The 52,703-nt window shown below is 71.2% G+C and carries 34 protein-coding genes (1 of these 34 only partly in view); 18 read left to right on the top strand and 16 right to left on the bottom strand.

Translation table 11 applies throughout. From position 1 onward, the window contains the following. Positions 1–294: 294 nt before the first annotated feature. Genes ACFYQ5_RS23525 through ACFYQ5_RS23505 form a run of 5 tightly spaced genes read right to left on the bottom strand, consistent with a single transcriptional unit; the run spans position 295 to position 5,766 of the window. Complete coding sequence (locus tag ACFYQ5_RS23525; protein ID WP_389200078.1) at positions 295–1,608, bottom strand: DUF58 domain-containing protein; 1,314 nt, start codon at positions 1,606–1,608, stop codon at positions 295–297. A gap of 10 nt (positions 1,609–1,618) precedes the next feature. Next, a complete protein-coding gene (locus ACFYQ5_RS23520; RefSeq protein WP_389200076.1) occupies positions 1,619–2,638 on the bottom strand; it encodes an AAA family ATPase in 1,020 nt (339 codons plus the stop codon). Beyond that, on the bottom strand, positions 2,635–3,864 hold the full coding sequence (locus tag ACFYQ5_RS23515; RefSeq protein ID WP_389200075.1) for a DUF4350 domain-containing protein: 1,230 nt from the start codon (positions 3,862–3,864) through the stop codon (positions 2,635–2,637). Before ACFYQ5_RS23515 ends, ACFYQ5_RS23520 begins: the two co-directional genes overlap by 4 nt. After that, on the bottom strand, positions 3,861–4,553 hold the full coding sequence (locus tag ACFYQ5_RS23510) for a DUF4129 domain-containing protein (protein WP_389200074.1): 693 nt from the start codon (positions 4,551–4,553) through the stop codon (positions 3,861–3,863). Before ACFYQ5_RS23510 ends, ACFYQ5_RS23515 begins: the two co-directional genes overlap by 4 nt. A 4-nt stretch (positions 4,554–4,557) precedes the next feature. Then, entirely contained in the window at positions 4,558–5,766 is a 1,209-nt protein-coding gene (locus ACFYQ5_RS23505) for a glycerophosphoryl diester phosphodiesterase membrane domain-containing protein (RefSeq protein ID WP_389200072.1), read from the bottom strand. A 140-nt stretch (positions 5,767–5,906) separates the two neighbouring features. On the opposite strand from ACFYQ5_RS23505, the gene mtnA reads away from it, so the two are divergent. The 7 genes from mtnA (at position 5,907) to ACFYQ5_RS23470 (ending at position 14,445) form a co-directional block, all read left to right on the top strand. Beyond that, positions 5,907–7,055, top strand: a complete 1,149-nt coding sequence (mtnA, locus tag ACFYQ5_RS23500) for an S-methyl-5-thioribose-1-phosphate isomerase (RefSeq protein ID WP_389200071.1) — start codon at positions 5,907–5,909, stop codon at positions 7,053–7,055. A 4-nt stretch (positions 7,056–7,059) separates the two neighbouring features. Further along, complete coding sequence (mtrA, locus tag ACFYQ5_RS23495) at positions 7,060–7,749, top strand: two-component system response regulator MtrA (RefSeq protein WP_187281934.1); 690 nt, start codon at positions 7,060–7,062, stop codon at positions 7,747–7,749. Between the two features lies 1 nt (position 7,750). Next, entirely contained in the window at positions 7,751–9,784 is a 2,034-nt protein-coding gene (gene mtrB, locus ACFYQ5_RS23490) for an MtrAB system histidine kinase MtrB (RefSeq protein WP_389200069.1), read from the top strand. Next, complete coding sequence (locus ACFYQ5_RS23485) at positions 9,774–11,639, top strand: LpqB family beta-propeller domain-containing protein (RefSeq protein WP_389200068.1); 1,866 nt, start codon at positions 9,774–9,776, stop codon at positions 11,637–11,639. Before mtrB ends, ACFYQ5_RS23485 begins: the two co-directional genes overlap by 11 nt. Positions 11,640–11,750: 111 nt before the next feature. After that, positions 11,751–12,470: a ComF family protein gene (locus ACFYQ5_RS23480; RefSeq protein WP_389200066.1), complete on the top strand. Its 720-nt coding sequence runs from the start codon at positions 11,751–11,753 to the stop codon at positions 12,468–12,470. A gap of 338 nt (positions 12,471–12,808) precedes the next feature. Then, positions 12,809–13,498 carry a ribosome hibernation-promoting factor, HPF/YfiA family gene (gene hpf / locus ACFYQ5_RS23475; RefSeq protein WP_389200064.1) on the top strand — a complete coding sequence of 230 codons (690 nt, stop codon included), beginning with the start codon at positions 12,809–12,811 and terminating at the stop codon, positions 13,496–13,498. Between the two features lie 194 nt (positions 13,499–13,692). Continuing rightward, positions 13,693–14,445: a response regulator gene (locus ACFYQ5_RS23470; RefSeq protein ID WP_389200063.1), complete on the top strand. Its 753-nt coding sequence runs from the start codon at positions 13,693–13,695 to the stop codon at positions 14,443–14,445. On the opposite strand, the gene ACFYQ5_RS23465 is transcribed toward ACFYQ5_RS23470, so the two are convergent. Together ACFYQ5_RS23465 and ACFYQ5_RS23460 are read right to left on the bottom strand one after the other, a co-directional pair. Continuing rightward, positions 14,438–15,649, bottom strand: a complete 1,212-nt coding sequence (locus tag ACFYQ5_RS23465; RefSeq protein ID WP_389200061.1) for a winged helix-turn-helix domain-containing protein — start codon at positions 15,647–15,649, stop codon at positions 14,438–14,440. The genes ACFYQ5_RS23470 and ACFYQ5_RS23465 overlap by 8 nt on opposite strands. Before the next feature lie 10 nt (positions 15,650–15,659). Then, entirely contained in the window at positions 15,660–16,250 is a 591-nt protein-coding gene (locus ACFYQ5_RS23460; RefSeq protein ID WP_389200059.1) for a GNAT family N-acetyltransferase, read from the bottom strand. 241 nt (positions 16,251–16,491) lie between these two features. Between ACFYQ5_RS23460 and secA the strand changes: the two genes are divergently transcribed. Continuing rightward, entirely contained in the window at positions 16,492–19,317 is a 2,826-nt protein-coding gene (gene secA / locus ACFYQ5_RS23455) for a preprotein translocase subunit SecA (RefSeq protein ID WP_389200058.1), read from the top strand. 229 nt (positions 19,318–19,546) lie between these two features. On the opposite strand, the gene ACFYQ5_RS23450 is transcribed toward secA, so the two are convergent. Next, positions 19,547–19,963 carry an Rv3235 family protein gene (locus tag ACFYQ5_RS23450; RefSeq protein ID WP_389200056.1) on the bottom strand — a complete coding sequence of 139 codons (417 nt, stop codon included), beginning with the start codon at positions 19,961–19,963 and terminating at the stop codon, positions 19,547–19,549. 279 nt (positions 19,964–20,242) lie between these two features. On the opposite strand from ACFYQ5_RS23450, the gene ACFYQ5_RS23445 reads away from it, so the two are divergent. From ACFYQ5_RS23445 to ACFYQ5_RS23435, 3 genes are all read left to right on the top strand, one after another. After that, entirely contained in the window at positions 20,243–20,749 is a 507-nt protein-coding gene (locus tag ACFYQ5_RS23445) for a DUF6912 family protein (protein ID WP_389200054.1), read from the top strand. A 90-nt stretch (positions 20,750–20,839) separates the two neighbouring features. Further along, positions 20,840–21,511 carry an HAD family hydrolase gene (locus ACFYQ5_RS23440; protein ID WP_389200052.1) on the top strand — a complete coding sequence of 224 codons (672 nt, stop codon included), beginning with the start codon at positions 20,840–20,842 and terminating at the stop codon, positions 21,509–21,511. Positions 21,512–21,907: 396 nt separating this feature from the next. Next, positions 21,908–26,944: an NAD-glutamate dehydrogenase gene (locus ACFYQ5_RS23435; RefSeq protein ID WP_389200050.1), complete on the top strand. Its 5,037-nt coding sequence runs from the start codon at positions 21,908–21,910 to the stop codon at positions 26,942–26,944. 99 nt (positions 26,945–27,043) lie between these two features. Here ACFYQ5_RS23435 and ACFYQ5_RS23430 read toward each other — a convergent pair whose 3' ends face one another. Both ACFYQ5_RS23430 and ACFYQ5_RS23425 read right to left on the bottom strand, forming a co-directional pair. Beyond that, the gene (locus ACFYQ5_RS23430; RefSeq protein WP_389200093.1) at positions 27,044–27,817 is read right to left on the bottom strand and encodes an ABC transporter ATP-binding protein; all 774 of its coding nucleotides are present in this window, start codon (positions 27,815–27,817) and stop codon (positions 27,044–27,046) included. A 10-nt stretch (positions 27,818–27,827) separates the two neighbouring features. Beyond that, entirely contained in the window at positions 27,828–28,769 is a 942-nt protein-coding gene (locus ACFYQ5_RS23425) for an ABC transporter permease (RefSeq protein WP_389200048.1), read from the bottom strand. Between the two features lie 141 nt (positions 28,770–28,910). Between ACFYQ5_RS23425 and ACFYQ5_RS23420 the strand changes: the two genes are divergently transcribed. Beyond that, on the top strand, positions 28,911–29,516 hold the full coding sequence (locus tag ACFYQ5_RS23420; RefSeq protein ID WP_389200047.1) for a TetR/AcrR family transcriptional regulator: 606 nt from the start codon (positions 28,911–28,913) through the stop codon (positions 29,514–29,516). Here ACFYQ5_RS23420 and ACFYQ5_RS23415 read toward each other — a convergent pair. After that, positions 29,506–32,895: a CDP-glycerol glycerophosphotransferase family protein gene (locus tag ACFYQ5_RS23415; RefSeq protein WP_389200045.1), complete on the bottom strand. Its 3,390-nt coding sequence runs from the start codon at positions 32,893–32,895 to the stop codon at positions 29,506–29,508. The two genes, ACFYQ5_RS23420 and ACFYQ5_RS23415, sit on opposite strands and share 11 nt — an antisense overlap. Before the next feature lie 100 nt (positions 32,896–32,995). Between ACFYQ5_RS23415 and ACFYQ5_RS23410 the strand changes: the two genes are divergently transcribed. The 6 genes from ACFYQ5_RS23410 (at position 32,996) to ACFYQ5_RS23385 (ending at position 44,256) form a co-directional block, all read left to right on the top strand. Then, on the top strand, positions 32,996–35,008 hold the full coding sequence (locus ACFYQ5_RS23410; protein WP_389200043.1) for a CDP-glycerol glycerophosphotransferase family protein: 2,013 nt from the start codon (positions 32,996–32,998) through the stop codon (positions 35,006–35,008). Between the two features lie 93 nt (positions 35,009–35,101). Next, a complete protein-coding gene (locus ACFYQ5_RS23405) occupies positions 35,102–35,836 on the top strand; it encodes a methyltransferase domain-containing protein (RefSeq protein ID WP_389200042.1) in 735 nt (244 codons plus the stop codon). Between the two features lie 11 nt (positions 35,837–35,847). Further along, complete coding sequence (locus ACFYQ5_RS23400; protein ID WP_389200041.1) at positions 35,848–36,696, top strand: TylF/MycF/NovP-related O-methyltransferase; 849 nt, start codon at positions 35,848–35,850, stop codon at positions 36,694–36,696. Between the two features lie 116 nt (positions 36,697–36,812). Next, positions 36,813–40,259 carry a CDP-glycerol glycerophosphotransferase family protein gene (locus tag ACFYQ5_RS23395; RefSeq protein ID WP_389200040.1) on the top strand — a complete coding sequence of 1,149 codons (3,447 nt, stop codon included), beginning with the start codon at positions 36,813–36,815 and terminating at the stop codon, positions 40,257–40,259. Then, a complete protein-coding gene (locus ACFYQ5_RS23390) occupies positions 40,256–43,111 on the top strand; it encodes a CDP-glycerol glycerophosphotransferase family protein (protein WP_389200038.1) in 2,856 nt (951 codons plus the stop codon). Before ACFYQ5_RS23395 ends, ACFYQ5_RS23390 begins: the two co-directional genes overlap by 4 nt. Beyond that, positions 43,108–44,256 carry a glycosyltransferase gene (locus ACFYQ5_RS23385; RefSeq protein ID WP_389200036.1) on the top strand — a complete coding sequence of 383 codons (1,149 nt, stop codon included), beginning with the start codon at positions 43,108–43,110 and terminating at the stop codon, positions 44,254–44,256. The genes ACFYQ5_RS23390 and ACFYQ5_RS23385 overlap by 4 nt, the downstream gene beginning before the upstream one ends. Before the next feature lie 35 nt (positions 44,257–44,291). Here the strand turns inward: ACFYQ5_RS23385 and ACFYQ5_RS23380 are convergent, their stop codons facing one another. From ACFYQ5_RS23380 to ACFYQ5_RS23360, 5 genes are all read right to left on the bottom strand, one after another. Further along, the gene (locus tag ACFYQ5_RS23380; RefSeq protein ID WP_389200033.1) at positions 44,292–46,526 is read right to left on the bottom strand and encodes a CDP-glycerol glycerophosphotransferase family protein; all 2,235 of its coding nucleotides are present in this window, start codon (positions 46,524–46,526) and stop codon (positions 44,292–44,294) included. Positions 46,527–46,707: 181 nt separating this feature from the next. Beyond that, positions 46,708–47,622: a carbohydrate ABC transporter permease gene (locus ACFYQ5_RS23375; protein ID WP_389200032.1), complete on the bottom strand. Its 915-nt coding sequence runs from the start codon at positions 47,620–47,622 to the stop codon at positions 46,708–46,710. Positions 47,623–47,826: 204 nt separating this feature from the next. Beyond that, the gene (locus tag ACFYQ5_RS23370) at positions 47,827–49,200 is read right to left on the bottom strand and encodes a carbohydrate ABC transporter permease (protein WP_389200031.1); all 1,374 of its coding nucleotides are present in this window, start codon (positions 49,198–49,200) and stop codon (positions 47,827–47,829) included. 4 nt (positions 49,201–49,204) lie between these two features. Continuing rightward, on the bottom strand, positions 49,205–50,566 hold the full coding sequence (locus ACFYQ5_RS23365) for an ABC transporter substrate-binding protein (RefSeq protein ID WP_389200029.1): 1,362 nt from the start codon (positions 50,564–50,566) through the stop codon (positions 49,205–49,207). 251 nt (positions 50,567–50,817) lie between these two features. Beyond that, positions 50,818–52,703, bottom strand: the 3' portion of a protein-coding gene (locus tag ACFYQ5_RS23360; RefSeq protein WP_389200027.1) for an FHA domain-containing protein. The gene runs 1,477 nt beyond the window's last position; the window shows 1,886 of its 3,363 coding nt (coding positions 1,478–3,363); its start codon lies off the right edge, out of view — the gene reads right to left on this strand; its stop codon occupies positions 50,818–50,820.

Below are 52,703 nucleotides of genomic sequence, written 5' to 3'. Positions count from 1 at the left end.
TGCAGGGGGGACCCTGTGGGAGAGTAGGACGCCGCCGAACAATTATTCCGGGAAAGCCCCGTGCCCTTGTGGCACGGGGCTTTTCTGCGTTCACAGCTCTTCTTCAACAGCTGTTCGGTTCTCCGCCGTCCTTCGTCGCCAGTGACACGGAGGCCGTATGGGAGCTGGCGGCACATCGGTCAGTGGCCATCGAGAGTGTGCGCGCTGGAGCACCGCCGAACCCATCCGGTTCCGGGGCGTGAGTGTTGCTCCTCAGCCTCTCTGCCCGGGCGCAAGCCTCTCTGCTCGGGCGCGCTACAGACGGCCGGCCGCTTTCAGCGTGAGGTAGGTATCGGCGAGTGCGGGTGCGATTTCGTCGGGTGTGGCATCGACGACTGTGACGCCATGACGCCGGAGCTGGTCCGCGGTGCGGCGGCGTTGGGCCTGTGCCTGAGTGCCGGCTGCTGCCTCGTAGCTCGCATCCACTGTGCCCCGCGCACGAACCATCGTCTCGACATGAGGGTCCGCGACAGCCGCGACCACCACCGTGTGGCGCTGGGTGAGCTGAGGGAGGACCGGGAGGAGGCCCTCTTCGACAGGCGCGGCGTCCAGGCTCGTGAGCAGGACGATCAGGGAGCGGCGCGGAGCGTTTGCCAGTGCTGCCGTGCTGAGACCGCGGGCGTCGGTCTCCACGAGTTCGGGCTCCAGGGTGGCCAGCGTGCTGACAAGCGTCGACAGGACGTCTCCTCCCGCTGTTCCGCCCTGCACCTGAGCCCGGACACGTCGGTCGTAGGCGATCAGGTTCACGCGGTCGCCCGCGCGGGTGGCAAGGGCGGTGAGGAGCAGAGTCGCGTCCATGGCGGCGTCGAGACGCGGCACATCGCCGACCCGGCCCGCGGACGTGCGACCGGTATCGAGGACGACGAGGATGTGGCGGTCGCGCTCGGGGCGCCAGGTACGGACAGCGACGGCGGACTGGCGCGCGGTGGCCCGCCAGTCGATGGAACGGGTGTCGTCGCCAGGAACGTAGGCGCGCAGGCTGTCGAACTCGGTGCCCTCCCCTCGAGTCAGCACGCTGGTCCGGCCGTCGAGTTCACGCAGTCTGGCGAGTCGGGAGGGCAGGTGTTTCCGGCTCGTGAAGGGAGGCAGCACTCGAACTGCCCAGGGCACGCGGTGATGTCCCTGGCGGGCCGCGAGACCGAGGGGGCCGAAGGACCGGACAGTGACGCGGTCTGCCTCGCGATCCCCACGCCGCGACGGGCGTAGGAGTGTGGTGAGGCGGCGGCGTTCCTGCGCGGGCACGGCGAACTGGTGGCGGGACGACCCCTGTTCGGTCTCAGAGGTCCAGCTGCTGGGGGGCCAGCCGTCGCGGAGGTGCGCGCGGAGCGGACGCCGGGACGGATTGGTCACTGTGAGTTGCACCGCCGCAGTGTCACCGAGTCGAACGGATGTATCACCGGATCGGGTGAACTGCAGCGTACGCACTGGCGCAGCCAGGGCATAGTCGCACAGAATTGCCAGTGAGAGCGGGACATTGACCGAGAGTATGCCTGTCCAGCTCGGGGCCAGGATGCCTACGGGGAGTGATCCCAAAGCCGCCACCAAGGCGGCCCGTCCGGTGAGGGCCATGGTCACCGCCTCACCGAGGGACGGGGACGTGGGCGAGGACGGCGGTGATGACGGAGTCCGCTGTGACTCCCTCCATCTCCGCTTCCGGCCGCAGCTGTATGCGGTGACGGAGCGTGGGCAGAGCAAGAGCCTTCACGTCGTCCGGGATGACATAGTCCCGGCCCGTGAGCCAGGCCCATGCCCGTGCGGTGGAAAGCAGAGCGGTGGCTCCTCGAGGGGAGGCGCCGAGGCTGAGTGAGGGGGATTCACGCGTGGCACGGCAGATATCGACGACATAGGCGGCGATCTCTGGGGAGACAGAGGTCTTGGCGACGGCGGCACGTGCTGCTTCGAGGTCGGCCGGACCGGCCACGGGCCGTATGCCTGCTGCCTTCAGGTCACGAGGGTTGAACCCGTCCGCGTGACGGGTGAGCACGTCGATCTCGTCCTCGCGCGAGGGAAGGGGGACCGTCAGTTTGAGGAGGAAGCGGTCCAGTTGGGCCTCGGGCAGTGGGTAGGTGCCTTCGTATTCGACAGGGTTCTGGGTGGCCGCGACCAGGAAGGGGTCGGGGAGCGGCCGGGGAGATCCGTCGATGGTGACCTGACGTTCTTCCATGGCCTCCAGCAGGGAGGACTGCGTCTTGGGAGGGGTGCGGTTGATCTCGTCGGCGAGCAGAAGATTGGTGAACACCGGTCCGGGCTGGAAGGAGAACTCGGAGGTCCTGGCGTCGTAGACCAGCGAGCCCGTGACATCGCTCGGCATCAGGTCGGGGGTGAACTGGACGCGCTTGGTGTCCAGTTCGAGGGAGGCGGCAAGTGCGCGGACCAGGAGGGTCTTCGCGACTCCGGGTACGCCTTCCAGCAGGACATGTCCCCGGCAGAGGAGAGCGACGACCAGCCCGGTGACGGCCGGGTCCTGGCCGACCACGGCCTTGGCGATCTCGGAACGCAGAGTTTCCAGGGATGCGCGGGCGCTGTCGGAGTTCACGGGGGCCTCAGGGGTCCCTGTGGGCGCCGCGAGTTCAGCGGTCTCCGGGGTCGGGGCGCTCATGAAGTGCGTACCTCTCTTTCGAGGGCGTCGAGTTGATCGGTCAGAAGGACAAGCGCGGCGTCATCGGCCGGAGCCGGGCCGAAGAGGAGTGTGCCGAGGTCGCTGCCCGGGGTGCTGAGGCGCGCGGCGACGGCGGGCAGGAGTACGGCGGAGGAGTCGGCGTCACGGGGCGGCACCCCGAGGAGGGGAGAGATGCGGGCCCGTGCGGCAGAGCGCAGCGCGTCGGCCGCGCGGGCGCGAGCGTCGGCCTTGCGGTAGAGGCGGGCGCGTCCTTCGGTCGATTCGGAGGCCCGGATGGCCACCGGTAGCCGCTCGGTGATCAGCGGGCCGAAGCGGCGGCCACGCCAGATGGCGGCGAGGGCGGCGGCGAGGGCCAGTTGGAGGGTGCCCCAGAGCCAGCCCGAGGGGATGAGCCCGATGAAGCCGCTCTCTCCTTCGGCTCCGTCGTCACCGCTGTTGCCCCGGTCGGCTGCGGTGCCTGCGGCTGCGGAGGGATCGTCGAGTGAGGGGAGGTACCAGACGAGATGTGGGCGGGAGCCGAGGAGTTGCAGGCTCAGCGAGGCGTTGCCCTGCTGGTCGAGACGGTCGTTGTAGAGGATGTCGGGGGAGCCGAGCAGCACGGTGTCGCCAGCTTCTTGTCCTGGCAGGACAAGAAGGGAGGCGGAGCCATCGTCCGGGTAGCAGGCGGTCGCCCCGTGCAGGTCCGTCGCGTAGTGGATGCCGCCCAGGTCGGCGGTTCCTGCCGCGCGGGCTGCGGGGAGGTCGCAGAGTGGGGGGCGTGCGGTGACAGGTCCGTGCGAGTCAGGGCGGATGTCGGGGGCGAGGCGGGCTACGGAGGGGCCGCCGGGAGCGATGAGGACGGTACGGCCCGCGGAGCCGGCCGTCGCCGTGCGGAGGCGCCGCTGCTGGTGAGCGGTGAGCATGTTGGGGCCGGTGACGAGCAGGGTGGCGTCGGGTCCTGCCGCACCGGCAGCTTCGTCGAGGGTGGTCACGACGTCGATGGATACGCCGCGCTCCTTGAGGATTTCGGCGACCGCACGGCTGCCGTAGGGGTCTGCGGAGCGCGGATCGAGCCGGCCGTGCTGGCCTCCGGAGCGGGCGGCGGCAAGGGCGACCCCGGCGATGACAAGGATGAGGACGGCGAGCAGCAGTCCCCGGACACGCTGCCAGATCTGGAGGGGGGTGCGGGATTCCGAGGTGGTGGGAACGGCTGCGGTGACGGTCATCCGGCGGTCCCATGGATGGTGCCGGTGGTCAGCGAGGGCTTGGCGGCCTCGAGATCCAGGTCGAGTGTGCACAGCGTCAGGTACGCGGCCTCGTCGGCGGTGCGGCCGCCGTATGTGACGTCGTCGAAGACTCGGGCGGCGGCACGTAGCCGGGCGGAGTGCGCGGGCATCAGCCGGCCTGCCTCGGCGGCCGCCTCGTCCGCCGTGCGGCCGGGGCGTGGGTCGAGCACGGTCCTGTCCTCCAAGGAGCGGACGAGGGCACGCATCCGTTCCTGGACGGCTTCGGTCCAGCGTCGGGCTTCGGCATGTGCGGCGGCGGCGGCGCGGTGGTCGGCCGTGCTGCGGGTGGTGCCGCCGAGGAGTGTCTGCGGAGCGCGGAGGGTGCGCCGTGGTGTGCCGAGCCTCCACCACAGGGCGGCGCCCAAGCCGGCGACGGCCAGGACGAGTACGACGAGACCGAGCGGGCCGCCGGGGGCTGCGCCGGCGGCGCCGGCGAAGAGGTCGCCGACCCAGTCCCAGAAGCGGTCGAGGCCGCGTTCGAGAAGGTTCGGGTCGTGCTCGTGGTACCTCGGGTCGGACAGTTCGTCCTGCGCCGCTTCCCGGGCGGGGACGCGTGGGGTGTCCACGGGGATGTCCTCGCCTGCCCGGATGAGCCGTACTGCTGCGGTGGTGCCCCCCGGCCCCGTCACCGCATCAGCTCCTGGGGGTGTCGTAGCCGGGAACGCCCGCGGCCCGGGCGAGATCGAGGTCGAGCGCCTCGCGGCGGATGCGCTGGTCGACGTAGAGCAGAGCCATCACTCCCGCGGTGAAGGGGTAGGCGAGCGTCGAGATGATCACGTCGCCGATGCCCGTGACGATGAGGAACGGCCAGCCGAAGTCCGTCGAGTTGCTGTTCAGGAACTCGCTCAGACCATCGCTGTCCACGCTTATGGCGATGATGCCGAACGGGATCGCGATGATCAAGGTCAGCACGATGACCAGCAGGTAGGTGAGCGCCAGGATGCCGAACGTCCGCCACCAGTTGCCCCTGACCAGCTTGGCGGACCGGCGCAGCGAGGTGAGTACGGACTGTCGTTCGAGCATCAGTGCCGGAGCCGCGAGCATGAAGCGGATCATCAGCCAGAGAACGACACCGCAGGAGGCGACGAAGCCGAGGAAGGTCAGTGCGATCCCATCCGCGCCGCCGCCCAGGGCCAGGCCCGGAAGCAGGCCCACTGCCATGATCGCGGCGCTCATCAGGCTCAGCAGAAGAGTCAGACCGAGCAGCGGAAGGAGCCGGGGGCGGGCCTCGGACCACGCTTCGGAGAGTGTCACGCCTCGGCCCAGCACGGAGCGGCTGACCACCACGGTGAGGACCGAGGTGGTGACGAGCGTGGCGATCATCGCGATGAGCGTGCTCGGGGCGGTGTTGATCAGCTGCGACTGTGCCGAGTCGGTGGCCTGGCGGAGCGCCTCCGCGCCGGTGGCGTTCGGGTCGATCGACTCCTGCTGGGGCAGGAGATAGCGCTGCACGAGGATGATCACGATCTCGGCGATCACGGAGACGGTGAGGCTGATGCCGAGCACCGTGCGCCAGTGGGTGCGCATGGTGGAGACCGCGCCGTCGAGGATTTCGCCGACGCCCAGGGGGCGGAGCGGGATGACGCCGGGCTTCGCAGCCATGGGCGGGCGGCCCCATCCGGGCCCCTGTGGCATGCCGCCCCAGCCCGGAGCGGGAGGGGGTGCGCCTGGGCCGCTGCCGGAGGCACTCGGCGGGGACCACTGCCCTGGAGGCGGCTGTGCGGGAGACCACTGTCCGGCGGGTCCGCTTCCGTCAACGGGCGAGGAGGGTTTGGGGATTCCCGTCTCCTGGCCGTCGGAGGGGGCGGATCCGGGCGAAGCCCAGCCCGGAGAGTCGTTCATCGTCGCTCCTTCACAGTCCTGCCCGCTCATCGGGGCGGCAGGTTGCCAGCCATCGTGCCACGCGTTGGTCCGGGGCGGACCCGGCGCTGTATCTCCTCCTTGTCTTCGTGCGCGGGCGGTTCAGCGGGCAGACTGGGCAGATGGCTGATCAGGACGCACAGACGACGGCGGGTATCGAGCCTCCGCCCCTCTCCGTACTCCGCTGGGACGAACCACCGGAGGGTCCTGCGGTGGTTCTTCTCGACCAGACGCGGCTGCCCGCCGAGGAGGTCGAGCTGGTGTGCGCCGATGTACCCGAGCTGGTGCGGGCGATTCGGATGCTGGCGGTGCGGGGGGCGCCGCTGCTGGGCATCGCCGGGGGGTACGGGGTGGCGCTGGCCGCTGCCCGGGGTGAGGACGTGGCAAAGGCCGCGGAGCTGCTGGAACAGGCGCGGCCCACCGCGGTGAACCTCGGGTACGGGGCGCGGCGGGTGGCCAGGGCGTACCAGGTGGCTGTCGAGATCGGGGCGGGCCAGGAGGGGGCTGCCACGGCGGCCCTGTCCGAGGCCCGGGCTCTGCACGAGGAGGACGCGGCCGCCAGCGGGCGGATGGCGCAGTACGGTCTGGAGCTGCTGGAGGAGCTCCTGCCGGGACGGGGTGGGCACCGGCTGCTGACCCACTGCAACACCGGGGCGCTCGTGTCCGGCGGTGCGGGGACGGCCTTCGCCGTGGCTCTGAGGGCGCACCGGGAGGGCAGCCTGCGGCAGCTGTGGGTGGACGAGACCCGGCCACTGCTCCAGGGTGCCCGGCTGACGGCGTACGAGGCGGGGCGGAACGGGATGCCGTACAGCTTGCTCACGGACAGCGCGGCGGGTTCGCTGTTTGCGGCGGGGGAGGTGGATGCCGTAATCATCGGGGCGGACCGGATTGCCGCGGACGGCTCCGTGGCCAACAAGGTGGGGAGCTATCCGTTGGCGGTGCTCGCGAAGTACCACCATGTGCCGTTCCTCGTCGTGGCGCCGACGACCACGGTCGATCTGGAGACGGTGGACGGTACATCGATCGTCGTGGAGCAGCGTTCCGCGGCGGAAGTGACGGAGCTCACATCGAGGCCGGGTGCTCCTTCGGGAGGTGACGGGGGAGGGACGGCCGTCGCGCCCCCGGGAACCCAGGCGTACAACCCCGCATTCGACATCACGCCGCCCGAACTGGTCACGGCGATCGTCACGGAGGAGGGCGTCATTTCCCCGGTCACGGGGGTCGGACTGGCAGAGCTGTGTGCCAGGTCATCGCAGGTAACGATTAGCTAATGGGATGATGTCGTTTATGAAGGGACGCGTCCTTGTCGTCGACGACGACACCGCACTGGCCGAGATGCTCGGCATTGTGCTGCGGGGAGAAGGTTTCGAACCGTCGTTCGTAGCGGACGGCGACAAGGCACTGGCCGCATTTCGTGAGGCCAAGCCGGACCTGGTGCTGCTGGATCTCATGCTGCCCGGACGGGACGGCATCGAGGTCTGCCGGCTGATCAGGGCCGAGTCCGGTGTGCCGATCGTCATGCTCACTGCCAAGAGCGACACGGTGGATGTGGTCGTGGGCCTGGAGTCCGGGGCCGACGACTACATCGTCAAGCCGTTCAAACCGAAGGAGTTGGTTGCCCGGATCAGGGCACGTTTGCGGAGGTCCGAAGAGCCCGCGCCGGAGCAGCTGGCGATCGGGGATCTGGTCATCGACGTGGCCGGTCACTCGGTGAAGCGGGAGGGGCAGTCCATCGCCCTCACCCCGCTGGAGTTCGACCTGCTGGTCGCCCTCGCCCGGAAGCCGTGGCAGGTCTTCACCCGTGAGGTGCTGCTCGAGCAGGTGTGGGGCTATCGCCACGCCGCCGACACCCGTCTGGTGAACGTGCACGTCCAGCGGCTTCGCTCGAAGGTGGAGAAGGACCCGGAGCGGCCGGAGATCGTCGTGACCGTCCGTGGTGTCGGTTACAAGGCCGGACCGAGCTGACATGACCCTGGGCAGCGCTGCTCCGCCACCCGGGGTGCCCGGGGCCCGTACGGAGCGGGCTGCCGGTCCGGCCCGGAGCACTTCTCGTTTCGGCCGGGCCTCGTTGGGCGGCCGGGTGTTCCGCGACCGCACGCCCGGCGGCGGCCCCGTGCCGCGGCTGTTGATGCGGTGGATCCGTGGGCCGCTGCTGCCGGCTGTCCGGCTGTGGCGGCGCAATCTGCAGCTGCGCGTCGTGGCGGGCACGCTGCTGATGTCGATTGCCGTGGTGCTGCTGCTCGGCTTCGTCGTGATCGGGCAGGTCCGCAACGGCCTGCTCGAGGCGAAGGGCAAGGCCGCGCAGACGCAGGCGGCAGGCGGCTTCGCGGCCGCCCAGGCGAACGCGAACGCGCCTCTCGTCCCGGGGGACCAGAGCGTGGAGGGCGCCGACGGCATGACGGCCAGCACCTCCTGGCGCACCGAGCTCGTCGACCAGCTCGCCAGTGGTGGCACGAACGCCTTCAACGTGGTGGCACTCAGCGCGGACTCCGTGGGGCAGGGCACCAGCCGTGCCCCACGTGGCTCGGGCAGCGTGGAGGCGTCCAGCATCCCGCAGCGGCTGCGGGACGACGTGGGCGAGGGGGCGGGTGCCTTCCAGACGTACTCGCTGATCCGGTACTCGTACGGGAAGGATCCGCAGCCCGGGCTCGTCGTGGGCAAGCGGCTCTACGACGTCGACCACAATCCGTACGAGCTGTACTACCTCTTCCCGCTCACGCAGGAGGAGAAGTCGCTGACCCTTGTCACGACGACGTTGGCCACGGCCGGCTTGTTCGTGGTCGTGCTGCTCGGTGCCATCGCGTGGTTCGTGGTGCGCCAGGTCGTCACGCCCGTGCGGATGGCGGCAGGGATCGCCGAGCGGCTTTCCGCGGGCCGGCTCCAGGAGCGGATGAAGGTCACCGGTGAGGATGACATCGCACGCCTCGGTGAGGCCTTCAACAAGATGGCGCAGAACCTCCAGCTGAAGATCCAGCAGTTGGAGGAGCTCTCCCGCATGCAGCGGCGTTTCGTCTCGGACGTCAGTCATGAGCTGCGCACCCCGCTGACGACCGTGCGGATGGCCGCCGATGTCATCCATGAGGCGCGCGTCGACTTCGACCCGGTCACGGCCCGGTCCGCGGAACTGCTGGGGGACCAGCTCGACCGCTTCGAGTCGCTCCTGTCCGATCTGCTGGAGATCAGCAGGTTCGACGCGGGGGCGGCGGCGCTGGAGGCCGAACCGATAGACCTGCGCACGGTCGTCCGGCGGGTGATCGGCGGTGCCGAGCCGCTGGCGGAGCGCAAGGGCAGCCGGGTCCGCGTGGTGGGCGACGAACAGCCCGTGGTCGCGGAAGCCGACGCGCGCCGTGTCGAGCGGGTCCTGCGCAATCTCGTCGTCAACGCGGTCGAGCACGGCGAGGGCCGGGACGTCATCGTGCGGATGGGTGTCGCTCAAGGCGCCGTGGCCGTGGCGGTCAGGGACTACGGCGTGGGGCTCAAGCCGGGCGAGGCGACCCGGGTCTTCAACCGCTTCTGGCGGGCGGACCCGGCACGGGCCCGCACCACCGGTGGGACCGGCCTGGGGCTCTCGATCGCCGTCGAGGACGCCCGGCTGCACGGAGGCTGGCTGCAGGCCTGGGGCGAGCCCGGTGGCGGCTCGCAGTTCCGGCTGACTCTGCCGCGTACGGCGGACGAGCCGCTGCGCGGATCACCGATACCGCTGGAGCCGGAGGACTCGCGGCGTAATCGGGAGGACCGTGAGCGGGCGGAGGCCGCGCCGGCGGCCGGCGACCAGCGGCTGATGTCCGTACCGAACCAGACAGGTTCCACGGCGCGTTCACACCTGGGCGGGCCGCCGCACGGGCCGACGGCGCGGCGTACGCCGGCGTCGGTGCACCCGGCGGCTCTGCCGGGCAACGGAGCGCGTGTGGTGTCGCGTCCGGCCGAGGACCGGCCGGACGGGGGCGCCGCCCCAGAGACGCAGGATCCGGAGCAGGAGGACACGATCCGTGGACACTGACCGCCGTCGGGGCGGCCGCAGCCGGGCGGTGCGGTTGTCCGCGCTGGTCGGCTGTGGCGTCGTGGTGCTCGCCGGGTGCGGAGCGATGCCGGTCACCGGCGACGTGAAGGCGGTCGACGCCTCGCAGCCGGGCGATTCCCAGGTGCAGGTGTACGCCGTGCCGCCGAGGGAGGGTGCCGCTCCCATCGAGGTGGTCGACGGCTTCCTGGAGTCGATGACCAGCGACGACCCCGACTTCCGGACGACCCGCAAGTACCTGACCGCGGGAGCCGCCCGCAGCTGGCAGCCGGGCGAGGGCACCACGGTGCTGGCGCAGGCGCCCAACCGCAACGGGCCCACGATGTACGACAAGCAGCGCAGGACCTCCGAGACGACCTACACGCTGACCGGCGAGCAGGTCGCGGCGGTCGACGCGCAGAGTTCCTACCGGCCGCTGGCCCCGTCGGAGTACTCCCAGATGCTTCATCTGGTCCGGGAGAAGGGGGCGGACGGCAAGCAGGAGTGGCGCATCGACATCGTTCCGGACGGGCTGGTGCTCGGGCAGTCCGACTTCAAGCGCCTCTACCGGTCCGTGAACAAGTACTACTTCGCCGCCGGGCTGGCGGACGACGAGTCCGCGCTGGTCGCCGACCCCGTCTACGTAAGGAACCGTACGGATCCCGTCACGCGGATGGACACGGCCACGCAGACCGTTCGGACGCTGCTGGAAGGCCCGTCGAACTGGCTGCGGCCGGTGGTCGATTCGCGCTTCCCCGCCGGTACGGCGCTGAAGAGCGGGGTCACCTCGCTGGCGCCGGACGACCAGAACGTCCTGAAGGTGCCGCTCAACAAGAAGGCCGATCAGGCCGGGCAGGGCGCCTGCCGGATGATGGCGGCCCAGGTGCTCTTCACGTTGCGTGACCTGACCTCCGCCCGGGTGGGGCAGGTGGAGCTGCAGGGTGAGCGGGGTCCGCTGTGCTCCCTCGGGGCCGATGAGGCCGAGGAGTACGCCTCGGACAACGGTTCCGACGGTCCCGACAGCCAGTACTTCGTCGACGACGAGGGGCACGTGCAGCGCATCCCCGGGAGCAGCAAGGGCAGCGGCGATCCTGAGCCGGTGATCGGTCCGCTGGGTGGCGGGACGGTGGCCATGAGCGCCGTGGGCGTGGCCCGGGACGAACAACTGGCCGCCGCGGTCTCGGCGGATCAGCAGCTTCTCTACGTGTCCTCCCTGGCCGAGGAGAGCGAGCCGGCCGACCCTGTGGTGACCAGTCGCGCGAAGAAGGCCACGGACCGGCTGTCGGCGCCGAGCTGGGACGGCAGGGGCGATCTGTGGGTCGCCGACCGTGATCCGCAGGATCCCAGGCTGCTGCGTCTGGTGGACGGTGCCGGAGAACCGCAGGAGGTTCTGGTACCCGGCTTGAACGGTGGGCGGATCGAGGCCCTGAGGATGTCTGCCGACGGGGTACGGATCGCTCTGCGGGTGTCGAGGGACGGGCACACGACCCTGAACATCGGGCGGGTCGAGCGTCATGGCTCGGGGGAGGCCGAGCGGGTCTCGGTGGAGGACCTGCGTCAGGCCGCACCGCAGCTGGCGGATGTGACGGCTGTTTCCTGGTCCGGCCGCAGCCGTCTCGTGGTGGTCGGCAAGGAGGAGGGCGGTGTGCAGCAGGTGCGTTACGTGCAGGCCGACGGATCCACGTCGTCCTCCGGGGTCCTGCCGGGCGTGAACCAGGTGACGGCGATCGCGGCCGCGGACGACGAGCAGTTGCCGCTGATGGCGGACACCGAGAGCGACGGGATCGTGAAGCTGTCGCCGGGGGACAACTGGCAGACGGTCCTGAAGAAGGGCTCCTCGCTGGTCTACCCGGGCTGAGCGCGGGGCCCGTGCGGATGCCACGGCTGCCCGGCTCACCGGCCGCCGGGTTGTCCACAGGGGTTTTCCACAGGGATGGCCGGGTGTCAGCCTTCCGGGCAGAGTGGGGTTGTGCGGGGTTGGTGGCGGGAGATCGTGGGGCTGGTGCTGCCCGTGGCCTGCGGTGGTTGCGGCAGGCCGCGGACAGAGCTGTGCGAGGAATGTGCCGCCGGGCTGACGGCCGTGCCGTGCCGTGTGCGGCCGACGCCTGAGCCCGTGGGTCTCCCCGTGGTCCACGCGGCGGCGCCGTACGAGAACGCCGTACGCGCGATGCTGCTGGCCCACAAGGAGCGAGGGGCGCTGGGCCTCGCCGCAGTGCTCGGCGGGGCGCTGGCGGCCGCTGTGCGGGCCGGAGCGGGGCACGCGGGCGACGAGAAGCCGCTGTGGGTGGTTCCGGTGCCGTCGGCGCGGCGGGCCACGGCACGGCGCGGGCATGATCCGGTGCGCAGAATCGCGGCCTCGGCCGCGGCAGAGCTGCGGCGCGGGGGCACGCGGGCCCAGGTGCTCGCCGTGCTGCGGCAGCGGCGTGAGGTCGCGGACCAGGCTGGGCTGGGGGCGAGGGAGCGGCAGGCGAATCTGGCGGGCGCGCTCGTCGTCGCGGACGGCGGACGGAAGCTGCTCGACAGGGGCCGGGTCGTGCTGGTGGACGACCTGCTGACGACGGGGTCCTCGCTGGCGGAGGCGGCACGCGCGGTCCGTGCCGCCTCCGCCAGCGAGGACGGCATGGCGGAGCGACTCAGGGCTGCAGTTGTTGCAGGTTCTCCGTCTTCTTTCGAAACAAACCGGAACTGACAGATAACTTCCATCGTTGCAGGTAGTGAGTGGGTAAAGAGGCCCGATCGGAGGTACGCGTGAGTAGCGGGTGCCGACACGGTGGTGGGCAGGCTATGTTCGGGTGTGAGGGACGGTGAATTCCGGACCTCGACGAATGCGCCACCAGGTTTCGGGCAGGTAACACACCGGTACGTCCGGTGCGCCGGAAGCATGGCAATCGGTGGGGTGGAAATCCTGCCGATGGGGGAGGAGGAGGTGACAGCCACCGAGTCCGCGGCTCCGGCGATCACCGGAGCCTGGTGCAAAAGGGAGATGCTCCGCCGCCGAAGCGGAGCGATCCGGGAACGGAGTTCTGCGTGGACATCGTCGTCAAGGGCCGCAAGACCGAGGTGCCCGAGCGGTTCCGCAAGCACGTGGCCGAGAAGCTGAAGCTGGACAAGATCCAGAAGTTCGACGGCAAGGTGATCAGCCTCGACGTCGAGGTGTCCAAGGAGCCGAATCCCCGTCAGGCCGACCGTGCTGCACGGGTGGAGATCACGCTCCGCTCGCGTGGGCCGGTCGTCCGGGCGGAAGCAGCGGCAGGCGACCCGTACGCAGCGCTTGACCTGGCCACCGACAAGCTGGACACACAGCTGCGCAAGGAGCACGACAAGCGCTACAGCAGGCGCGGTAACGGCCGGCTGTCCGCAGCCGAGGTCGCAGAGGTCGTGCCGGGCGCCGCCTCGTTCAACGGGGACGGTGAGCTGATCCCCGAGGAGCCGGAGCCGTCCGTGCCGACCACCAGGTTCGGTTCGCTCGAGGTCCAGGGCGAAGGACCGCTCGTGGTGCGCGAGAAGACGCACGTCGCGGCGCCGATGACGCTCGACCAGGCGCTCTACGAGATGGAGCTGGTCGGGCACGACTTCTACCTGTTCGTCGACTCCGAGACCAAGGAGCCCAGTGTCGTCTACCGGCGGCACGCCTACGACTACGGTGTCATTCACCTGAGGACCGACCCGCTGGCCTCCGACGGGGCGGGTGGCGCGGGCGGTGCGCTCGGCGGCTGACACCGCCACTCACAGCCGGTACCCGGTGCCCCTGGAAGCGCTCGTGCGCCCCAGGGGCACCGCGTGCGACCACAGGGGGCACCGCTTCGGCGGCCGGGCATGAAAGCATGGCGTCCCAGGCCAATCAGTGCTCTGTGCACTGCCGTTGGCGGACAGCCTGTGACCTCAGGCAGTGGCCTTCAGGGGGAGGAACGATGGCGGACACCTTCGGGCCCGTGCGCGGGACGAACGATGCCGACAGCGCTGCCGGTGCGGCTTCCGTCGCGGACGACGGAAGTTCTCGTAAGGAACCCATCAGGGTTCTGGTGGTGGACGACCACGCGCTCTTCCGCAGAGGTCTGGAGATCGTCCTCGCGCAGGAGGAGGACATTCAGGTCGTAGGAGAGGCGGGGGACGGGGCGGAGGCGGTCGACAAGGCGGCGGACCTGCTGCCCGACATCGTGCTGATGGACGTACGGATGCCCAAGCGCGGCGGCATCGAGGCCTGTACCTCCATCAAGGAGGTGGTCCCCAGCGCGAAGATCATCATGCTGACGATCAGCGACGAGGAGGCCGACCTCTACGAGGCGATCAAGGCGGGCGCCACCGGATACCTGCTCAAGGAGATCTCGACCGACGAGGTCGCCACGGCCATTCGCGCGGTGGCGGACGGTCAGTCCCAGATCAGCCCGTCGATGGCCTCCAAACTGCTCACCGAGTTCAAGTCGATGATCCAGCGCACCGACGAGCGTCGGCTCGTTCCCGCGCCGCGACTCACCGAGCGGGAGCTGGAAGTGCTCAAACTCGTGGCCACCGGCATGAACAACCGCGATATCGCCAAGGAATTGTTCATCTCCGAGAACACGGTGAAGAACCACGTCCGCAATATCCTGGAGAAGCTTCAGCTGCACTCCCGGATGGAAGCCGTGGTCTATGCCATGCGGGAGAAGATTCTCGAGATCAGGTAGCGGACCGTCCGGCGCTCACGGAAGGACGCGGGCGAAGGGCACGGGCGATTTCCGCCATGAGCGGCTCCCGCAGCTCGGGTGCGTCGACGCGCTCCAGCCGCACATCCGTGCAGCCCACCCAGGAAGCCGCCTCCACGAGCGCCTCGGCCATCGGCGCCACGGACTTACCGCCGTCCAGGGAGACCTGCCTGGCGACCAGCGTGGTCCCTTCCCTGGCCGGGTCGACCCGGCCCCGCAGCCTGCCGCCCGCCAGCAGCGGCATCGCGAAGTAGCCGTGGACCCGCTTGGGCCGGGGGACGTACGCCTCCAGGCGATGGGTGAAGCCGAAGATCCGCTCCGTGCGCGCCCGCTCCCAGATCAGCGAGTCGAACGGCGACAGCAGCGTCGTACGATGACGTCCGCGCGGTTCCGAGGCCAGGGCCTCGGGATGTGCCCAGGCAGGCTTGGTCCAGCCCCGCACCGACACCGGGACCAGTCCCGAGTCGGCCACGACGGCGTCGAACTGCTCGGCCTTGAGCCGGTGGTAGTCGGCGATGTCCGTCCGGGTACCGACGCCCAACGACCGCCCGGCCAGGGCCACCAGCCGGCGCAGGCACTCCGTGTCGTCCAGGTCGTCGTGGAGCACGGAATCCGGGATCGCCCGCTCGGCCAGGTCGTAGACCCGCTTCCAGCCGCGCCGCTCGGTGCACACCACCTCGCCGTACATCAGGGCGCGCTCGACGGCGACCTTGGACGCGGACCAGTCCCACCACTCGCCGCCGTTCTTCGCGCCGCCGAGCTCCGTCGCCGTCAGCGGGCCCTCGGCGCGCAACTGCGCGATCACCGTCCCGTACGCCCCGTCGGGCAGGTCGTGGTGCCAGTGCGGCCGGGACCGGTAGGCGCGGCGGCGGAACGCGAAGTGGGGCCACTCCTCCACCGGCAGGACGCAGGCGGCATGCGACCAGTACTCGAACGAGCGGCCACCCGACCAGTAGGCCTCGTCGACCGCGCGTCGGCCCAGCGCGCCGAGGCGTGCATACGGCACGAGCTCGTGCGACCTGGCCAGGACCGAGATGGTGTCGAGCTGAACGGCTCCGAGACTGCGCAGCACTCCCGGGACTCCGCCCCTGCGGTCCGGAGCACCCAGGAAGCCCTGGGCGCGCAGGGCGATGCGGCGGGCCTGGTCGGCGGAGAGTTCCAGGACGGGCGGCGGCACAGACGTCATGCGTCGAAGCCTAGAGCGCGCCACTGACATCCCGGGCCGGCCGATGGGGGTGGGTGCCGGGCAGCCCCAGATCGGCCGGGAGCAGCGCGCCGGTCCAGGTGTCGTGCCGTGTCCCCTTGTTGAACAGGGCCGACCGCTGTTCACCCTCCATGCGGAAGCCGGCACGCAGGGCGACCGCCCGCGACGGGGTGTTGCCGATCTCCGCCCGCCACTCGAGGCGGTCCGCGGTGAGGGTGGTGAACGCCCAGTGGGCCGCCGCGCGTACCGCTTCCGTCGTCAAGCCGGAGCCGCGGTGTTCCCTCGCCGTCCAGAAGCCCACCTCGTACGTGCCCGGCAGGATGCGGCCGTGGACGCCGAGCGCGCCCACGAGCTGCCCGCCGCCCCGCAGTAGTACCGCGAAGCTGTACATCGTGTCGTCCTGCCAGCCCGAGGGGGAGAGTTTCCCTGTGAAGAGCTCCGCGTCGGCACGGGTGTACGGCGACGGGACAACTGTCCAGCGCTGGATCTCCGGATCCTGGCAGGCGGTGTACACCGCCTCCGTGTCCTCAGGTGCGAAGGGCCGCATGAGCAGGCGTTCCGTGGTGAGGGTGGTGGGTTCCATACAGGGATTGTGGTGACGGGGCGGGCGGGATGCGAGCACTTTTCGGTGCTTCCCGGCACCTTCGGTCCCCTCCGGCCGTTGTCCTGGAAGGGCGCGGCGGGGAGAACGCGGTGGCAGCCCTCCCGACGGGGCGGGGTCCTCGCTTACGATGGCCGTTGCGGTGGGGCCCACCTGCCGTGCCCGCGCCAGAGTCCATCACACGACCCAGTGCCAGGCCCGACCGGCAAGGAGACCAGCCTCAGTGTCCGTCTTCAACAAGCTCATGCGTGCAGGCGAAGGCAAGATCCTGCGCAAACTGCACCGCATCGCGGACCAGGTCAGCTCCATCGAAGAGGACTTCGTCAACCTCTCCGACGCCGAGCTGCGGGCGCTCACCGACGAGTACAAGGAACGGTACGCGGACGGCGAGAGCCTGGACGACCTGCTCCCCGAAGCATTCGCGACGGTCCGTGAGGCCGCGAAGCGTGTCCTCGGACAGCGCCATTACGACGTTCAGATGATGGGCGGTGCCGCCCTGCACCTCGGCTACGTGGCCGAGATGAAGACCGGTGAGGGCAAGACCCTCGTCGGTACCCTGCCCGCCTATCTCAACGCGCTCTCCGGCAAGGGCGTGCACCTGATCACGGTCAACGACTACCTGGCCGAGCGTGACTCCGAGATGATGGGCCGGGTGCACAAGTTCCTTGGTCTCGAGGTCGGCTGCATCATCGCCAACATGACCCCGGCGCAGCGCCGTGAGCAGTACGCCTGCGACATCACGTACGGCACGAACAACGAGTTCGGCTTCGACTACCTCCGCGACAACATGGCGTGGTCCCAGGACGAGCTCGTCCAGCGCGGCCACAACTTCGCCATCGTCGACGAGGTCGACTCGATCCTCGTCGACGAGGCCCGTACGCCGCTGATCATCTCCGGTCCCGCCGACCAGGCCACCAAGTGGTACGGCGACTTCGCCAAGCTGGTCACGCGTCTCACCAAGGGTGAGGCGGGCAACCCGCTGAAGGGCATCGAGGAGACCGGCGACTACGAGGTCGACGAGAAGAAGCGGACCGTGGCCATCCACGAGTCCGGCGTCGCGAAGGTCGAGGACTGGCTCGGGATCGACAACCTCTACGAGTCGGTGAACACCCCGCTCGTCGGCTACCTGAACAACGCGATCAAGGTCAAGGAACTCTTCAAGAAGGACAAGGACTACGTCGTCATCGACGGCGAAGTCATGATCGTCGACGAGCACACCGGCCGTATCCTCGCCGGCCGCCGTTACAACGAGGGCATGCACCAGGCCATCGAGGCGAAGGAAGGGGTGGACATCAAGGACGAGAACCAGACGCTCGCCACGATCACCCTGCAGAACTTCTTCCGCCTGTACGGCAAGCTCTCCGGTATGACCGGTACGGCGATGACCGAGGCCGCCGAGTTCCACCAGATCTACAAGCTCGGCGTCGTGCCGATCCCGACGAACCGGCCCATGGTCCGCGCCGACCAGTCGGACCTGATCTACCGCACCGAGGTCGCGAAGTTCGCCGCGGTCGTCGACGACATCGCCGAGAAGCACGAGAAGGGGCAGCCGATCCTGGTCGGCACGACCTCGGTCGAGAAGTCCGAGTACCTCTCGCAGCAGCTCTCCAAGCGCGGTGTCCAGCACGAGGTCCTCAACGCCAAGCAGCACGACCGTGAGGCGACGATCGTGGCTCAGGCGGGCCGTAAGGGTGCCGTAACGGTCGCCACGAACATGGCCGGCCGAGGCACCGACATCAAGCTCGGCGGAAACCCGGACGACCTCGCCGAGGCGGAGCTGCGCCAGCGTGGCCTCGACCCCGTGGAGCACGTCGAGCAGTGGGCGGCGGCGCTGCCCGCCGCGCTGGAGAAGGCCGAGCAGGCCGTGAAGGCCGAGTTCGAAGAGGTCAAGGATCTCGGCGGGCTGTACGTGCTGGGCACGGAGCGGCACGAGTCGCGGCGCATCGACAACCAGCTGCGCGGTCGTTCCGGCCGTCAGGGCGACCCGGGTGAGTCCCGGTTCTACCTGTCGCTGGGTGACGACCTGATGCGGCTGTTCAAGGCGCAGATGGTCGAGCGCGTCATGTCGATGGCGAACGTTCCCGATGACGTCCCCATCGAGAACAAGATGGTGACCCGGGCGATCGCCTCCGCGCAGTCGCAGGTCGAGCAGCAGAACTTCGAGACGCGTAAGAACGTCCTGAAGTACGACGAGGTGCTCAACCGGCAGCGTGAGGTCATCTACGGCGAGCGCCGCCGCGTCCTGGAAGGTGAGGATCTGCAGGACCAGATCCGTCACTTCATGGACGACACGATCGACGACTACATCCGGCAGGAGACGGCCGAGGGCTTCGCCGAGGAGTGGGACCTCGACCGGCTGTGGGGCGCGTTCAAGCAGCTCTATCCGGTGAAGGTCACGGTCGAGGAGCTCGAGGAGGCCGCCGGCGACCTGGCCGGCGTGACCGCCGACTTCATCACCGAGGCGGTCAAGGACGACATCCACGAGCAGTACGCGGAGCGCGAGAAGACGCTCGGCTCGGACATCATGCGTGAGCTGGAGCGCCGCGTGGTCCTGTCCGTCCTGGACCGCAAGTGGCGTGAGCACCTCTACGAGATGGACTATCTCCAGGAGGGCATCGGCCTGCGGGCCATGGCGCAGAAGGACCCGCTGGTCGAGTACCAGCGCGAGGGCTTCGACATGTTCAACGCCATGATGGAGGGCATCAAGGAGGAGTCCGTCGGCTACCTGTTCAACCTGGAGGTCCAGGTCGAGCAGCAGGTCGAGGAGGTTCCGGTGCAGGAGGGCGCGGAGCGTCCCTCGCTCGAGAAGCAGGACGCGCCGGTGGCGGCCGCCGCGGGCGGGCGCCCGGAGATCCGGGCCAAGGGCCTGGACGCGCCGCAGCGTCCGGACCGGCTGCACTTCTCCGCTCCCACTGTGGACGGTGAGGGCGGTGTCGTCGAGGGCGACTTCGCCAACGGTGACGGTGCGCGGTCGGAGGCGGACGGCATGACGCGTGCGGAGCGCCGCAAGGCGCAGAAGAGCACGGGTGGGCGGCGCCGCAAGAAGTAGCGCGCAGCAGGTCTGACCAGGGCCTGGCCCGGACACCCGTGGGGTGTCCGGGCCAGGCGCGTTTCCCGGGCCTCTCCGGGCCCGGGAGGCCGGTCGGCCCCTACCGGGCGGCAGGGGCTCGCGCGGGCCCGCAGGAGCCGCTGTGCGGCGCTTGCGGGGTACGGCCTCGGTCACCGGACGGGCCCGATTCTGCTGAGCCGGGGTGCGGGGCCGCGAGGCCCCTGGCCGGTCATCTGGCCGCGGGGAGGCGTTCGCCGCCCAGGTCGATCGCGGCGCAGCGCCAGCGGAGGTCGGGGCCCTGTTCCAGGCGGAAGGCCATGGCGCGGACCTGCTCGCCCGTGGCGATGCTGGCGAAGGCCTCGACCACGCCGGTGGCCGGCCGGGTGCCGTGGACGGTGCGTACGACCGGGCGCCTGCATCCCGCGCCGAGCGGGGCGTCAGGGGCGAGTTCGGCGAGCTGGTCGTAGGCCTCGCCGATCGTGTGGCCGAGCATCCAGTGCACCGGGCGCTGGCCACTGAGGACGGCGAGCAGGCGCTCGGCGAACCACTGGTGCGGGTGCAGCGGCCGCCGGGGCCGTTGCGGAGGTACGGTGCCCGGCCTGCTGCGGTCGCGTCGTCCGGCCGGCCTCGTCCTGTCCGTGCTCATGCTGGTAGCCCCCGTGGCTGATGTGCGGAGCCCGGTGAGTACCGGGCGGTAACTTCTGCTGGGGATCTTCTACGGGTCCGGTCGTAGGCCTCGCAAGCGGCGGCGGAGACCCGCCGGGCACACGGCGTGATCACCTATCCGGGTGATGGGCCCCACGCCGCAAGGGAGTGGCGGGGGTGACGGCCGTCGTGGGGTGGACGGTGCCGGGTGGATCGGCAACCCCGAAGGGGGACGTCGCACGTATCCTGACTGCGTCATCGACTACGAAAGCGGTCAGCCATGCGTGTGTACGTCCCCCTGACCCTCTCCGGTCTTGCCGCGGTGCACAGGGCGGGCGAGGTCGGTCCGGGGCCGCTGACCGCCTATGCCGTGACGCCCGGTCTGCGTGAGTGGTACGTCTCCGACGACATCGAGGAACTGGAGTACGCGGCGCTCAACCGGGCCGCCTCCGCCTCGCTGCGGTTGCTCGCGGGCCGCCCGGAGGAGACCCGGCGCAGGGTCGTCGTCGCCTTCGACGTGCCGGACGGGGCGGCGGTCGCCGATCCGGACCACGTGCTGGACGCGTCGTCGCTCGGCGAGGTGCGGATCGCGGACGCGGTGGCGCTGTCGAAGGCCGCCGCGGTCCACGTGGACGCCGACGACGCCGAGAAGGACGTCGCCGCGGCGGCCGCGGCGCTGGGAGCGGCGGACCAGGGCGACGACGACGCGCAGTTCACCGTGGACGGCGCGGAGGACCACGAACTGCTGTGGTTCGGGATCCAGGAGATCCCCGGCCTGATCACCTGAGCACCTGAGCATCTGACCGGCTGGGTACTGATCGGCCGGGCGTCCCGTCGGCGGTGGCCGGCTGTCGTACCCGGCGAGTATTTTTCGTCCATGGCGACATCCGCGAAGCACCGCACACATCTGGTCTGGGACTGGAACGGCACCCTGCTCGACGACATCCACGCGGTCCTCGGGGCCACGAACGCGGCCTTCGCGGAGGTCGACCTGGAGCCGCTCACGCTGGAGCAGTACCGCGAGACGTACTGTGTGCCGATACCCAGGTTCTACGAGCGGCTCATGGGCAGGCTGCCCACCCCCGCCGAGTGGGAGCGGATGGACGGCCTCTTCCATCACCACTACACGGAGCAGCGGGCGGCCTGCGGGCTGACCGAGGGCGTCGAGGAACTGCTGGCCCGGTGGCGGACCGGTGGCCGCAGTCAGTCGTTGCTGAGCATGTACGGCCATGAGCACCTGGTCCCGGTGGTGCGTGCATACGGCATCGAGCGTCATTTCATTCGCGTCGACGGCCGTACCGGCCCGTCCGGCGGAAGCAAGGCGCGGCACATGGAGCGTCACTTCGCGGTGCTCGGGGACATCGCTCCCGAATCGGCGGTGGTCATCGGTGACGCGGTGGACGACGCCGTGGCCGCGGCCCACGTGGGCGCGCGCGCCGTGCTCTACACCGGCGGTTCGCACAGCCGCAGCAGCCTGGAGGCGGCCGGTGTGCCCGTGGTGGACACCCTGGCCGAGGCCGTGGCGCTGGCTGAGCTGATGGCGGACTGAGTGGCCGGCCCGGCGGCTCTGAGCGCGTCCGCCCGTGTGCGCCTCCATACGTGCGGGAACGGTCGCGTGCGATGTCCAGAGTGTCAAAGTTCGGGGGCTTCTTTTGTACATATGCGGCTCATGACGGTTGTGGGGGCAGGGGGGATAGCCTGGTGCCGTGATCAGCGCGATACGCCTCGGGGGCAGCGAAGCCCCCGGCCTGCGCCCGGAGTGCCACAGCACCCGGGCGATGCGTGATCTCCGCGTCCCGGGCCGTCTGCCGAAAACGGCTGATACGGCCCCGGGCATCTCCCCAGGCGACATAGCGTCGACTCAGACCGGATATCCCCGCGTCGTGGCGGTACGTCGTCTTTCTCACCTACGTCACGCAACGGCGCGCGACAGGAGCCAGAGGACATGCAGACCAAGCTGGACGAAGCCAAGGCCGAGCTGCTCGCACGGGCGGCCCGGGTAGCTGACAACAGTCCGGGCGGTGGTGTCGGTGGCCCGGGAGGTGGCCTCCGGGTGCACCTCGTCGAAGGGACCGGTACCGAAGCGCAGGACGGCACCGGGGCCGGCCAGGACGAGCGGCCGGGCCGTGACACGCTGCTCGCCTATTTCCAGCGCTACTACCTGCACACCGCTCCGGAGGACATCACCGACCGCGACCCGGTCGACATCTTCGGTGCCGCTTCCTCCCACTACCGTCTCGCCGAGAACCGCCCGCAGGGCACCGCGAACGTCCGGGTGCACACCCCGACCGTCGAGGAGAACGGCTGGACGAGCAGCCACTCCGTCGTCGAGGTCGTCACCGACGACATGCCCTTCCTGGTCGATTCGGTCACCAACGAGCTGTCCCGGCAGGGCCGTGGCATCCACCTCGTGATCCACCCGCAGGTCGTCGTCCGCCGCGACGTCACCGGCAAGCTGATCGAGGTGTTCGCCGACGACCCGGCCAGGAGCCCCGGCGCGAAGCGGTCCGGCGGCCGTAAGGCAGCCGGGACCGAGCTGCCGCACGACGCGCTCGTCGAGTCGTGGATCCACGTCGAGATCGACCGGGAGACGGACCGCGCGGATCTGAAGCAGATCACCGCCGATCTGCTCCGTGTCCTGTCCGACGTACGGGAGACCGTCGAGGACTGGGACAAGATGCGCGACGCCGCTCTGCGGATCGCCGAGGACCTCCCCTCGGAGCCGCTCGACGACCTGGGCGACGAGGAGGTCGAGGAGGCCCGTGAGCTGCTGCGCTGGCTCGCCGCCGACCACTTCACCTTCCTCGGGTACCGGGAGTACGAGCTCCGCGATTCCGACGCGCTGACCGCCGTCCCCGGCACCGGCCTCGGCGTTCTGCGCTCCGACCCGAAGCACAGCGAGGACGAGGCGCACCCGGTGAGCCCGTCCTTCGACCGGCTGCCCGCGGACGTCCGGGCCAAGGCGAGGGAGCACAAGCTCCTCGTCCTGACGAAGGCGAACAGCAGGGCGACCGTGCACCGCCCCAGCTACCTGGACTACGTCGGGGTGAAGAAGTTCGACGCCGAGGGCAATGTCGTCGGGGAGCGGCGCTTCCTCGGACTGTTCTCCTCCGCCGCGTACACCGAGTCGGTGCGCCGGGTGCCCGTGGTGCGCCGCAAGGTCGCCGAGGTGCTGGAGGGCGCGGGCTTCACGCCCAACAGCCACGACGGCCGCGACCTGCTCCAGATCCTGGAGACGTACCCGCGCGACGAGCTCTTCCAGACGCCCGTCGACCAGCTGCGTTCCATCGTCACCTCCGTGCTGTACCTCCAGGAGCGGCGCCGGCTGCGGCTCTACCTGCGTCAGGACGAGTACGGGCGCTACTACTCCGCGCTCGTCTACCTGCCGCGTGACCGCTACACCACCGGTGTGAGGCTCCGCCTGATCGACATCCTCAAGGAGGAACTGGGCGGCACCAGCGTCGACTTCACGGCCTGGAACACGGAGTCGATCCTCTCCCGGCTGCACTTCGTCGTCCGGGTCCCGCCGGGCACCGAGCTGTCGCACCTCACCGACGCGGACGCCGACCGCATCGAGGCGCGCCTGGTCGAGGCCGCCCGCTCCTGGGCCGACGGTTTCCAGGAGGCGCTGAACGCGGAGTGCGGCGAGGAACGTGCCGCCGAGCTGCTGCGCCGGTACGGCCACTCGTTCCCCGAGGGCTACAAGGCGGATCACACGCCGCGCGCCGCCGTGGCCGACCTGGTCCACCTGGAGGCGCTCAAGAGCGAGCGCAGGGACTTCGCGCTCAGCCTGTACGAGCCGGTCGGTGCCGCCCCGGACGAGCGCCGGTTCAAGATCTACCGGACCGGCGAGCAGGTCTCGCTCTCCGCCGTCCTCCCCGCGCTCCAGCGGCTCGGTGTCGAGGTCGTCGACGAGCGTCCGTACGAGCTGCGCTGTGCCGACCGCACGCATGCCTGGGTCTACGACTTCGGGCTGCGTCTGCCGAAGAAGGCCGCGGGCAACGGCGACTACCTCGCCGACGACGCCCGCGACCGCTTCCAGGAGGCGTTCGCGGCCATCTGGACCGGCGAGGCGGAGAACGACGGCTTCAACTCCCTGGTCCTGGGCGCCGGTCTCGACTGGCGGCAGGCCATGGTGCTGCGCGCCTACGCGAAGTACCTGCGCCAGGCGGGTTCGACCTTCAGCCAGGACTACATGGAGGACACCCTCCGCAACAACGTCCACACCACCCGGCTGCTGGTCTCCCTCTTCGAGGCCCGGATGTCCCCGGCCCGTCAGAAGGCCGGTACGGAGCTGACGGACGGGCTGCTGGAGGAGCTGGACGGAGCCCTCGACCAGGTCGCCTCGCTGGACGAGGACCGGATCCTGCGGTCCTTCCTCACCGTCATCAAGGCCACGCTGCGGACCAACTACTTCCAGCTGGCCGACGACCACGAGCCGCACGGCTACGTCTCGATGAAGTTCGACCCGCAGGCCATCCCGGATCTCCCGGCGCCGCGCCCGGCGTACGAGATCTGGGTCTACTCGCCGCGCGTCGAGGGCGTCCACCTGCGCTTCGGCAAGGTCGCCCGCGGCGGACTGCGCTGGTCGGACCGGCGGGAGGACTTCCGTACGGAGATCCTCGGCCTGGTCAAGGCGCAGATGGTCAAGAACACCGTGATCGTGCCGGTGGGTGCCAAGGGCGGGTTCGTCGCCAAGCAGCTGCCGGATCCGGCGGTGGACCGTGACGCCTGGCTCGCCGAGGGCATCGCCTGCTACAAGATCTTCATCTCGGCGCTGCTCGACATCACCGACAACATGGTGACGGGCGAGGTCGTGCATCCCGCCGAGGTCGTCCGTCACGACGAGGACGACACCTATCTCGTCGTCGCCGCCGACAAGGGGACCGCGAGCTTCTCCGACATCGCCAACGACGTCGCCGTCGCGTACGGCTTCTGGCTGGGTGACGCCTTCGCCTCCGGAGGCTCGGCCGGTTACGACCACAAGGGCATGGGCATCACCGCCCGCGGCGCCTGGGAGTCCGTGAAGCGGCACTTCCGTGAGCTGGGCCACGACACCCAGACCGAGGACTTCACCGTCGTCGGCGTCGGTGACATGTCCGGTGACGTCTTCGGCAACGGCATGCTGCTCTCCGAGCACATCCGGCTGGTCGCGGCCTTCGACCACCGGCACATCTTCATCGACCCGACTCCGGACGCGGCGACCTCGTTCGCGGAGCGGCGCCGGCTGTTCGACCTGCCGCGCAGCTCCTGGGCGGACTACAACAAGGACCTGTTGTCCGCGGGTGGCGGTATCCACCCGCGTTCGGCCAAGTCGATCCCGGTCAACGCGCACATCCGCGCGGCGCTCGGCATCGAATCGAAGGTCACGAAGATGACGCCCGCCGAGCTGATGCAGAACATCCTCAAGGCGTCGGTCGACCTCGTGTGGAACGGCGGCATCGGTACGTACATCAAGTCGACGGCCGAATCGAACGCCGACGTCGGCGACAAGGCCAACGACTCGATCCGCGTCAACGGGGCGGACCTGCGGGCCCGGGTCGTCGGTGAGGGCGGCAACCTCGGGGCCACCCAGCTCGGCCGGATCGAGTTCGCCCGGGCGGGCGGCCGGATCAACACCGACGCGATCGACAACAGCGCCGGTGTGGACACCTCCGACCACGAGGTGAACATCAAGATCCTGCTTAACGGTCTGGTGCGGGACGGCGACATGACCGTGAAGCAGCGCAACAAGGTGCTCGCGGAGATGACCGACGAGGTCGGACAGCTCGTCCTGCGCAACAACTACGCGCAGAACGTCGCGCTCTCCAACGCCTGCGCCCAGGCACCGTCACTCCTCCACGCCCACCAGCGCTTCATGCGCAGGCTCGGCCGCGACGGGCACCTGGACCGGGCGCTGGAGTTCCTGCCGAACGACCGTCAGGTCCGTGAACTGCTGAACCACGGCAAGGGCCTCAGTCAGCCGGAACTGGCCGTGCTGCTCGCCTACACCAAGATCACGGCGGCGGAGGAGCTGATCTCCACCAGCCTGCCGGACGACGCTCATCTGCAGGAGCTGGTGCACGCCTACTTCCCGAAGCAGCTGAGCGAGCGGTTCCCCGAGGCGGTCGACGGGCACGCCCTGCGTCGCGAGATCATCACGACGGTGCTGGTCAACGACACGGTGAACACCGGTGGTTCGACGTTCCTGCACCGGCTGCGCGAGGAGACGGGGGCCTCGCTCGAGGAGATCGTGCGGGCTCAGTTCGCCGCCCGCCAGATCTTCGGCCTCTCCAGGGTGTGGGACGCCGTGGAGGCGCTCGACAACACGGTGGCCGCCGATGTGCAGACCCGGATCCGGCTGCACTCGCGCCGGCTCGTCGAGCGCGGCTCGCGCTGGCTGCTCGGCAACCGGCCGCAGCCGGTCGGGATCGCGGAGACCATCGAGTTCTTCCGCGACGGTGTCGAACGCGTCTGGAACGAGCTGCCCAAGCTGCTCAGGGGCGCCGACATCGAGTGGTACCAGTCGATCCTCGACGAGCTGACCTCGGCGGGCGTTCCCGACGAGCTGGCGGGACGGGTGGCGGGATTCTCGTCGGCCTTCCCGGCGCTGGACATCGTCGCGATCGCGGAGCGTACGGGCAAGGACCCGCTGGCCGTCGCCGAGGTGTACTACGACCTCGCCGACCGTCTGGGGATCACCCAGCTGATGGACCGGATCATCGACCTGCCGCGGGCCGACCGCTGGCAGTCCATGGCCCGCGCCTCCATCCGCGAGGACCTGTACGCCGCGCACGCCGCGCTGACGTCGGACGTGCTGTCCGTCGGTGACGGCACGTCGTCGCCCGAGCAGCGGTTCAAGGCCTGGGAGGAGAAGAACGCGGCGATCCTGGCGCGTTCGCGCTCCACGCTGGTGGAGATCCGGAGCTCGGACTCCTTCGACCTGGCGAACCTGTCGGTGGCCATGCGGACGATGCGGACCCTGCTGCGTACGCACGCCTGACCCCGAGCGGGCCGCGACACACAGCCGTCCGCCGGACGGGCCGAGGAGGCCCGTCCGGCGGACGGCGTACGGGGGGCGTGCGGTTACCGGGTCACGGGGTCATTTCCTGGGCTTCGCGGGCCCGGTGAACTTCTCGTACGCGGCCACGACCTCCTTGGCCGGGCCGTCCATCCGCAGGGTGCCCGCCTCGAGCCAGATCGCCCGGTCGCAGGTGTCGGTGATCGACCTGTTGCTGTGGCTGACCAGGAACACCGTGCCGGCCTCCTCGCGGAGCTCCATGATCCGGTCCTTGCTGCGCCGCTGGAACTTCGCGTCGCCGGTGGACAGCGCCTCGTCGATCAGCAGCACGTCATGGCTCTTGGCGGCCGCGATGGAGAAGCGCAGCCTGGCCCCCATGCCGGAGGAGTAGGTGCGCATGGGCAGGGTGATGAAGTCGCCCTTCTCGTTGATGCCGGAGAAGTCGACGATGTCCTGGTAGCGCTCGCGGATCTGCTCACGCGTCATGCCCATGGCCAGGCCGCCGAGCACCACGTTGCGCTCCCCGGTCAGGTCGCTCATCAGGGCGGCGTTCACGCCGAGCAGCGAGGGCTGGCCCTGGGTGTGGACCCGGCCCTTCGACGGAGGCAGCAGCCCCGCGATCGCCTTGAGGAGCGTCGACTTCCCGGAGCCGTTGGAGCCGATCAGGCCGATGGCCTCGCCCTTGTACGCGGCGAAGCTGACGCCCTTCACCGCGTGCACCTGGCGTGCGCCCCGCGGCTGGCGGCGGGACACGATCCGGTTCAGGGCGGAGGTGGCGCTGCCCTTACCGGTGCGGGCGCCGTTGACCGTGTAGGTGATGTGGACGTCGTCGACGACGACGGTGGGTACACGCATGTCGGGGGTGTCAGCCACGTCCGTACCGCTCCTCGGCCTTCCAGAAGTACACGAAACCGCCGATGCCGCAGACGAGCGCCCAGCCCGTCGCGACGGCCCACACGTGCGGGGGCAGCTGTGCCCCGGTGAAGCTGTCGATCAGGGCGAAGCGCATCAGGTCGATGTAGACGGCCGCGGGGTTGCACTCCAGCGCCAGCAGGACGAGCCGCGGCACCCGGTCGGCGGTCAGCAGGGTGTCGAGGCTCCACATGACGCCCGACGCGTACATCCAGGTGCGCAGGATGAAGGGGGTCAGCTGGGCGATGTCGGGGGTCTTGGCGGCCAGCCGGGCCATGACCATCGAGATGCCGGTGTTGAACAGGGCCTGCAGGGCGAGCGCCGGAACGGCCAGCAGCCAGGACGGCCGCGGGTACTGGCCGAACACCAGCAGGATCAGGAACAGGGCGCCCAGGGAGAACAGCAGCTGCTGGAGCTGCTGGATGGCCAGGGCGATCGGCAGGGACGCCCGGGGGAAGTGCAGGGCCCGGACGAGTCCGGTGTTGCCGCTGATGGCCCGGGTGCCGGCCGTGATCGAGCTGGCCGTGAAGGTCCAGATGAAGACGCCGGTGACGAGGAAGGGCACGTAGTCGGGGACTCCGTGCTTGGTGTTCATCAGGACGCCGAAGATGAAGTAGTAGACCGTCGCGTTGAGCAGCGGGGTCATGATCTGCCAGATCTGGCCGAGCTTCGCCTGGCTGTACTGCGCGGTCAGCTTGGCCGTGGCGAAGGCGGTGATGAAGTGCCTGCGCCCCCAGAGCTGCCGGACGTACGCACCGAGCGTCGGCCGGGCTCCGCTGACTGTCAGTCCGTGCCGGGCCGCGAGCGCGGCCAGCTCGCCAGGTTCGTACACGGGGAGGAGGTCGGGAGATGCGGTGTCCACCGGGGCCGGCGGGGCTGCTGTCTGGCTCACCACGGTCGCTTTCGACGGGAGGCGGGGGATCGGGGCGAACGGATCCGGCCCGATGGGACGGCACCGTATCGTCGCAACGCTGACAGTAGGACGTTTGTGCGTCGCAACGCAACCGTTTCGTCGTTACGGTCTATCATTCGGGCCATGACCACCGAACGGCGAACCGGGCGCCGCACCCCGGCAGGTGCCGCGGTGCTGCGGGAGGACGTGACCGACGCGATCCGCGGCGCCGTCTTCGAGGAGCTGGCCGCCGTGGGATTCGCGCGGATGTCGATCGAGGGCATCGCCCGGCGCGCGGGGGTGGGCAAGACCGCGGTCTACCGCCGCTGGAAGTCCAAGCTCCACCTCGTCCTGGACCTGGTCGCGGCCGTCGCCGCGCAGGGCATGCCGGCGCCGGCGACCGGTTCGCTGTACGGGGATGTGCGCGCCGTGCTCGAACTGGCCGCGTACGCCCTGCGCCATCCCGTCGCCTCGCAGGTGATCCCCGACCTGCTGGTCGAGGCGGCCCGCAGCCCGGAGATCTCCGACGCCATCAAGGCAGCGCTGCTGGACCAGCAGCAGGGGGTGGCCGCCGTGGTCGTACGGGCGGCGGTGGCACGCGGCGAGCTGCCGGAGGGCAGCGATCCCGACCGGGCGCTGGACCTCATCGTCGGACCGCTGTACTGGCGCCTTGTCGTGGTCCGCGGAGATCTGCCCAAGGGCTATCTGGACGACCTCGCGGCCTCGGCCGTCCGGGCGCTCAAGGCCTGACGGGAGGCCGTTGGACCCCGTCGAGCAGCCGGTCCACGACGCGGCGGGCCGCCCCGCCGTCTGCGGGCCCGCAGAGATCCCGCCGGAAGCTCTCGTACGCCTCGGCGTGCGGATCCGCCGAAGCCGGTCCGGCCGTGGTGCGCAGGGCCTGGGCCACCTCCTGGGTGGTGACGAGCAGCGGCCCGGGTGCCCGGGTCTCGAAGTCCAGGCAGAAGCCCCGCACGGTGTCCCTGTAGTGCTCCAGGTCGTACGTGTGGAAGAGCATCGGGCGGCCGGTGTGCGCGAAGCCGAACGCCAGGCCCGAGTAGTCGGTGACCAGCACATCGGCGATCAGCAGGAGCTCGGTGGCGTCCGGGTGCGTGGACACATCACGCAGGGAGGGGTGCGCGGGCACGCTGCCCGTCACCCGTGGGTGCCTGCGGACCAGCAGGGTGGTGCGGCCGTCCAGGGACCGTGCCAGCGCGGGCAGGTCGAGCGCCCGGTCCCAGCGGTACAGCGGGCCGGAGCCGCCGGGTACGCCGGACGGCGGGTGCGCGAGATGGGCGCGGTACGTCGGCGCGTACAGCACCACGCGGTGGCCGTCCGGGATGCCCAGTCCACGGCGTACCCGCTCGGCCGTCTTGTCCCGGCCGGGTGCGGACAGCAGGTCGTCGGCAGGGGAACCCGCCTCCAGCACCTCCCCGCGGTAGGCCAGGGCGCGGCGGAGACGCGGGGTGGCGAAGGCGCTGGGGGAGACCAGCAGCGACCACTGGGCCGAGCGGTGCGCCAGCGTGGCGAGGTGCTGGTGATCGGCGTACAGGGTGCCGGTGAGGTCCAGTCCGAACCGGCCGAGCGGGGAGCCGTGCCAGGTCTGCACGACCGTCTGGTCCGGGCGGCGCTCGAACCAGACGGGCAGCTGGCCGGCCGCGACGATCCGGCGGGCCCGCGCCAGCGCCTCGTACCAGGCGGTGCTGTGCGCCACGACGGGGACGGCGGTGGGCGGGACGCGGGTCGCGGCGCCCGCGGATCCGTCGGTGACCCAGAGATGTCCGGTGTCGGTGCTCCGGCGCACGAGCTCGGCGTGCACGGCGCGCGGGGAGCCCTCCCCGGTGTAGAGCACGACATCCCGGAGCGGCAGGCGGCGCTGCGCGGGGTAGTGCGCCGTCCGCAGACGGCCCTGGTGGTACGCGCTCCGTTCGGCGTCGTCGAGCGCCGGCGCGCAGTGCACGGTCAGCCGGTCGCCGTGACGGCGGTCGAGGCGGAAACGGGCGCCGGCGGCGCTCACCGGCAGGAGGGCGGCGAGCGCCGCCCCGACGCGCACGGGCCGGTCGTCCAGGAGTACCTCCCAGTCCCCTTCGCGGGGAGGCCGGGCGAGCACGGCCGTGAAGCGGGCCTCCTGCTGTGCGACGGGGACCGCCACCGTCTCCCCGAGGGTGCTGTGCCGCAGGACGAGCGCGCCGGTCCCGGCCCCCTCGATGCGCACCCCGCCGTCAGGAGCGGGCCCGGCGCGGTCCACGCGCGGTTCGCCGGACACCTCCACCACCAGATGGCCCGCGGCGTCGGCGAAGGCGGGCGGCGGCAGGTCCGGAGCCGCGGCGAGCGGTACGCGGACGCCGCCGGCCAGGAGCGAGGCCCGCCACCGGCCCCCGGGCACCGGCGCCGGCCCGTGGGGTCCGCCGGGTGCCGGCGCGGGCTCGGCGGCGAGCGCCGCGAGCGGGATCCGGGCGCTGAAGCTGTCCCCTCCGCCGCGCCGCACCGCGCAGACGTGCTCCGCGGCCCCGTCACGGCTCAGTACGAGGGCCGTCGGCCGGGCACCCTCGTACAGCCGGCCGGTCAGCTCCAGGGTGTCCGGCCCATGGTCGTGGCCGGTGGCCACGGCGGGCAGCCGGGTCACGGCCAGTTCCAGCCGGCCGTCCCGGTAGCCGAGCACCGCGCGCCGGCCCTCGCCCAGGTCGTGGACCAGCGGTTGCGCGGCGGCCGCCTCCACGGCGCGCAGCGCCGCCCGGCGTACGACGCCGTGTCCGGCCACCACCACGCCCACCAGCCAGGTGCCCGGCCCCAGCCGCCCCGGGTCGAGGACCATCTCGAAGCCCGCGTAGTCGTAGCGGTGCGCCTCCTGGCCGGAGTCCGCGGTGGCCCGGTCCGTCCGGACCGTGCGCACCCGCACGGCCCGCAGCCGTCTGCCCGCCGCCTCCCGCACCACGCCGGCCTTCAGCGAGTGCCGGGCCGCGCGGGCCGGGAGGTTACGGATGTACGCGTATCCGCGCAGCCGCAGCCTGCCGTCCTCGCCCCACGACGCCCCCACCAGCCGGGCCACGGCGGGCAGATCACCCGTGCCGAGGCGTGCCGGGGGACTCGCCACGATTCCGGGGTGCGCCGCGCGCCGCCGGCCCGGGGGGCCCACGACGGTGAACGTGCCCGTCCCGTTGGCCCGTTCGAACTCCAGGAGGGCCAGCAGTTCGTCGGTCCTCCGCTCGCGTACCAGGTTCCAGCGGATGCGCGCGTCGACCGGCAGCCCGGCCAGGGCCGCGTCGCCCGCCCGGTCGAGGAAGGCACCCGCGTCCGCGATGAACGCCGCGCGGTAGTCGGGACCACCCAGGGGCAGCCCTTCCAGGAAGTACACGAAGTCGTCGCGCAGGCACGAGGTGTCGTAGCGCAGCCGCTGTGCGGCGTCCCGGCCCGCGAGGAAGGCGCTGACCTGTTCACAGGCCGCGATCCGGTCCCGTACGCCCCGCACGTCCGTACGCCGCCGGGTGATCGAACCCTCCCGCACCCGCCAGTAGTAGACGTGCTCGTGCAGCACGTCCACCGACCCGGCGAGGTAGTGCGCCGGGATCATCACCGGGGTGTCCTCGTAGAGCTTGCCCACCGGGAAGGAGAAGGCGTGCCGTTCCCAGAACGAACGGCGGAACACCTTGTTCCAGGCGACGCGGTCGGCCAGCAGCCGGGCATCGCGGGTGATGTGGGTGCGGGGCCGGTCGGCGGTCAGCCAGCGGTACTGCCAGGCCTGCTGCCTCCCCTGCTCGTCGAGCCGCCACACGTTGCCCGTCACCAGGTCCGAGCCGGTCGACTCCAGGGAGGCCAGCATCCGTTCGTACGCGTCGGGGACCACGATGTCGTCGCTGTCGGCGAACGCCAGGTACGGGACACCGGCGGTGGTGTGGGCGATGCCCGTGTTGCGGGCCGCGCTCAGGCCCGCGTTGGCCTGGTGGACGCAGCGGAAGCGGTCGTCCCGGGCGGCGAACTCCTCGGCGATCCGGCGGCTCCCGTCCGTCGAGCCGTCGTCGACGAGCACCACCTCGATGTCCTTCAGGGACTGTCCCGCCAGCGAGGTGAGGCACTCCTCCAGATAGGCCTCGACGTTGTGCACCGGGACGACGACGCTGAGGAGTGGCTTCATGTACGGCTCAACCCGGGGGAGCGCCCCGGGTCACGCCGCTGACCCGAACGGGTGAAGATCCCTGGGGCGGGCGGCCGGTTCCCCGTTACGCTCGGCTGCCATGCTCCTCAGTGTCGTCGTGTCCGCCCACCGTGTTCAGGGGTACCTGAGGGCGGCCCTGGAGTCCGTGACCGGGCAGCAGCCGCCGCCGGAAGGCGGGCCGGTGGACCTGGAGCTGATCGCCGTCGGCGCGTCCGGGGACGGGCCGGAGCTCGCCGTCGCGCGGGAGTGCGCCGCGCGCGACCCCCGGGTGCGGGTGCTCGTCCTCGACGGCCCCTGGGACGTGGGCGCGGCCCGCAACGCCGGTGCGGCGGCGGCGCGCGGGACCTGTCTGCTCTTCCTCGACGGGGACGACCTGCTCCTTCCCGGGGCGTTCGCGGAGATCTCCGCACGGCTGTCGGAGGACCGGCCCGACGTGCTGCTCCTGGGCCACGACCAAGTCGACTGGTGGGGCACGGTCCGGCCGGGCGACGCCCTCCCGGCCGCCCGGAACCAGCTCTTCTGCCGCGCTTTCTGGGACGCCCACCGGCTCCGCTTCACCGAGGGCCCGTACGGCGACGTCGTGCCCGTCCACCGCGCCGTTCTCCTCGCCTGCGACGCGGGCACCCTCGCCTCGCTCGACCGGAGCTGCGTGCGCCACCGGCTGCGCCGCACCGGCACGTCCGCCACGACACCGGGCCGCGCGCACTTCGCCGTCATCGACGCGTACGAGCGGCTGGCCGCGGAGACCGGCGGCGACCCGCGGATCCCGGCCGTGCGCACCGCGCACCTGACGGCCGTGCTCGGCGACCCGGGCCGGATCGCCCCGGGCGACCGTGCCGCCTTCTTCCGGGCGGCGGGCCTCCCCGGCCGGTACACCGCGCACCGGACCCGGGAGGCCGTCCGCGCCGGGCGCACCCGGGTGCGGGCCGTCGCGCGCGCGGGCAGGAAGTCGCTGCGCGCCCGCGTGCTGCGGGCCGTCTACCGAGCCGACCTGCACCGCCCGCTGGACCCCCGCCTCGCCGTCTACGGGGCCTACTGGAACAGGGGCGTCGCCTGCAATCCGGCCGCCGTCTACGCCAAGGCCCGCGAACTGGTGCCGCACATCCGAGGTGTCTGGGTCGTCTCCTCCCGGCACCGCGACCGGATGCCGCCCGGTGTGCCGTACGTCATCGAGGGCTCCCGCGCCTACTGGCGGACGATGGCCACCGCGACGTACCTCGTCAACAACTCCAGTTTCACCGGCGGTTTCACCAAACGGCCCGGCCAGGTCTACCTGCAGACCCATCACGGCACCCCGCTGAAGACGATGGGCCTGGACCAGCTCCCGTACCCCGCGCTCACCAAGGGCGTCAGCTTCGAACGCGTCGTCGCCCACACCGACCAGTGGGACTTCAGCCTCTCCGCCAACCCGCACAGCACCGAGGTCTGGGACCGGGCCTACCCCTCCTCGTACGAACAACTGCCGTACGGCTACCCGCGCAACGACGTCCTGTGCACCGCCTCTCCGGAACGGACCGACAAGATCCGTGCGGAACTCGGCATCGCGCCCGGGGCGACCGTGCTGCTGTACGCGCCGACCCACCGCGACTACCGCGTGGGTTTCGTCCCCCGGCTCGACCTGGAGCGCCTCACCCGCGATCTGGGCCCGGGCTGTGTGCTGCTGGTGCGGGCCCACTACTTCTACGGGCGTTCGGCGGGGACAGCGACGGGGGGCCGGGTCGTGGACGTCACCGGGCACCCCGTCGTGGAAGAACTCTTCCTGGCCGCGGACGCGTTGATCACCGACTACTCGTCCCTGATGTTCGACTACGCCTGTCTGGACCGCCCGATCATCACCTACGCGCCCGACTGGGAGGCCTACCGCGCCTCCCGCGGCACCTACATCGACCTGCTGTCCTGCCGTCCCGGCGACACCCCGGGCGCGGTCGCCACCACGGAGGACGAGCTGCGGGAGGTGCTGCGGAGCGGCGCCTGGAGGTCGCCGGAGGCCGACGCGCTGCGCGCCGCGTTCCGCAGCCGCTTCTGCCCGTACGACGACGGGCACGCGGCGGAGCGCGTGGTGCGGCGGGTCTTCCCCGTGCCGCCGGACTGAGGCCGGCCGGATCACCCGTACGGGGCGGTTCCTCCGTACCCCGCCGTCGTTGTGCTCAACAGCGCGCGCACACGGCAACGTCGGGAGAAGCTCATGCACCGGTCCGCCTACGAGCAGATGAAGCTCTGCGTCGAGGAGTATCTGCCCAAGACCCGCAGGCACCGCGTCGTGGACCTCGGCTCGCGGATCTCCGGCAAGCAGACCCGCACCCACCGCGGGCTGCTCGCGGACCACGACATCGACTACTTCGGGGTCGATGTCCTCGACGGGCCCAACGTCGACGCGGTCATGACCCGGCCCTACCGGATCCCCGCGAAGTCGCGCAGCGCCGATGTGGTGCTGTCCGGCCAGGCGTTCGAGCACATCCCCTTCTTCTGGGTGTCGATGATGGAGATCGCCCGGGTGCTCAGGCCCGGCGGCTACGCCTTCATCACCGCGCCGTCGCGCGGCCATGCCCACGACGCGCAGGACTGCTGGCGCTACTACCCCGACGGCTTCCGGGCGATGGCCGCCCACTCCCGCCTCGAACTCCGCGAGGCGTACACGGACTTCCCGCCGGCCAGGGGCATCTGGCACGACTACGCGTCCATCGACACCGAGGCCGCCTACTGGGGCGACTCGGTGGGCGTCTTCCGCCGGCCGCAGCCCCACCGGCGGCCGGTCACCCGGCTGAAGAACACGCTGGCCGACCTCGCCGTGCGGGAGACGGCGGTGTGGTGGGCCAACCGGGCCGGCGGAGTGGACCGGGTGCCGCTGCCGCGCCCGCTGGACGGCCGCGAGCGGTGCGGACGGCAGGACAGCCGTACGGTCACATCAACCAAAGGTTGACGAAAGATGACATGAGCCGCGAACCATGCGTACTGTCCCGCCCCATGGCTTGGCGCAACGCCGTCAACGGCGTCCTTCAGCAACTCACCGGGTACCAGCTCAGGCGCGCGGCCCTGCCCGCTCCCCGCCCGGCCCCCGCAGAGCCGTCGGCCACGGCGAAGAAGCCGGCCACGGCGAAGAAGCCGCAGTTCCCCGCCGACTACGACGACGAGGCGAAGGACATCATCCGTACGGTCAAGCCGTACACGATGACCTCCCCGGAGCGGCTCAACGCCTTCGTCCTCGCGACCCGGCACGTCGTCAAGCACGGCATCCCGGGGGCCATCGTCGAGTGCGGTGTCTGGCGCGGCGGTTCCATGCAGGCCTGCGCCAGGACACTGCTGTCGCTGGGTGAGACGGGGCGCGACCTCTACCTCTTCGACACGTACGAGGGCATGACCCCGCCCACCGCCGAGGACCTGCGGCGGGACGGCAGGCCGGCCCAGGAGCTGCTGGACGCGCAGGGCAAGGACCGCCCGATCTGGGCCGTGGCCTCCCTGGAGGACGTACAGGCCGGGTTCGAGCAGGTTCCGTATCCGAAGGACCGCGTCCACTACGTGCGGGGCAAGGTCGAGGACACCGTTCCGGAACAGGCGCCGGAGCAGATCTCCGTCCTCCGGCTGGACACCGACTGGTACGCGTCGACGAAGCACGAGCTCCAGCATCTGTACGGGCGTCTGGTGAGCGGCGGGGTGCTGCTCATCGACGACTACGGCTACTGGCAGGGCTCGCGGCAGGCCGTGGACGAGTTCCTGGAGGAGACCGGCGAGCAGCTCCTGCTGCTGCGCATGGACGAGGGCCGGATCGCCGTTAAACCCTGAGACGGCAGTGCCTCGTCGCGAGCCCCGTGCCTCCCCGGCACGGGGCTCGTTCCATACACAGGAAGTCCATACACAGGAAGTCCGTTCGTCCGTCCGGAAGGATCGTGCGCAGCGCCATGGCACCCCGTCTCACCGTCGTCGTCCCGCTCTTCAACGTGGAGGAATACCTCGGAGCCTGCCTGGACTCGCTCGCCGGGCAGACCATGGCCGACCTGGAAGTCGTCATGGTCGACGACGGCTCGACGGACGGCAGCGCCGATGTGGCGATGGATTTCTCCCGGCAGGACACGCGCTTCCGGCTGCTCCGGCAGAAGAACGCCGGGCTCGGGGCCGCGCGCAACGCCGGCGCCGCACAGTCCCATCCGGAGGCCGAATTCCTGGCGTTCGTCGACAGTGACGACGTCGTGCCGGCGGGCGCCTTCGCCAGGATGCTCGCCGAACTCGACGCGTCGGGCTCGGACTTCGCGACCGGCAACGTCCTCAGGCTCCGGGCGAACGGGGCGCTCGAACAGTCCCCGATGTTCCGCAGGCCGATGGAGAAGCCCCGCCGGGCCACCCATGTCACCCGGGACTGGATCCTGCTCGGTGACCGCATCGCGTGCAACAAGGTGTTCCGCAGGGCCTTCTGGGACCAGCACGCCTTCACCTTCCCGACGGGTGTCCTGTACGAGGACATCTCCGTGGTCCTGCCGGCCCACTTCCTGGCCCGGAGCGTCGACGTCGTGGAGGAGCCGGTCTACCACTGGCGGGACAGGGACGGCTCGATCACCTCCCGGCGCGCCGTGGCGCGCGGAATCCGCGACCGGGTCACCGCCGTGTCCACGGTCAGCCGGTTCCTCGCGGACCGGGAGATGACGGAGGCGAGGCGGCGCTACGAGGAGCACGTGCTCTCCGGCGACCTGTGGCTGTTCATGGAGGCGCTCCCGGACGGCGACGAAAGCTTCCACCAGGCCTTCCTCACCCACGCCAACGCCTTCGCCGACACCGTCGAACCGGCGGTCCTCGACGCGCTGCCCCTGCACCTGCGGGTCAAGTGGCAGCTCATCCGGGAGCGCAGGACCGCGGAGCTGCTCGCGCTCCTGGCCCACGAGTCCACCGACCGTGACACCTTCCACGTACGGGGGCGGCTCCGGCCCCGGGCCGAGTACCCGGGTGTCGACGCCCCCCTCCCGCGCAAGGTCACCGCCCTGTCCGCCGAGGACCTCCCCGTGCACGCGCATCTCACCGAGGCCGTGTGGCAGGACGGGCTGCTGCACCTCAAGGGGTACGCGTACGTCCGCAACGCCCCGGGCGGATCGGCCGGGGCGGGCTGGCTGAGGTCGGGCCGCCGGCTGATCCCGCTCCGGCTGCGCAGGACGGTGACGGACGAGGCGGCGGCCGGATCGGGCCGCTCGCTGCACCGCTACGAACGGTCCGGCTTCGAGACCGTCGTCGACCCGCGCCGGCTCGTCACCCGGGGCACGGCGCGGGGCGCCCGGACCCTCTGGAAGCTGGAATCCGTCGTCGTCGGCGCGGGACGGCCGCGCCGGGGACCGATGCGGCTGCTCGGCAAACCGGCCGCGCCCGCCGTGGCGTACGTCGACGAGCGCACCCGGGTCGTCCCGCTGCTCTCCGGGAACAAGCTGGAGCTGCGCGCCGAGCGGGTCGACGCCGTGCTCGCCGGTCACGCGCCGACCGGGGACGGGATCCGGATCGCGGTGCGGATGCTGGGCGAGGACGCGCCGACGGCTCTGCGGATCCAGGAGTGGCGCACGAAGGAGAGCCGCGAGTTCCCCCTGTCGACGGACGAGGGCACCGACGGCCGCACCGTCTTCGCCGAGGTGCCGCTGGTGACGTTCCGGGGCTCCGACGGCGACTGGGGTGTGCAACTGGTCGGCGGGGCCCGCCGGCTGGCGGTCGCCGCCCGTCCGGAGACCGATGCCGCGCGGTATCCGCTGTCCGGCGGCCGTGAGGTCTACGCCGCCGCGAACCCCTCAGGGGACCTGGTGCTCACCGACCGGGACGTGCGGCCCGTCGTCACATCCGTGTCGTGGACGGACGGCGCCGGCCTGGTCCTGGAGGGGACCTTCCCGGCGGTGCGGGACCGTACGGTCGAGCTCGTCCTGCGCCACAGCGGCCACCAGGAGGAGAACACCTTCGCCGTGGAGCGCACGGGCGCCGGTTTCCGTACGGCGCTGTCTCCGGAGGCCGTCGACGGGGCGGGTGGGACGCTGCCGCTCGCCGAGGGCCGGTGGTACCCCTCCCTCCGGGAGCGGGGCGAGACCGCCCCGGAGCGCTACGTCCCGCTGCGCGTGGTGCACCAGTTGCACGCGGGACTGCCGCTGGGGCGCGAGTCGGGAGGGCGCCGCTTCACCCTGGAGAGGCGCTTCCACGACCGGCTCTCCCTGCGGTCCGGCAGCGCCCTGCCGCCGGGGGAGCGGGGGGCGTACGGGCAGCGCCGGCTGCGCGAGCGGTATGTGAGCGTACGTGGACGGGAGGTGCGGGACGCCGTCCTGTACTCCAGCTTCGACGGCCGCCAGTACTCGGACTCGCCCCGCGCCGTCCACGCGGAGCTGGCCCGGCGCGACACCGGTGCCGAGCACCTCTGGGTGGTGCGGGACCAGCAGGCCGCCGTGCCGGCCGGGGCGCGTGCCGTGGCCCTGCACAGCGCCGAGTGGTACGAGGCCCTGGCCCGCAGCCGGTGGATCGTCACCAACACCCAGCTGCCCGAGTGGTTCGAGCGGGCGGAGGGGCAGTGCGTCGTCCAGACCTGGCACGGCACCCCGCTCAAGCGCATCGGCCGTGACCTGGGGGGCACCGCTTTCGCGGACACCGCGTACATGGACTCCCTGCCGAGGCGTGCCGCCCAGTGGAGCGTGCTCGTCTCGCCGAACAGCTTCTCCACGCCCGTCCTGCGCCGCGCGTTCGGTCACACCGGCGAGGTGCTCGAGTGCGGCTACCCGCGCAACGACCTGCTGTACGCCCCCGACCGGGCGAAGGTCGCCGACGCCGTCCGGCAGTCGCTCGCCGTGCCCGACGGCAAGCGGGTCGTCCTGTACGCCCCCACCTGGCGTGAGGACCTGCCCAAGCGGAGCGGGCTGTACGGGCTGGACCTCCAGCTGGACCTGGACCAGGCGCGGAAGGCGCTCGGCGACGACCACGTCCTGCTGGTGCGCCGCCACTACCTGGTCGGCGGGAGCGTCCCGGAGAGCGACTTCGTCCGGGACGTGTCGCGCCATCCCGATGTCGCCGAACTGATGCTGATCAGCGATGTGCTGGTCACGGACTACTCGTCCCTGATGTTCGACTTCGCGCAGACGGGGCGGCCCATGCTCTTCCACACCTACGACCTGGAGCACTACCGCGACACCCTGCGCGGCTTCTGCTTCGACTTCCGGAACAGGGCGCCCGGCCCGCTGCTCACCGACTCGGCCGCTGTCGTCGAGGCGCTGCGTGACCCGGAGGCCGCGACGGCGGGCCACCGCGAGGCGTACGCCGCCTTCCGTGAGTCCTTCTGCGACGTCGACGACGGGACGGCGGCCGCCCAGGTCGTGGACCGGATGCTGAAGGGGACGCAGGCATGAGCGCGCCCGACTTCAGCTGTGTGGTCACCGCCACGGAGGGCGGGGAGGAGGCGCTGACGGCGTCCGTGGAGTCCGTGCTCGACCAGAGCCTGCGCGCCGTCGAGGCCCTCGTCGTCCTGCCCGCCGGCGCGACCGCCGCCCTGCGGAGGGCGGCCGGCTCGCTCGCCGGGCTCTCCCCGGACCACGTCCGGGTCCTCGATGTCCTCGACACCGGTACGGACTCCGTCGCCGCGCTGCGCAACGCCGGCCTGGACGCGGCGCGGGGCACGTACGTCCTCGTGCTCGACACCGGTGAACGGCTCCAGCGGCACGCCTGCCGGAACCTCTGGGAGGCCGGGTCGCGCACCCGCGCCGACCTGGTCGCGGGGCGCTGGAGCCGGCTCACCGGGGACGGGGCGAAGGAACGTGAACCTTCCTGGCAGCACTCGCTGTTCCTCCGTTCCCGTACCGTCCGCCGGTTCGACGAAGCCCCCGAACTGGCCGTGCGCGACGCCCTGGTGACCGGATTCTGCCTGCGGCGCACGGCGGTGGAGCGGCACGCGCTGCGCTACGACGAGGACCTCACCCACAGCGGGATCCTGTTCGGCCCCCTGGCCGCGGCCGTGGTCGGCCGGATCGCCCTCGTACGCCGCCGGATCGTCTCCGGGCGCGCCGTGCCGGACGCGGGCCGGGACCTCGCCGGGCTCGTGGAGGCGCACCGGCGGGTGGGTCATGTGCTGGTGGCCCAGGGGCTCACGGAGCTGCGCGAGGAGCGGGACCGTGCCTTCCTGCTGGACCACCTCGTGCCGCTGGTGCGCACCTTCCCCGAGCGGCCCGCCGCCGAACGCGAACGCGTCGCGGCGACGGCGGCCCGGGTCCTGCCCGGCTGCGTGCCGGAACCGGCCCTGCTCACCCTCCCGCCCGTCGAGCGGGTGGGCGTCCGGCTGCTGGAGCGGGGCGGCGCGGACGCGGTGCTCACCGCGGCGTACGCGCTGCGCAGGAGGGGCGCCGTGGCCGCGCCCCTCGTGACGGCGGACGACGGACGGGTGTACTGGCCCGGCGGGCCCGACCCCGTGCTGGACGTCACCGAACTCGGCCACCAGTACCGCGCGTTCGGCGAGCTGTGTCTGATGAACAGGCTCACCCGCTACGAGGCCGACGGCCGCTGGGTCCTGCTGGCGGGCCGGCTCGTCCTGCCCGCGCACACGGGGCCCGACCCGGACGGCGCCCTCACGGCCCGTCTGGAGTTCCGCGTACGGGACGGCTCCCGCACGTTCCGCGCCCCGGTCGACGTGCTGCGGCCCGACACCACCGGAATCAGCTGGTCGGCCCGCGCCGACCTCACCCGCCTGTTGCGCCCCCTCGGCCCCCGCGACACGGTGTGGGACGCGCGGATGGTGGTGGAGGACGGCCGGACCCGCTCGGTGAGCGACCTCTTCGCCGCCCATGACCTCGTCGGCCCGGGGGACCGTTCGCCCGCCGTGCCCCGGCTGGGCAGGACGACCGGGGACACCTGGCAGCCCTATGTCACGCTCCGGGACCATCTGGCGCTCCGGCTCGAAGCCCGCCGCCGGCCCGCCCGCACGGCCCGGCGCCTGGTCCACTACGCCACCCACTTCCGTCCCGCCCGCCGCGTCAGGCTCCTGCTGCGGGCGCTGGGCAAGCGCCGGGACCGGCTGCACGCCAGGGGCTTCAAGGCCTCCGTCTACCGCTCCTGGCTGCTCCGCCTGCCCGTGCGCAAGGGCTCCGTGGTCTTCGAGAGCCACATGGGCACCTGCTACGGCGACAGCCCCCGGGCCGTCCACGAGGAGGTGCGCGCCCGGGGACTCCCGCTGCGCTGCGTCTGGTCGTACGCCGGTACGCCGGCCGGCTTCCCCGAGGACGCCGCACTCGTGCGCCGCTGGTCCTGGCGCTATCTGTGGGCCCTGGCCCGCGCGGAGTACTGGGTCGACAACCAGGGTTTCCCGCTCGTCCTCGACAAGCCCTCCGGCACGACCTACCTCCAGACCTGGCACGGTTCGGCGTACAAACGCATGGGCTTCGACGAGACCCGGGTCCGCCTGCAGAACGCCCCGCAGCGCGAACGGCTCCAGAAGGCCGTGGGGCGCTTCGACCACTTCCTCGTACGCTCCGAGCACGACGAGCGCACCCTGGCCCGCGCCTACCGGCTGCCCGAGGAAACCCTGCTGCGCACCGGCTACCCGCGCAACGACGCCCTGCTGGCCGCGCGCGCCCGGGACGAGGCCGAGGGGCGGCTGCCCCGGCCGGCGCTCGCGGCGGAGCTCGGTCTGCCCGACCACCGCAAGGTCGTGCTGTACGCGCCGACCTTCCGGGGCGGGCCGGGCAAGCGGAAGCGGCAGCCGCTCCTGCTCGACGCGGCGCGCTTCGCGGAACGCTTCGGTGACACCTACACACTGCTGGTGCGGGCGCACTACCTGGAGGCGGCGAGCCTGCCCGGCTGCCCGCCGGGGACGGTCGTGGACGTCTCGCGCCACCACGACGTCAGCGAACTGCTCACGCTCGCCGACGTCCTGGTCACCGACTACTCGTCGATCATGTTCGACTACGCGCTCCTGGACCGCCCGATCGTGCTGTTCGCCCCCGATCTCGACGCGTACGCCGCCGAGCGGGGCAGCTACTTCGACCTGCGGGAGAAGGCGCCGGGGCCGGTGACGGAGACGGAGGACGAGCTGTTCGACGCACTGGCGCGGCTGAAGACCGCGGACACCGGGTTCCAGGAGCGACGGGCCGCCTTCGCCGAGGAGTTCGGGGGATACGACCGGGGGGACGCGGCCCGCGCGGTCGTCGACACCGTGTTCGCCCGGCACCTCGTCCCGTCCCGCACCGTCCGTACCGGGGAGGCCGGCCGATGAGCCGCAGCCGTGATGTCTTCATCGTCTCCAACAGCACCGACGAACTCGGCGGTGTGACCGGCTGGATGCACCGCACCGCCCAGCTGTTCCAGGAGGCGGGCCACCAGGTGCACACCATCGGTATCCACGCCGCCGAGCGCACGATGGCCCTGCCCGATCCGCTCGGCCACCCCGTGACCGCCCTGTACCCGTCGCACCCTCCGACGCCCTGGGCGCCCAAGGGCCTGCGGGACCGTTTCAGGATCCCCTCCCGGCGCGCCGAGGCCGACCGGGTGGCCCGGAAGCGGCGTGCCGTCGAGCGGCTCTCGGAGATCTTCCGGGCCGCCCGGCCCGGAGGGGTGGTCATCGTCAGCCAGGTCTGGGCGATGGAGTGGGTCGGCGAGGCGGACACCGCCGGTCTGCGGGTCATCGGGATGAGCCACGAGTCCTACGACTACTCCCGGGCGAGCCACCGGTACCGCTGGATCAAGAACCACTACGCGGGGCTCGACCGCTGGCTCGTCCTCACCGAGGAGGACGCCGACACGTGGGCGGGCGACGGGATGAACAACGTCGGTTTCATGCCCAACGCCCTGGCCGCGCTGCCCGAGGTGCCCTCCCCCCGCCGCGAGAAGTCGGTCGCGAGCATCGGGCGGCTCACCGACCAGAAGGGCATCGACATGCTCCTGGACGTCTGGGCGCTGGTGGCTCCGCAGCGCCCAGACTGGCGGCTGGACGTGTACGGGACGGGCGAGGACGAGGCGGACCTCCGGGCGCGGTGCACCGGCCTGGGGCTCGATTCCTCGGTCGGGTGGCGGGGACGCACGGACGATGTCCCCGGCGCGCTCGCGGCCTCCTCCGTCTTCGTCCAGTCCTCACGCGGCGAAGGCTTCCCGCTCGCGCTGCTGGAGGCCATGGCGAGCGGGGTGCCCTGTGCGGCGTTCGACTGCGCGCCGGGCGTACGGGAGATCGTGCGCGACGGCGAGGACGGACTGCTCGCTCCCGCGGGCGACATCGGGGCGCTCGCCGACCGGCTGCTCCGGCTCACCGGCAACCCCCGGATGCGGGACGCGATGGGGGACCGGGCGCGGACCAACGTCCAGCGGTTCTCCGAGGTGGAGATCATGGACCGCTGGGAAGAGCTGTTCGCGTTCCTGGAGCGCTGAAAGCCCTGGGGCCCCGGCTCCGGGGCCCCAGGGGCTCACCCGTTCGTGTACTCCCGAACCGGCACCTGGCGCGGCACCCCGGTGGGCCTGCGGCCCGTCATCGGGGCGGGCAGCGGCAGACCCGAGGTGTCGTCCAGGAAGACCCGGCGTACCACCCGCTCCGCCGCGTGCCCGTCGTCGTACGGACAGAACCGGGCCCGGAACGCGGCCCGGCGCTGCGCCGAACGGGGCCCGCGCCAGTGGTCCGTGGCGAAGATCTCGTGCAGCTCCTCCTGGTCACGTGCCACCGCTCCTGGAGGGAAGACCGACGGATCGAAATACGTGCCACGAGCACTCTCGTACGCCTGTGCGTCCTCCAGATGCAGGACGACCGGCCGGTCCAGGTTGACGTAGTCGAACATCAGCGACGAGTAGTCCGTGATCAGCCCGTCGGAGGCGAGGCAGAGCTCCTCGACGGACGGGTGGGCGCTGACGTCGATGATCCGTGGGTGCCGCGTGTGGGCGGCGGTGGCCCGGGCCGTCGCGTCCAGGTAGTGGGAGCGGGCCAGGATCACGAAGCGCGGGCCCAGGACGCGGACCAGTTGTTCCAGGTCCAGGGAGTGCTGCTGGGTGCGCCGGTAGTCACGGTGGGTCGGTGCGTACAGCAGGGCGGTGCTGCCGTCCGGGACACCCAGGCGCTCGCGCAGTCGCGCCCTCTCCGCGGGGCGAGTGCGGCGGAAGACGTCGTTGCGCGGGCTGCCGTACTCCAGCGTGGTGTAGCCGGAGGGGTAGGTGCGCTCCCACACGAGGGTGGAGTGCTGGTTGGCCGAGAGGGAGAAGTCCCACTTGTCGACGTTGCGCAGCAGCTGGTCGAAGTCCATGGAGCCGGCTGCCGCGGGACGGTGCACGAGGTCGATGCCCATGGTCTTCAGCGGCGTTCCGTGATGGGTCTGGAGCAGCACCTGGCCGTGTCTCTTCACGAGTCTGCGGTCGAAGTTGACGTTGTTCACCAGGTACTTGGAGCGCGCCAGGGCCGTCCAGTACGCGGCCGTCCCCGGGTGCAGCACGCGGGTCGCGTCCGGCACCGTGTGCGCGTCCTCCGGGCGGCAGATCCAGGAGGTGCGCAGTCCGGGTACCAGGGCCCTGGCCGTGGCCTCCAGCGCCGCGGGGCTGCAGGTGTACCCGCGGTGCCAGTAGGCGGCGAACACCGCGTCCCCGCTCCGGACGGGCAGCCGCAGCTGGACGCGGTAGTGCAGCTGGAGCGCCGCCCCGCGTACCACCCGGTGCGCCGCCGTGGCCGCGCGCCCGAGCCTGCCGCGCAGCCGTTGTGAGGCCCACAGGGCGCGGTAGGTGCGGTGGGCGCCCAGCCGGAACAGCGCGTGCCGCAGCCGGGTACGGCGGGGGACGGGGGCGCCGGGGGTGCGGTAGCGGCGGCAGTGGGCGCGGGCGCGGCGGAAGAACTGGGCCCGGCTGCCGTGCGGCAGCCGGCCCCGTGAGGTGAAGAGGGTCGAGAAGTGGTCGAGCATCCGGCGGAACATCACCGGGCGCCAGACGGCGAGTTCGGGGCGGGCGTCGATGAAGGCGAAGACCCGGTCGTACTGGTCGAAGACGTCGAAGTGCCGGTGGGTGGTGGTGGAGAGGATGTTGCCCCGGCGCCGCTGGCGGTATCCCACGCAGACGGTGTCCAGCACGGCGATCGACGCGGCGGCCATCAGTACCGGGTAGGTCCAGGGGGTGTCCTCGTAGTAGCCGGGCGGGAAGGTGAAGCCCTCGGCCTCGACGAACTCGCGGCGGTACGCCTTGTTCCAGACGACCATCAGGACCTTGAGCAGCTCGGGTCGTTCCGCGAGCCGGAAGGAGGCGGGACCGGCCTCGGCGAGGTGCTGGGAGAAGGCGTTGCGCACGCTCTCGCCCGACCAGTACGTACGCGCGTAGTCGTAGACCAGCACGTCGGGGCCGCCGGTGACCTCCAGACGGTCGGCGATCGCCTGGAGCGCCTCCGGGGTGAAGGTGTCGTCGCCGTCGAGGAAGAGCAGGTAGTCTCCGGTCGCCCTGGCCACCCCGGCGTTCCGGGCGGGACCGAGGCCGGAGTTGTGCGGCAGGTGGACGGCGCTGACCCGGGGGTCGCGCACGGCGTACTCATCGGCGATCGGGCCACAGGCGTCCGGCGAACAGTCGTCGACCACGATGATCTCGTAGTCCTTGAAGGACTGGTTCAGCACGGAGTCGAGGCACGCGTGCAGATACGCCTGGACCCGGTACGCGGGCACGATGACACTGAACCGGGGCACAACACATCCAGGGGTCGGTCGCGGGCGGGCAGGTGGCCCGCAAACGGCCGATGGAGTGACTTGGTTACGCGGGATGTGGCATCCGGGGGAAATGCGAGGTAGGGCGGCCCGATCGAGAATGAACGGGCCGCCCTGATGTTGACGAACGTATGTGCTGCTGTGCGGTTCGGCTGCCCGTCTCCTACTTGACGGCGCCCGCCATCACGCCGGAGACGAACTGCCGCTGGAAGGCGAAGAACACCGCCAGCGGAATCACCATGGACACGAAGGCGCCGGGCGCCAGCACGTCGATGTTGTTGCCGAACTGCCGTACCTGCTGCTGCAGGGCCACGGTGATCGGCGGGGACTCCGAGTCCGCGAAGATCAGCGCGACGAGCATGTCGTTCCACACCCAGAGGAACTGGAAGATCCCGAGCGAGGCGATCGCGGGTCCGCCGAGCGGCATCACCACCCGGGTGAACACCCGGATCTCGCCGGCACCGTCCAGCCGTGCGGCCTCCAGCAGTTCGCGCGGGATCTCGGCGAAGAAGTTCCTCAGCAGGAAGATGGCGAACGGCAGGCCGAACGCCGTGTGGAACATGATCACACCGAAGGTGGTCTCGAAGATCCCGATGGTGCCGAAGAGCTCGGACACCGGGATCAGGGCGACCTGCACGGGGACCACCAGCAGCCCCACGACCACCAGGAACCACCAGTCGCGGCCGGGGAACTCCATCCAGGCGAAGGCGTATCCGGCGAGCGAACCGATGACGACCACCAGGAACGTGGCCGGGACGGTGATCAGGACCGTGCTGAAGAGGGAATCGGTGATCACCGAGTTCTCCAGCAGGCGCTGGTAGTTGTCGAAGGTCAGCTCGGAGGGCGCGGTGAAGATCTTCCACCAGCCGCTCGCCGCGATGTCCTCGGCCCCGCGCAGCGAGGAGAGCAGCAGCCCGATGGTCGGCATCAGCCAGAACAGGGCCACCAGGACGAGGAAGACCCGCATGGCACCACCACCCGCCCGGGCGGCGATCCGTGTGGCGAGGGACTGCTTGGCCTCTGTGGCAGGCTCGGCGCGCGGAATCTGCTCGGCCTCTGTGTTCCCGGTCGTCGTCACCGGCGCCCCTCCTTCCGCATCCGGCGGATGTTGCTGTGTCTTCCCGGGGGGCGACCCCCGGACCCCCGGCAGGAGGCTGGTGCGGGGTGGACCTGCGTGCTCACCGGCGCCCCTCCTTCCGCATCCGGCGGATGTTGCTGTGTCTTTCCGGGGGGCGACCCCCGGACCCCCGGCAGGAGGCTGGTGCGGGGTGGACCTGTGTGCTCACCGGCGCCCCTCCTTCCGCATCCGGCGGATGTTGAACAGCATCACCGGGATCACCAGCAGCAACAGGAGTACGGCGATGGCGCTGCCGACCCCGAGATCCGCGTCCGTGCCGAACGACGTGCGGTACAGCTGCAGGGCCAGGACGTTCGCGTCGTCCTGGGAGGAGCCCGGCGCGATGATGAAGACCAGGTCGAAGATCTTCAGGACGTTGATCATCAGGGTGACCAGGACCACCGCCAGCACCGGTGCCAGCATCGGCACCGTGATCCGGCGGAACACCTGCCACTCGTTCGCGCCGTCCACCCGCGCCGCTTCGAGGAGTTCGCGTGGCAGACCCGCCAGGCCCGCCGCGATCAGCACCATCGCGAAACCGGCCCACATCCAGACGTAGCTGCCGATGATCCCCGGCGTCACGAGGGACGGTCCGAGCCAGTCGACACCGTTGTACGGTTCCCGGAAGTTGTCCGCCGGGAGCCGGAGCAGGGACCCGTCCGCCGACGCGGGCAGGGTGAACACCCCGTCAGCTCCGGCCGTGGCCGAGGCGACGACCTTGCCGTCCTTCACCGCCTCGACGGTGATGCCCTTGAGCCCGAGCTCCTTGGGATCGACGACGTTCGGTTTGCCGCCGCCCCCCTTGGTGAAGTCGAGCCAGGCCGTCCCGGTGATCCCGTCACCGGACGCGGCGGGCGTCCTGGCCGCCTCCGCGTCGTCCGGCATCTTCGCCGGGACCACGCCGACCAGCGGCAGGCTCACCGGCTCACCGGCGCGCACCGTCTCCTTCGTCACGAAGGAACCGCCGCCGCCGGCCTTCAGCGGATGGACGGGCAGCGGATGGGCCTTGGGGAAGCCCGAGGACTGCGCGAACGTGTCGTGCACCCCCACCGCCACGGCGTTGGCGACCCCGCGCTCCGGCGCCTGTTCGTACACCAGCCGGAAGATGATGCCGGCGGCCAGCATGGAGATCGCCATGGGCATGAAGACGATCAGCTTGAACGCCGTACCCCACCGGATCCGCTCGGTGAGCACCGCGAAGATCAGCCCCAGCACCGTGGCGACCGTCGGCGCGAACACCACCCAGATCGCGTTGTTCTTGACCGCCGTACGGATGGTGTCGTCCGTGAACAGCGCCTTGTAGTTGTCGAGGCCGGCGAAACCGGTCCCGGACTGGTCGAGGAACGAGCGGTAGACGGAGTACACGATCGGATAGACGACGAGTGAGCCGAGCAGTACCAGGGCCGGCAGCAGGAACGCCGCCGCGACGGCCCTCCGGGTGCCGGTCACGCTTCCGCGGGGGCGCTTGCCCGTGCCCGTGTCCGGACGCTTGTCGGCGGGAGGCGCGCTTCCGGCGCCCCCCGCTGTCGCTGTGGTCATCCCGTCAGCTCGTGAACGCCTTGGCCGCGTCGGACTCAAGTTTCGCTTGGGTCCCCGCGATGTCCTTCGGGTTCTTCAGGAAGTCCTGGAGCGTCTTCCACTCACCCTTGCCGGGCGTCCCGCCGAACGACTGCGGGGCCTGGTCGGACATGTCGAACCGGACGTCGTCACCGGCGGCGATCAGCGCCTCGGCGATCGTGCGCTGTACGTCGTTCGGATACGCGGCGGCGTCCAGTGCCTTGTTGGGCGAGACGAACCCGCCGGCCGCGGCCCAGATCTTCGCCGCGTCGGTCGACGCGAGCCAGGTCAGCAGCGCCTGGGCGCCCTTGCTGTCCTTCAGCGCCACGGCCGCGTCGCCGCCGGTCACCACCGGTGATTCCGCGCCGACCGCCGGGAAGGGGAACACCTTGGCGTCCGTGCCGATCTTCGCCTCGGTCTGCGCGATGTTGATGGAGACGAAGTCACCCTCGAAGACCATCGCGCCCTTGGGCTGGTCACCACCGGTGAACGTCTGGGTGACGGACACGGGGAACTCGGTCTGCAGCGCGCCGTCGGCGCCGCCGGAGATCAGACCCGGCGTGCCGAAGAGCTCGGCCAGGGTGGTCAGGGCGTCCTTGACGGACGGGTCCGTCCACTTGATCTCGTGCTTGGCCAACTGGTCGTACTTCTCCGGGCCCGCCTGGGAGAGGTAGACGTTCTCGAACCAGTCGGTGAGCGTCCAGCCGTCCGCGCCGCCGACCGAGACCGGGGTGACACCGGAGGCGGAGACCGTCTCGGCCGTGGCGAGGAAGTCCTTCCAGGTCTTCGGCTCGCTCGCGCCCGCGTTCTCGAACGCCTTGGCGTTGTACCAGATCAGGGACTTGTTGGCGGCCTTGAAGTAGACGCCGTACTGGGTGCCGTCGACCGCGCCGAGGTCCTGCCAGACCTGCGCGTAGTTCTGGCCCAGCTGGGCCCTCGCCTCGCTGCCGACCGGCTTGGCCCACTTCTTCGCCACGGCCTGCTGGATGGCTCCCACCTGCGGGAGCATCGCGACGTCCGGGGGCTGTCCGCCCGCGATCTTCGTACCGAGGAAGTTGACGATCGGGTCCTGCGCCGGGACGAAGGTGACCGTGGCTCCGGTGCGCTTCTCGAACTCGTCGAGCACCTTCGTGAAGTTGGCCTGCTCGGGTCCGGTCCAGACCGCGGCCACCGATATCTTCTCGCCGTCGAGCTTCGGCAGAGTGACGCTCGACGGGCTGTCCTCGCTCGTGCCCGAGCCCTTGCCCGCGGTGTCGTCCTCACCACCGCCACCGCACCCGGTGAGGGCCAGCGCCCCGATCGCGGTGAACGCCAGTGCGGCCCTACGCATTCGAAGGGTTCTGCGCATCCCTGCCCCGTCTCTCCTGCGCGCGCGTGAGCGCGGACCGGCACCAGCGGTGCGACCCTGCGGTGCCGCTCACGTCTCACATCGTGCGGTTCACGTCGTCCGTGCGCACAGTCCTATGCCCGGCACAGCGGCGCCGCAATACCGCCGCCCACGTCAACTACCTGATCGTGATCGGCTCGTGACGTCCCGTCAGGGTGATGATCGGGGCCGCCCGGGTCCGTCGGAGGTGCGGGGCCCGGGGCATCGCGTACTCAGGGAATCAGCGGAGGGAGCGGCTCCGCGTTCACCGAACGGGCCGCCCGTTCCAGTGCGCTGGCCAGCAGGGCCAGGTCGGTGGGCCCGTTGCCCAGCTCGCGGACCGGCCGGCGGGTCGGCGGATCTCCCATCCGCTCCCACTCCAGCGGTACGACGGTGGGGCGCAGGGTCGCCGTGCGCGGGATACGGCCGGTGACCCGGCCGCCCTGGAACGGCGTCACCCGGCCGTCCGGGTGCCCCAGCCGTCCCCGGCCCGGCGCGGCCTCGTCCGGGGACGGAGGGACGACGGGCGGGTCGAGCACGATGCGCAGCCGCGCGCCCCTGGCCAGCTCCGTGTCCTCGGTGCGGTCCGGCCGGGCGGAAGCGGCGACCAGATGGACGCCGAGACGCCCGCCGTCCCTGGCCACGGCCTCCAGCACCCGGACGACGGACCCGGCGGACGGGCGCCCGGGACTGCCGAGCGCCGGGGCGACCAGGGCGTCGAAATCGTCGGCCAGGACGACCAGCCGGGGAAGGGGGGAGGGCCCGGGGTCCACCGGGCGGGCCGCGGTGGTGCGCAGCCGCAGAGTGCCGCTGGGGGGCGATTCGAGGTCACCGCGCTGCTCGGCGGCGCCGGCGGGGCGTCGGCCGGTGAGCGCCTGGGATTCCTCGTGCCGGGCGTGCCACTCGGTGAAGTCCAGCGTGCCGAGAAGCTCCGCCCGTCGCTTCAGCTCGCCGCCCAGCGCCTGGGCGAACTCCCGCATCCGTACGGGGTCGGAGGCCACCAGGTGCGTGAAGACGTGCGGCAGCTCCGTGCAGGGGCGCAGTCCCTCGCCGCGCTCCCCGTGCTCGCTGCCCGCTCCGTCGATGAGGACGATGCCGAGCCGGTCGGGACGGGCGGCGGAGGCCAGGGAGGCGGCGACGGCGCGCAGCAGCTCCGTCCGGCCGCTGCCCGCGGGCCCCTCGACCAGCAGATGCGGCCCCTCGTCGGCCAGATCGACGGAGAGCGGGCCCCGGGGCCCGGCGCCGAGCACGATCACGGGCCGTCCCGCGGCACCGGAGGACGCGCCCGCGTGCCCGGTCTCCTCGGTCCCGCTGTCGCGCCGCTGCGCGCCGATCCGGGGGGAGCCGTCGTTCCCGGCGGGGTACGTGGAGCGGCCGGAGCCGGAGCTGGTCGGCCCGCTGCTCCGGAACGGGGTGTTCCCGGAATCGGGGGACTCGCGCTGCGCGCCCACCCGGGGGCCGGTGCTCACGGTACGGCCGGAGCCCGTCGTGTCCAGGTCCGCGGCGCCGTGCGCGGCCGTGCGCACCGTCGAGCCGGGCTGGTCCTCGGCTGCGGAGGCCCAGCGTGCCATCAGGGAGGCCGGGGTGGCCCTGGCGAGGCCGAGCTCGTCCAGCAGCCGGGCGGACGGGGGCAGGGCCGCGGCCATGGGCCGGCCGGGCAGGGCGGCAGCGCCCTCGTCGCGCAGGGGGGCGAGGGCGCGCCCGAACCTCTCGGCCCAGGCCGCCGACACGGCGTCCACCGCGGCGACGGTGCCGTGGCCCGCGGCCTGGCCGCCCGCCGTGCGCAGCAGCCGCAGCGCGGTCGCCACATCGCCGCTGAGCATGGCGACCGCACCGCACTCGCGGAAGGCGATCGAGGCCCGGCACGCGGTGTCGTAGGTCGCGGCGACGGGGGACGTCGGGGAGGCGGCCGGGGTCTCGGCCAGGCAGATCAGGTGGATGCCGGCGGCGGCTCCGGCTCCGGCCAGCCCGGCGGTGGTCTCGCGCAGGGCCGAGGAGCCGGGATCGCCGTCGAGGAGCACCACGGTGTACGGCCCGGTGTGGTGGCGGGCCGCATCGGCCACGGCGGACCGGTCGGCGCTCGCCCAGCCGGCCCCGAGCGGCCCCTCCTCCATGCGGC

It is taken from the genome of Streptomyces sp. NPDC005794, from assembly GCF_042871445.1.
GTDB lineage: Bacteria > Actinomycetota > Actinomycetes > Streptomycetales > Streptomycetaceae > Streptomyces.
Note: the sequence above shows the minus strand (reverse complement) of the source record. Positions and strands in the feature narration are given on the sequence as shown.

What these genes read in the sequence shown, in the direction of transcription:
- ACFYQ5_RS23525 (WP_389200078.1), bottom strand. Translation starts at nt 1,608, where the DNA reads ATGGCCCTCACCGGACGGGCCGCCTTGGTGGCGGCTTTGGGATCACTC.
- ACFYQ5_RS23520 (WP_389200076.1), bottom strand. Translation starts at nt 2,638, where the DNA reads ATGAGCGCCCCGACCCCGGAGACCGCTGAACTCGCGGCGCCCACAGGG.
- ACFYQ5_RS23515 (WP_389200075.1), bottom strand. Translation starts at nt 3,864, where the DNA reads ATGACCGTCACCGCAGCCGTTCCCACCACCTCGGAATCCCGCACCCCC.
- ACFYQ5_RS23505 (WP_389200072.1), bottom strand. Translation starts at nt 5,766, where the DNA reads ATGAACGACTCTCCGGGCTGGGCTTCGCCCGGATCCGCCCCCTCCGAC.
- mtnA (WP_389200071.1), top strand. Translation starts at nt 5,907, where the DNA reads ATGGCTGATCAGGACGCACAGACGACGGCGGGTATCGAGCCTCCGCCC.
- mtrA (WP_187281934.1), top strand. Translation starts at nt 7,060, where the DNA reads ATGATGTCGTTTATGAAGGGACGCGTCCTTGTCGTCGACGACGACACC.
- mtrB (WP_389200069.1), top strand. Translation starts at nt 7,751, where the DNA reads ATGACCCTGGGCAGCGCTGCTCCGCCACCCGGGGTGCCCGGGGCCCGT.
- ACFYQ5_RS23470 (WP_389200063.1), top strand. Translation starts at nt 13,693, where the DNA reads ATGGCGGACACCTTCGGGCCCGTGCGCGGGACGAACGATGCCGACAGC.
- ACFYQ5_RS23465 (WP_389200061.1), bottom strand. Translation starts at nt 15,649, where the DNA reads ATGACGTCTGTGCCGCCGCCCGTCCTGGAACTCTCCGCCGACCAGGCC.
- ACFYQ5_RS23460 (WP_389200059.1), bottom strand. Translation starts at nt 16,250, where the DNA reads ATGGAACCCACCACCCTCACCACGGAACGCCTGCTCATGCGGCCCTTC.
- ACFYQ5_RS23450 (WP_389200056.1), bottom strand. Translation starts at nt 19,963, where the DNA reads ATGAGCACGGACAGGACGAGGCCGGCCGGACGACGCGACCGCAGCAGG.
- ACFYQ5_RS23445 (WP_389200054.1), top strand. Translation starts at nt 20,243, where the DNA reads ATGCGTGTGTACGTCCCCCTGACCCTCTCCGGTCTTGCCGCGGTGCAC.
- ACFYQ5_RS23440 (WP_389200052.1), top strand. Translation starts at nt 20,840, where the DNA reads ATGGCGACATCCGCGAAGCACCGCACACATCTGGTCTGGGACTGGAAC.
- ACFYQ5_RS23435 (WP_389200050.1), top strand. Translation starts at nt 21,908, where the DNA reads ATGCAGACCAAGCTGGACGAAGCCAAGGCCGAGCTGCTCGCACGGGCG.
- ACFYQ5_RS23430 (WP_389200093.1), bottom strand. Translation starts at nt 27,817, where the DNA reads ATGCGTGTACCCACCGTCGTCGTCGACGACGTCCACATCACCTACACG.
- ACFYQ5_RS23420 (WP_389200047.1), top strand. Translation starts at nt 28,911, where the DNA reads ATGACCACCGAACGGCGAACCGGGCGCCGCACCCCGGCAGGTGCCGCG.
- ACFYQ5_RS23415 (WP_389200045.1), bottom strand. Translation starts at nt 32,895, where the DNA reads ATGAAGCCACTCCTCAGCGTCGTCGTCCCGGTGCACAACGTCGAGGCC.
- ACFYQ5_RS23410 (WP_389200043.1), top strand. Translation starts at nt 32,996, where the DNA reads ATGCTCCTCAGTGTCGTCGTGTCCGCCCACCGTGTTCAGGGGTACCTG.
- ACFYQ5_RS23405 (WP_389200042.1), top strand. Translation starts at nt 35,102, where the DNA reads ATGCACCGGTCCGCCTACGAGCAGATGAAGCTCTGCGTCGAGGAGTAT.
- ACFYQ5_RS23400 (WP_389200041.1), top strand. Translation starts at nt 35,848, where the DNA reads ATGAGCCGCGAACCATGCGTACTGTCCCGCCCCATGGCTTGGCGCAAC.
- ACFYQ5_RS23395 (WP_389200040.1), top strand. Translation starts at nt 36,813, where the DNA reads ATGGCACCCCGTCTCACCGTCGTCGTCCCGCTCTTCAACGTGGAGGAA.
- ACFYQ5_RS23390 (WP_389200038.1), top strand. Translation starts at nt 40,256, where the DNA reads ATGAGCGCGCCCGACTTCAGCTGTGTGGTCACCGCCACGGAGGGCGGG.
- ACFYQ5_RS23385 (WP_389200036.1), top strand. Translation starts at nt 43,108, where the DNA reads ATGAGCCGCAGCCGTGATGTCTTCATCGTCTCCAACAGCACCGACGAA.
- ACFYQ5_RS23370 (WP_389200031.1), bottom strand. Translation starts at nt 49,200, where the DNA reads ATGACCACAGCGACAGCGGGGGGCGCCGGAAGCGCGCCTCCCGCCGAC.
- ACFYQ5_RS23365 (WP_389200029.1), bottom strand. Translation starts at nt 50,566, where the DNA reads ATGCGCAGAACCCTTCGAATGCGTAGGGCCGCACTGGCGTTCACCGCG.